Source organism: Aeromicrobium sp. P2_G6 (genome assembly GCF_056403535.1).
This window is the reverse complement of record NZ_JBFUFH010000006.1, coordinates 222,019-276,777: the sequence shown is the minus strand read 5'-3', so window position 1 is coordinate 276,777 and position 54,759 is coordinate 222,019. Positions and strand designations below refer to the sequence as shown.

General features: G+C 66.8%; 58 protein-coding genes, 3 tRNA genes and 1 pseudogene (2 of these 62 cut by a window edge). 39 read left to right on the top strand and 23 right to left on the bottom strand.

What is annotated here, in order from left to right:
- On the top strand, positions 1-879 hold the 3' portion of the coding sequence (locus AC1DVU_RS19240) for a hypothetical protein (RefSeq protein ID WP_476924059.1). It extends 90 nt beyond the left edge of the window; 879 of the gene's 969 nt are visible here — the last part of the coding sequence; the start codon falls outside the window, past its left edge; it ends in the stop codon at positions 877-879.
- Entirely contained in the window at positions 876-1,772 is an 897-nt protein-coding gene (locus tag AC1DVU_RS19235) for a carbohydrate kinase family protein (RefSeq protein WP_476924058.1), read from the top strand. Before AC1DVU_RS19240 ends, AC1DVU_RS19235 begins: the two co-directional genes overlap by 4 nt.
- A gap of 88 nt (positions 1,773-1,860) precedes the next feature.
- Here the strand turns inward: AC1DVU_RS19235 and gap are convergent, their stop codons facing one another.
- Together gap and tal are read right to left on the bottom strand one after the other, a co-directional pair.
- Positions 1,861-2,877: a type I glyceraldehyde-3-phosphate dehydrogenase gene (gene gap, locus AC1DVU_RS19230; protein WP_476924057.1), complete on the bottom strand. Its 1,017-nt coding sequence runs from the start codon at positions 2,875-2,877 to the stop codon at positions 1,861-1,863.
- A gap of 70 nt (positions 2,878-2,947) precedes the next feature.
- Positions 2,948-4,045: a transaldolase gene (gene tal / locus AC1DVU_RS19225; protein ID WP_476924056.1), complete on the bottom strand. Its 1,098-nt coding sequence runs from the start codon at positions 4,043-4,045 to the stop codon at positions 2,948-2,950.
- A 68-nt stretch (positions 4,046-4,113) separates the two neighbouring features.
- Here tal and AC1DVU_RS19220 point away from each other — a divergent pair, with 68 nt between their 5' ends.
- Positions 4,114-4,476: a DUF488 domain-containing protein gene (locus AC1DVU_RS19220; RefSeq protein ID WP_476924055.1), complete on the top strand. Its 363-nt coding sequence runs from the start codon at positions 4,114-4,116 to the stop codon at positions 4,474-4,476.
- A 68-nt stretch (positions 4,477-4,544) separates the two neighbouring features.
- On the opposite strand, the gene aceE is transcribed toward AC1DVU_RS19220, so the two are convergent.
- From aceE to AC1DVU_RS19185, 7 genes are all read right to left on the bottom strand, one after another.
- Positions 4,545-7,286: a pyruvate dehydrogenase (acetyl-transferring), homodimeric type gene (gene aceE, locus AC1DVU_RS19215; RefSeq protein WP_476924054.1), complete on the bottom strand. Its 2,742-nt coding sequence runs from the start codon at positions 7,284-7,286 to the stop codon at positions 4,545-4,547.
- Between the two features lie 228 nt (positions 7,287-7,514).
- Positions 7,515-9,347, bottom strand: a complete 1,833-nt coding sequence (locus AC1DVU_RS19210) for a glycoside hydrolase family 15 protein (protein ID WP_476924083.1) — start codon at positions 9,345-9,347, stop codon at positions 7,515-7,517.
- An 86-nt stretch (positions 9,348-9,433) separates the two neighbouring features.
- Positions 9,434-9,910 carry a hypothetical protein gene (locus AC1DVU_RS19205; protein ID WP_476924053.1) on the bottom strand — a complete coding sequence of 159 codons (477 nt, stop codon included), beginning with the start codon at positions 9,908-9,910 and terminating at the stop codon, positions 9,434-9,436.
- A gap of 882 nt (positions 9,911-10,792) precedes the next feature.
- Entirely contained in the window at positions 10,793-12,055 is a 1,263-nt protein-coding gene (locus AC1DVU_RS19200; protein WP_476924052.1) for a PucR family transcriptional regulator, read from the bottom strand.
- 97 nt (positions 12,056-12,152) lie between these two features.
- A complete protein-coding gene (locus tag AC1DVU_RS19195; protein ID WP_476924051.1) occupies positions 12,153-12,578 on the bottom strand; it encodes a hypothetical protein in 426 nt (141 codons plus the stop codon).
- A 44-nt stretch (positions 12,579-12,622) separates the two neighbouring features.
- Positions 12,623-13,525 (bottom strand): universal stress protein, encoded by a 903-nt coding sequence (locus AC1DVU_RS19190; RefSeq protein WP_476924050.1) that lies wholly within the window; start codon positions 13,523-13,525, stop codon positions 12,623-12,625.
- A complete protein-coding gene (locus tag AC1DVU_RS19185) occupies positions 13,522-13,812 on the bottom strand; it encodes a DUF3040 domain-containing protein (RefSeq protein WP_476924049.1) in 291 nt (96 codons plus the stop codon). Before AC1DVU_RS19185 ends, AC1DVU_RS19190 begins: the two co-directional genes overlap by 4 nt.
- 63 nt (positions 13,813-13,875) lie before the next feature.
- Between AC1DVU_RS19185 and AC1DVU_RS19180 the strand changes: the two are divergent.
- From AC1DVU_RS19180 to AC1DVU_RS19160, 5 genes and pseudogenes are all read left to right on the top strand, one after another.
- A pseudogene (locus tag AC1DVU_RS19180) lies at positions 13,876-14,211 on the top strand (MarR family transcriptional regulator); the annotation flags it as partial.
- A 12-nt stretch (positions 14,212-14,223) separates the two neighbouring features.
- Entirely contained in the window at positions 14,224-14,361 is a 138-nt protein-coding gene (locus AC1DVU_RS19175) for a hypothetical protein (protein WP_476924084.1), read from the top strand.
- Between the two features lie 153 nt (positions 14,362-14,514).
- Positions 14,515-14,943 (top strand): hypothetical protein, encoded by a 429-nt coding sequence (locus tag AC1DVU_RS19170; RefSeq protein ID WP_476924048.1) that lies wholly within the window; start codon positions 14,515-14,517, stop codon positions 14,941-14,943.
- A gap of 363 nt (positions 14,944-15,306) precedes the next feature.
- Positions 15,307-17,769, top strand: coding sequence for a molybdopterin oxidoreductase family protein (locus AC1DVU_RS19165; RefSeq protein ID WP_476924047.1), 2,463 nt, complete (start codon positions 15,307-15,309; stop codon positions 17,767-17,769).
- Between the two features lie 2 nt (positions 17,770-17,771).
- Positions 17,772-18,287, top strand: a complete 516-nt coding sequence (locus tag AC1DVU_RS19160) for a hypothetical protein (RefSeq protein WP_476924046.1) — start codon at positions 17,772-17,774, stop codon at positions 18,285-18,287.
- Positions 18,288-18,311: 24 nt separating this feature from the next.
- On the opposite strand, the gene AC1DVU_RS19155 is transcribed toward AC1DVU_RS19160, so the two are convergent.
- Positions 18,312-19,487 carry a DUF4185 domain-containing protein gene (locus tag AC1DVU_RS19155; protein ID WP_476924045.1) on the bottom strand — a complete coding sequence of 392 codons (1,176 nt, stop codon included), beginning with the start codon at positions 19,485-19,487 and terminating at the stop codon, positions 18,312-18,314.
- Positions 19,488-19,522: 35 nt separating this feature from the next.
- Between AC1DVU_RS19155 and AC1DVU_RS19150 the strand changes: the two genes are divergently transcribed.
- Positions 19,523-20,545 carry a hypothetical protein gene (locus tag AC1DVU_RS19150; RefSeq protein ID WP_476924044.1) on the top strand — a complete coding sequence of 341 codons (1,023 nt, stop codon included), beginning with the start codon at positions 19,523-19,525 and terminating at the stop codon, positions 20,543-20,545.
- On the opposite strand, the gene AC1DVU_RS19145 is transcribed toward AC1DVU_RS19150, so the two are convergent.
- The 4 genes from AC1DVU_RS19145 to AC1DVU_RS19130 form a co-directional block, all read right to left on the bottom strand.
- Positions 20,478-21,041: a hypothetical protein gene (locus AC1DVU_RS19145; protein WP_476924043.1), complete on the bottom strand. Its 564-nt coding sequence runs from the start codon at positions 21,039-21,041 to the stop codon at positions 20,478-20,480. The genes AC1DVU_RS19150 and AC1DVU_RS19145 overlap by 68 nt on opposite strands.
- A gap of 89 nt (positions 21,042-21,130) precedes the next feature.
- Positions 21,131-22,231: a CU044_5270 family protein gene (locus AC1DVU_RS19140; protein ID WP_476924042.1), complete on the bottom strand. Its 1,101-nt coding sequence runs from the start codon at positions 22,229-22,231 to the stop codon at positions 21,131-21,133.
- Positions 22,231-22,764 (bottom strand): RNA polymerase sigma factor, encoded by a 534-nt coding sequence (locus tag AC1DVU_RS19135; RefSeq protein ID WP_476924041.1) that lies wholly within the window; start codon positions 22,762-22,764, stop codon positions 22,231-22,233. Before AC1DVU_RS19135 ends, AC1DVU_RS19140 begins: the two co-directional genes overlap by 1 nt.
- A gap of 31 nt (positions 22,765-22,795) precedes the next feature.
- Positions 22,796-23,185 (bottom strand): peptidase inhibitor family I36 protein, encoded by a 390-nt coding sequence (locus AC1DVU_RS19130; RefSeq protein WP_476924040.1) that lies wholly within the window; start codon positions 23,183-23,185, stop codon positions 22,796-22,798.
- A gap of 230 nt (positions 23,186-23,415) precedes the next feature.
- On the opposite strand from AC1DVU_RS19130, the gene AC1DVU_RS19125 reads away from it, so the two are divergent.
- From AC1DVU_RS19125 to AC1DVU_RS19115, 3 genes are read left to right on the top strand one after another with little or no spacing between them, the layout of a single operon-like run.
- The gene (locus AC1DVU_RS19125; protein ID WP_476924039.1) at positions 23,416-24,288 is read left to right on the top strand and encodes an ABC transporter substrate-binding protein; all 873 of its coding nucleotides are present in this window, start codon (positions 23,416-23,418) and stop codon (positions 24,286-24,288) included.
- Positions 24,285-25,124, top strand: a complete 840-nt coding sequence (locus AC1DVU_RS19120; protein ID WP_476924038.1) for an amino acid ABC transporter permease — start codon at positions 24,285-24,287, stop codon at positions 25,122-25,124. The genes AC1DVU_RS19125 and AC1DVU_RS19120 overlap by 4 nt, the downstream gene beginning before the upstream one ends.
- A gap of 10 nt (positions 25,125-25,134) precedes the next feature.
- The gene (locus AC1DVU_RS19115; RefSeq protein WP_476924037.1) at positions 25,135-25,860 is read left to right on the top strand and encodes an amino acid ABC transporter ATP-binding protein; all 726 of its coding nucleotides are present in this window, start codon (positions 25,135-25,137) and stop codon (positions 25,858-25,860) included.
- Positions 25,861-25,919: 59 nt separating this feature from the next.
- On the opposite strand, the gene AC1DVU_RS19110 is transcribed toward AC1DVU_RS19115, so the two are convergent.
- Positions 25,920-26,204: a hypothetical protein gene (locus tag AC1DVU_RS19110; protein ID WP_476924036.1), complete on the bottom strand. Its 285-nt coding sequence runs from the start codon at positions 26,202-26,204 to the stop codon at positions 25,920-25,922.
- 9 nt (positions 26,205-26,213) lie between these two features.
- Positions 26,214-26,585, bottom strand: coding sequence for a hypothetical protein (locus AC1DVU_RS19105; RefSeq protein WP_476924035.1), 372 nt, complete (start codon positions 26,583-26,585; stop codon positions 26,214-26,216).
- 153 nt (positions 26,586-26,738) lie between these two features.
- Between AC1DVU_RS19105 and AC1DVU_RS19100 the strand changes: the two genes are divergently transcribed.
- Both AC1DVU_RS19100 and AC1DVU_RS19095 read left to right on the top strand, forming a co-directional pair.
- Positions 26,739-27,395 (top strand): response regulator, encoded by a 657-nt coding sequence (locus AC1DVU_RS19100; protein ID WP_476924034.1) that lies wholly within the window; start codon positions 26,739-26,741, stop codon positions 27,393-27,395.
- Positions 27,392-29,149, top strand: a complete 1,758-nt coding sequence (locus AC1DVU_RS19095; protein WP_476924033.1) for a sensor histidine kinase — start codon at positions 27,392-27,394, stop codon at positions 29,147-29,149. Before AC1DVU_RS19100 ends, AC1DVU_RS19095 begins: the two co-directional genes overlap by 4 nt.
- Positions 29,150-29,158: 9 nt before the next feature.
- On the opposite strand, the gene AC1DVU_RS19090 is transcribed toward AC1DVU_RS19095, so the two are convergent.
- Positions 29,159-29,704, bottom strand: coding sequence for a hypothetical protein (locus tag AC1DVU_RS19090; protein ID WP_476924032.1), 546 nt, complete (start codon positions 29,702-29,704; stop codon positions 29,159-29,161).
- A 150-nt stretch (positions 29,705-29,854) separates the two neighbouring features.
- Between AC1DVU_RS19090 and AC1DVU_RS19085 the strand changes: the two genes are divergently transcribed.
- Genes AC1DVU_RS19085 through AC1DVU_RS19075 form a run of 3 tightly spaced genes read left to right on the top strand, consistent with a single transcriptional unit; the run spans position 29,855 to position 32,923 of the window.
- Complete coding sequence (locus tag AC1DVU_RS19085) at positions 29,855-30,538, top strand: response regulator transcription factor (RefSeq protein ID WP_476924031.1); 684 nt, start codon at positions 29,855-29,857, stop codon at positions 30,536-30,538.
- The gene (locus tag AC1DVU_RS19080) at positions 30,535-31,872 is read left to right on the top strand and encodes a sensor histidine kinase (protein ID WP_476924030.1); all 1,338 of its coding nucleotides are present in this window, start codon (positions 30,535-30,537) and stop codon (positions 31,870-31,872) included. Before AC1DVU_RS19085 ends, AC1DVU_RS19080 begins: the two co-directional genes overlap by 4 nt.
- A 4-nt stretch (positions 31,873-31,876) precedes the next feature.
- Entirely contained in the window at positions 31,877-32,923 is a 1,047-nt protein-coding gene (locus AC1DVU_RS19075; RefSeq protein ID WP_476924029.1) for a quinone-dependent dihydroorotate dehydrogenase, read from the top strand.
- On the opposite strand, the gene AC1DVU_RS19070 is transcribed toward AC1DVU_RS19075, so the two are convergent.
- The gene (locus AC1DVU_RS19070) at positions 32,854-33,660 is read right to left on the bottom strand and encodes a TetR/AcrR family transcriptional regulator (RefSeq protein ID WP_476924028.1); all 807 of its coding nucleotides are present in this window, start codon (positions 33,658-33,660) and stop codon (positions 32,854-32,856) included. The two genes, AC1DVU_RS19075 and AC1DVU_RS19070, sit on opposite strands and share 70 nt — an antisense overlap.
- Positions 33,661-33,752: 92 nt before the next feature.
- Between AC1DVU_RS19070 and AC1DVU_RS19065 the strand changes: the two genes are divergently transcribed.
- The 5 genes from AC1DVU_RS19065 to AC1DVU_RS19045 all read left to right on the top strand — a co-directional run bounded on the left by AC1DVU_RS19065 (position 33,753) and on the right by AC1DVU_RS19045 (position 36,737).
- Complete coding sequence (locus tag AC1DVU_RS19065; RefSeq protein WP_476924027.1) at positions 33,753-35,159, top strand: DHA2 family efflux MFS transporter permease subunit; 1,407 nt, start codon at positions 33,753-33,755, stop codon at positions 35,157-35,159.
- A 57-nt stretch (positions 35,160-35,216) separates the two neighbouring features.
- A tRNA-Thr gene (locus AC1DVU_RS19060) sits at positions 35,217-35,289 on the top strand.
- A 53-nt stretch (positions 35,290-35,342) separates the two neighbouring features.
- Positions 35,343-35,416 (top strand) — tRNA-Met (locus AC1DVU_RS19055).
- A gap of 49 nt (positions 35,417-35,465) precedes the next feature.
- Positions 35,466-35,636 carry a 50S ribosomal protein L33 gene (gene rpmG / locus AC1DVU_RS19050; RefSeq protein WP_055964149.1) on the top strand — a complete coding sequence of 57 codons (171 nt, stop codon included), beginning with the start codon at positions 35,466-35,468 and terminating at the stop codon, positions 35,634-35,636.
- 57 nt (positions 35,637-35,693) lie between these two features.
- A complete protein-coding gene (locus AC1DVU_RS19045) occupies positions 35,694-36,737 on the top strand; it encodes a UDP-N-acetylmuramate dehydrogenase (protein ID WP_476924082.1) in 1,044 nt (347 codons plus the stop codon).
- On the opposite strand, the gene AC1DVU_RS19040 is transcribed toward AC1DVU_RS19045, so the two are convergent.
- The 5 genes from AC1DVU_RS19040 to AC1DVU_RS19020 are packed head-to-tail and all read right to left on the bottom strand — an operon-like array spanning position 36,738 to position 40,474.
- Positions 36,738-37,259: a DUF4190 domain-containing protein gene (locus tag AC1DVU_RS19040; RefSeq protein WP_476924026.1), complete on the bottom strand. Its 522-nt coding sequence runs from the start codon at positions 37,257-37,259 to the stop codon at positions 36,738-36,740.
- Positions 37,260-37,299: 40 nt separating this feature from the next.
- Positions 37,300-37,599 carry a DUF4190 domain-containing protein gene (locus AC1DVU_RS19035; RefSeq protein WP_476924025.1) on the bottom strand — a complete coding sequence of 100 codons (300 nt, stop codon included), beginning with the start codon at positions 37,597-37,599 and terminating at the stop codon, positions 37,300-37,302.
- A gap of 28 nt (positions 37,600-37,627) precedes the next feature.
- Positions 37,628-37,966 carry a DUF4190 domain-containing protein gene (locus tag AC1DVU_RS19030; RefSeq protein WP_476924024.1) on the bottom strand — a complete coding sequence of 113 codons (339 nt, stop codon included), beginning with the start codon at positions 37,964-37,966 and terminating at the stop codon, positions 37,628-37,630.
- A complete protein-coding gene (locus tag AC1DVU_RS19025; protein ID WP_476924023.1) occupies positions 37,963-39,027 on the bottom strand; it encodes an adenosine deaminase in 1,065 nt (354 codons plus the stop codon). The genes AC1DVU_RS19030 and AC1DVU_RS19025 overlap by 4 nt, the downstream gene beginning before the upstream one ends.
- A 43-nt stretch (positions 39,028-39,070) precedes the next feature.
- Positions 39,071-40,474, bottom strand: a complete 1,404-nt coding sequence (locus AC1DVU_RS19020; protein ID WP_476924022.1) for an NAD-dependent malic enzyme — start codon at positions 40,472-40,474, stop codon at positions 39,071-39,073.
- A 158-nt stretch (positions 40,475-40,632) separates the two neighbouring features.
- Between AC1DVU_RS19020 and AC1DVU_RS19015 the strand changes: the two genes are divergently transcribed.
- The 17 genes from AC1DVU_RS19015 to AC1DVU_RS18935 form a co-directional block, all read left to right on the top strand.
- Positions 40,633-40,705: transfer RNA gene (locus AC1DVU_RS19015), tRNA-Trp, on the top strand.
- Positions 40,706-40,740: 35 nt separating this feature from the next.
- On the top strand, positions 40,741-40,962 hold the full coding sequence (gene secE / locus AC1DVU_RS19010) for a preprotein translocase subunit SecE (protein ID WP_118394296.1): 222 nt from the start codon (positions 40,741-40,743) through the stop codon (positions 40,960-40,962).
- 16 nt (positions 40,963-40,978) lie between these two features.
- Positions 40,979-41,863, top strand: coding sequence for a transcription termination/antitermination protein NusG (gene nusG / locus AC1DVU_RS19005; RefSeq protein WP_476924021.1), 885 nt, complete (start codon positions 40,979-40,981; stop codon positions 41,861-41,863).
- Positions 41,864-41,914: 51 nt separating this feature from the next.
- Entirely contained in the window at positions 41,915-42,343 is a 429-nt protein-coding gene (gene rplK, locus AC1DVU_RS19000; protein WP_476924020.1) for a 50S ribosomal protein L11, read from the top strand.
- Between the two features lie 82 nt (positions 42,344-42,425).
- On the top strand, positions 42,426-43,142 hold the full coding sequence (rplA, locus tag AC1DVU_RS18995) for a 50S ribosomal protein L1 (RefSeq protein ID WP_476924019.1): 717 nt from the start codon (positions 42,426-42,428) through the stop codon (positions 43,140-43,142).
- 138 nt (positions 43,143-43,280) lie between these two features.
- A complete protein-coding gene (locus AC1DVU_RS18990) occupies positions 43,281-44,108 on the top strand; it encodes an SCO4651 family lipoprotein (protein WP_476924018.1) in 828 nt (275 codons plus the stop codon).
- Positions 44,109-44,345: 237 nt separating this feature from the next.
- Positions 44,346-45,011 carry a 50S ribosomal protein L10 gene (gene rplJ, locus AC1DVU_RS18985; RefSeq protein WP_476924017.1) on the top strand — a complete coding sequence of 222 codons (666 nt, stop codon included), beginning with the start codon at positions 44,346-44,348 and terminating at the stop codon, positions 45,009-45,011.
- 55 nt (positions 45,012-45,066) lie between these two features.
- Positions 45,067-45,459 carry a 50S ribosomal protein L7/L12 gene (gene rplL, locus AC1DVU_RS18980; protein ID WP_476924016.1) on the top strand — a complete coding sequence of 131 codons (393 nt, stop codon included), beginning with the start codon at positions 45,067-45,069 and terminating at the stop codon, positions 45,457-45,459.
- A 294-nt stretch (positions 45,460-45,753) separates the two neighbouring features.
- The gene (locus AC1DVU_RS18975) at positions 45,754-46,713 is read left to right on the top strand and encodes an ABC transporter ATP-binding protein (protein WP_476924015.1); all 960 of its coding nucleotides are present in this window, start codon (positions 45,754-45,756) and stop codon (positions 46,711-46,713) included.
- A 79-nt stretch (positions 46,714-46,792) separates the two neighbouring features.
- Positions 46,793-47,569, top strand: coding sequence for an MlaE family ABC transporter permease (locus tag AC1DVU_RS18970; protein WP_476924014.1), 777 nt, complete (start codon positions 46,793-46,795; stop codon positions 47,567-47,569).
- A gap of 2 nt (positions 47,570-47,571) precedes the next feature.
- Positions 47,572-48,417, top strand: coding sequence for an MlaE family ABC transporter permease (locus AC1DVU_RS18965; RefSeq protein ID WP_476924013.1), 846 nt, complete (start codon positions 47,572-47,574; stop codon positions 48,415-48,417).
- Positions 48,418-48,420: 3 nt separating this feature from the next.
- Entirely contained in the window at positions 48,421-49,854 is a 1,434-nt protein-coding gene (locus AC1DVU_RS18960) for an MCE family protein (RefSeq protein ID WP_476924012.1), read from the top strand.
- Positions 49,851-50,936 carry an MCE family protein gene (locus AC1DVU_RS18955; RefSeq protein WP_476924011.1) on the top strand — a complete coding sequence of 362 codons (1,086 nt, stop codon included), beginning with the start codon at positions 49,851-49,853 and terminating at the stop codon, positions 50,934-50,936. Before AC1DVU_RS18960 ends, AC1DVU_RS18955 begins: the two co-directional genes overlap by 4 nt.
- Positions 50,933-51,931, top strand: a complete 999-nt coding sequence (locus AC1DVU_RS18950; protein WP_476924010.1) for an MCE family protein — start codon at positions 50,933-50,935, stop codon at positions 51,929-51,931. The genes AC1DVU_RS18955 and AC1DVU_RS18950 overlap by 4 nt, the downstream gene beginning before the upstream one ends.
- Positions 51,931-53,115, top strand: a complete 1,185-nt coding sequence (locus AC1DVU_RS18945) for an MCE family protein (protein ID WP_476924009.1) — start codon at positions 51,931-51,933, stop codon at positions 53,113-53,115. Before AC1DVU_RS18950 ends, AC1DVU_RS18945 begins: the two co-directional genes overlap by 1 nt.
- Position 53,116: 1 nt before the next feature.
- Positions 53,117-54,481: an MCE family protein gene (locus tag AC1DVU_RS18940; RefSeq protein WP_476924008.1), complete on the top strand. Its 1,365-nt coding sequence runs from the start codon at positions 53,117-53,119 to the stop codon at positions 54,479-54,481.
- Positions 54,478-54,759, top strand: the 5' end (the start) of a protein-coding gene (locus tag AC1DVU_RS18935) for an MCE family protein (protein WP_476924007.1). Its footprint extends 972 nt past the window's final position; the window shows 282 of its 1,254 coding nt (coding positions 1-282); it begins with the start codon at positions 54,478-54,480; its stop codon lies beyond the right edge, outside the window. Before AC1DVU_RS18940 ends, AC1DVU_RS18935 begins: the two co-directional genes overlap by 4 nt.

Genomic DNA, 54,759 nt, shown 5'->3' with positions numbered 1-54,759 from the left:
GCACTGCACGACCCCGACCGGCGCCACTGGCGCGCGACCATCGGGCACGCCGTGTCGAGCGACTTGCGGAGCTGGACCGAAGTGGCAGATGCGGTCGTGCCCTCAGATGGCCCGTCGTTCGATGACCTCGCCACGTGGACCGGGTCGGTCGTCCAAGCCGCCGACGGCATGTGGCACATGTTCTACACCGGTGTTGACCGCGCCAGCGGCGGCCTTGTGCAGCGCATCGGTGCGGCAGTTTCGCCCGACCTGCACACCTGGCAGCGGGTTCCGGGCGTATCGATCGTCGAAGCCGATCCACGGTGGTACGAACGACTCACCGACGCCCAATGGCCCGACGAGGCGTGGCGGGACCCGTGGGTCTTCGCCGATTCTTCGGGCGATGGCTGGCACATGCTGGTGACCGCGCGCGCGAATGACGGTGAGCCTCGCGACCGGGGCGTCGTCGGTCACGCCCGCTCGCGCGACCTCTCGACCTGGACCGTCCAACCGCCGTTGAGCAAGCCCGGCGGGGGCTTTGGTCAGCTGGAGGTCCTTCAGGTGGCCGACGTCGATGGTCGATCGGTGCTTCTCTTCTCGTGCATGACTCCTCAGCTCGCGGACTCTCGTCTCGCCGCGGATGGAGAGGGCGGGATCTGGGCGGTCAACATCGACGACCACGCTGGCCCCTTCGACATCTCCAGCGCCTACCGGCTTCACGACGAGTCCTTGTACGTCGGGCGATTGATCCAGGAACGCGATGGCCGCTGGGTCCTGCTCGCCTTCCGCAACCTCGTCGGGGGTGGGGAGTTCGGCGGAGAGATCGTTGATCCCATTCCTGTCACCTGGGGCCGCGATGGCCGGCTCCAGCTCGTTCTCACCCCGGAAATCCGCACATGACCGCGCTTGTCGTCGGCGAGGCACTCGTCGACGTCGTGCAGAGTCCGGACGCGGAACCCGAGCGGCACGCGGGCGGATCGCCGTTCAACGTCGCCGTCGGCCTCGCCCGCCTCCAGGTGCCTACGCGGCTGGCCGCGCAGCTCGCAGACGATCCGTACGGCGACCTGCTTCGTAATCGCCTGTACGAGTCCGAGGTGGTGCTCGACGCGCTTGAACCCACCCCCGCGCGTACGTCCAGCGCCCGGGCAACGCTCGCTGACGACCTCAGCGCGACCTACGAGTTCGACCTGACCTGGGACCCCGCAGCCCTGCCGGATCCCGGCAGCTTCGAGGTCATCCACGTCGGATCGCTCGGCACATGCCTCGAGCCCGGCGCCGCCCTCGTCGCGAATCTCGTGGCGATTGCCGATGCCGTCGGCGTACCGGTGTCGTATGACCCCAACGTGCGCCTGACGGTCGAGCCGAACCATGCGGTGTGGCGGCGTACGTTCGAGGCAATCGCCCCGCACGCCGGCATCATCAAGATGAGCGACGAGGACGCTGGGGTGCTCTTCCCTGGTGAGGAGCCAGACGTCCTGGCCCAAAAACTTGCGGTCGGCGGCGCGCTTGTCGCGATCACCCTCGGCGGCGCCGGCGCAGTCATCGCCAGCTCGCGGGCCGTCACCCGGATCGATGCCCCGGCCATCACGGTTGTCGACACGATCGGCGCCGGGGACTCGTTCATGGCGGCGATGCTGTCCTGGAGCGCCGCACACTCTTGGCCGGCCGCCGACGAGCTCGACCTCGCGAAACTCACCGACCTCGGCATGTACGCCGTGGGAGCCGCGGCGATCACCTGCTCGCGCCCTGGCGCAGATCCACCCCGCACCGCGGAGCTACCGGGGTGGGCGTAGGCAAAGGCGTCTGACAGCGACCCAACTCTCGTGTCCGCGCCGCCGCGGACTGCCGCTCCATGCGCAGGTGCTGGGTACGTGTTGGTTCCTAGCCGCGTGACGAGACGGCGTCGCCGATCCGTGCGGAGAACTCGACGAGGCGGTTGGAGAATCCCCACTCGTTGTCGTACCAGCCGAGCACCTTGACCTGCTTGCCGACGACCTCGGTCAACGGCGCGTCGAAGATCGAGGAGTACGGACTGCCGACGATGTCCGCGGAGACGAGGGGCGCCTCGGAGTAGTGCAGGTAGTGCTCCAGCGGCTGGGTGGTGGCGGCTTCGCGGAACGCTGCGTTGAGCTCCTCGACGCTGGCGCTCCTGCGGAGGACCGCGGTGAAATCGGTGATCGAGCCGACCGGGACAGGGACGCGCAGTGAGGCTCCGGTCAGCAGCCCGTCGAGCTCGGGGATGATCTTGCCGATCGTGTTCGCCGCACCTGATGACGTGGGGATGATCGAGAGCGCCGCCGCGCGCGCTCGGCGCGGGTCCGAGTGCGGCGCATCGTGCAGCCTCTGGTCGCCGGTGTAGGCGTGGATCGTCGTCATGAAACCGGATTCGATGCCGAACGAGTCGTTGAGCACCTTCGCCAGCGGGGCGAGCGAGTTCGTGGTGCAGGATCCGTTGGAAAAGATGTCGTGGCCATCTGGGTCGAGCTTGTCGTCGTTGACCCCGAGCACGAACGTCGGTACGTCGCCCTTGGCTGGCGCCGAGATGATGACCTTCTTCGCGCCGCCCTTGAGGTGGGCTGAGGCCGCGCCGCCGTCGGTGTAGCGGCCGGTGGACTCGATGACGACGTCGGCACCCGCGTCGCCCCAGGGAATCTCAGCAGGGTCGGGTTGGGCGAACACGGTGATGTCCCTGTCGCCGAGCGTGATGGTGCCGTCCTCACTCCCGACGCCGTCGAGGTGGCCGGAGATGGAGTCCCACTCGAGCAGGGTCGCCAACGTCTGGGCGTCGGTGAGGTCGTTGACCGCGACCACCTCGACGTCCGCGATGGTGGCCAGGGCAGCTCGCAGATAGCTGCGCCCGATCCGCCCGAATCCGTTGATGCCGATGCGTACCGTCATGAGTTCATCTCTCTCTGTCGCTGGTGTGGCTAGTGCTGCTGCGCGGACCCGATCCTCGAGACGGAGGCGACTATGTCGTCTGTGTCTTCTTCGCGAGGGTCGTCATCACGTGGGTGAGCGAGTTTTGAAATTTGGCGACGCCCTGCTCTTCGAGGGCGCGGCCCACGTCGCTCATGTCGACGCCAACCGCGGCCAGAGCGCGCATGTGGCCGGTGGCGGTCGCCACCTCCCGGTCGACCGTACGGTCGAGGGTGCCGTGGTCCTCGAACGCTTCGAGTGTGCGTTCGGCAAGCGTATTGATGGTGTGGGGGCCTATGAGGTTGTCAACGTAGAGCGTGTCTGGAATATCAGGATTCTTGGTCGACGTGGATGCCCAAAGTGGCCGCTGGACGCGCGCTCCTAGTCGGACCAGTCTCGCCCACCGCTCACTGGCGTGGGCTTCTTGGAACAGTCGGTAGGCGAGCTTGGCTTGCGCGACCGCGGCTTGGCCCCGCAGGGCAAGGGCTTCGTCGGTGCCGAGTTTCTCCAGGCGATCGTCTACCTCCGTGTCCACCCGACTGACGAAGAATGACGCAACACTGCGCACGGTCGAGACGTCCCCACCGCGCTGGGCGAGCTGTTCCAGACCTGACAGATGTGCCTCGAGGACCTGGCTGTAGCGCTCGAGCGAGAAGATCAGCGTCACGTTGATGTTGCGCCCTTCCGCGGTCATGGCTTGGATGGCGGGCACGCCTTCAGGTGTGGCAGGGATCTTGACCAGTAGGTTGGGCTCGCTGATGCGCTCATGCAGTTCCCGTGCGGCCGCCACAGTGCCATCGGTGTCCCGTGCTAATCCGGGTGATACCTCAATGGACACGAATCCGTCGCCACCGTCGCTGCTGTCGAACGTTGGCCGAAGGACCTTGAGGGCGTCAATGACGTCTGTCACCGCGAGGTCCCAGTACATGTTTTCGAGCGACGTGCCCGACGCGATGAGTGCTCTGATCTGGTCGTCGTAGGCATCGGATGCTTCGATCGCTGTCGCCACGATAGTGGGGTTCGCAGTCACGCCGCGGATTCCGTCTGCGACGTATCGCGCCAGAGTGCCGTCACGGAGATATGGGCGGGTCAGGTTGTCCAGCCATGCGCTCTGGCCCTGCTCCACGAACAGACGAATGAGCCTTCTCATAGGTCCACTGCCGTCCGACAATGTCTTGGCGATGGGTACGGTTGGCGGCGCGAGAGGGCTGATTCTTGATGGTGAACGAGCCGCGTGTACGCGTGGGGCGAGTCTATGATCCGCCGAGTCCCCTGGATGGGACCAGAGTCCTGGTCGACCGGCTTTGGCCTCGTGGCTTGTCCAAGGAGAAGGCGGCGATCGACGACTGGTGCAAGCAGATCGCTCCATCGACTGAGCTGCGTGTCTGGTACTCCCATGATCCGGAGAAGTTCGAGGAGTTCGGCCGCCGCTATCGCGCGGAGCTCCAAGAACCTGAGCGAGCCGCCGCGCTCGGGGATCTGCAGCGGCTCGCCCAAGACGGGGTGGTGACGTTGCTGACCGCGACGAAGCGAGCCGACATCAGTGAGGCTGCGATCATCGCCGACGTCCTCAGCCGATAGGTGGCTTCGCTCGCTGCATCGCCCGATCCGGGATCCCGCGGCCACGTCGTGTCGGCTGCTGCGCGGGGTCATTCGGGAGCCGCCGGATCGAGACCATAACGCTCTATGGCTTGTCCAGGTAGCCCGGCATGGATCATGTGTTGGCGGGCGAGGACCTCAAGGACCTCCAGGACGATCGAGGCAGCATCGACTCTGAAGTATCGCCGCAGGGCCGTTCGTGTGTCGGACATGCCGAATCCGTCGGTACCGAGGGATGCCCAGTCAGCAGGTACGAAGGGCGCGATCTGGTCGGGAACTGCGCGCATCCAGTCCGACACCGCTACTACCGGTCCCGGTCGGCCACGGAGTCGGTCGGTGACGTAGGGGACTCGTGGCCGGTCGTCCGGATGCCGACGGTTCCAGTCCTCGGTCTCGAGCGCTTCCCTTCGTAGTTCAGTCCAGGACGTCACCGACCACACGTCAGCCTCGACGCTCCAGTGCTCCCGCAGCATCGATTGGGCCTCGAGTGCCCACGGAACAGCGATCCCGGAGGCCAAGATCTGCGCTCCCACGCCGGGCCGCAAGCCGCTGTCGGTGCTCGCGGGCGAGTACAGGTGCATCCCGGCAAGGATTCCCTCGACGTCGGCATCTTCCGGTTCAGCGGGTTGCTCGATGGGCTCGTTGTAGAGGGTGAGGTAGTAGAACACGTTGGGGTCCTTTCGCTTGACGGTCCTGCCGTACATCCTGCGCAGGCCGTCCTTGACGATGTGGCCGAGCTCAAAGGCGTACGCCGCGTCGTAGGCGACACAGGCAGGGTTCGTCGATGCCAGCAGCAGAGAGTGTCCGTCCTGGTGCTGGAGGCCCTCGCCGTTGAGCGTCGTTCGGCCGGCGGTGGCGCCCAGAAGGAATCCTCGCGTCATCTGATCGGCGGCTGCCCAAAAGAGATCTCCAGTCCGCTGGAACCCGAACATCGAGTAGAAGATGTAGATCGGGATCATCGGCTCGCCGTGAGTGGCGTACGAGGTCCCGGCCGCAGTCCAGGACGCTGCGCAACCGGCCTCGGTGATGCCCTCATGCAGCAAGACCCCGGCGATGTCTTCCCGGTAGCTGAGCATCTGGTCACGATCGACGGACAGGTAGTTCTGGCCATGCGGCGAGTAGATCTTCTTGGTCGGGAACAGAGCATCCAGGCCAAACGTCCGGGCTTCGTCCGGAATGATCGGGACCAGTCGATGCCCGATTGCCGGATCCTTCATCAAGGTCTTGAGCAGGCGGACGAAGGCCATCGTCGTCGCCATCGGCTGGTGAGAACCACGAGCCATGGCCGCGAAGGCGGACTCGGCCGGCTGGGGTGGGAACACGCAGCGGCCGCGCCTCTGGGGGAGCGGACCACCCAGCTGGCGGCGACGCTCCATCATGTACTCCAGCCCCTGTGATCCCTCGGGTGGTCTGTAGTAGGGCGGGAGCTGTGGGTCGAGCTGGTCATCGTCGACCGGGATGTGCAGATGGTCGCGAAGCGCCTTCAGCTCTTCGAGGGTGAACTTCTTCATCTGGTGTGTGGAGTTCCGGCTCTCGAAGTGGGGCCCGAGACCCCACCCCTTGATGGTTTGAGCCAACACGACGGTGGGCCGGCCTCGATGGCGAAGCGCGGCGTCGTACGCGGCATACACCTTGCGGCTGTCGTGCCCACCGCGCCTCAGATTCCAGATCTCGGCATCGGTCATGTTCTTGACCAGTTCTAGGGTGCGGGGATCGTGTCCGAAGAAGTGTTCGCGTACGAACGCGCCGGACTCGCCCTTGAAGGTCTGGAAGTCACCATCCGGGGTGTGGTTCATCAGGTCGACGAGCGCGCCTTGCTTGTCCGCGCTGAGGAGCCGATCCCACTCATGTCCCCACACGACTTTGATGACGTTCCAACCGGCACCCCGGAAGTAGGACTCGAGCTCCTGGATGATCTTGCCGTTGCCCCGGACTGGACCGTCGAGGCGCTGCAGGTTGCAGTTGACGACAAATGTGAGGTTGTCGAGCCCTTCGCGGGCCGCCACGCCGAGGGCGCCGAGCGCTTCCGGTTCGTCCATCTCTCCGTCGCCGATGAACGCCCACACATGCTGACCGCTCGTGTCCTTGATGCCGCGGTCGTGAAGGTAGCGGTTGAACCGCGCCTGATAGATCGCGTTGATCGGTCCCAGTCCCATCGAGACGGTCGTGAACTCCCAGAAGTCAGGCATGAGTCGTGGATGCGGGTATGAGGGAAGCCCCCCGCCATGAGCGTGGCACGAGAGTTCCTGTCGGAAACCGTCGAGCTGGGACTCGGTGAGACGTCCCTCGAGAAACGCACGGGCATAGATCCCTGGCGAAGCATGTCCCTGGAAGTAGACCTGGTCGCCGCCGCCTTCCGCGTCGTGCCCCTGGAAGAAGTGGTTGAACCCCACCTCGAAAAGGGTGGACGTCGATGCGTATGTCGACAGGTGTCCACCCAGGCCAAGACCTGGCCGTTGCGCACGGTGGACCATGATCGCCGCGTTCCATCGGATGTAGTCGCCGATCTGACGCTCGATGTCTTCGTCTTCCTCACCTTGGAACAGGGGTTCCGCGGCTTCGGGAATCGTGTTGACGTAGTCAGAGGTCGCGTTTGCCGGCAAAGTCAGGTGACGTTCCTGCGCCCGCTGCAAGACCCGGAGCATGATGTCGCTCGCTCGGGCAGTGCCTGCGTGATCGATGACGGCGTCCAGAGAGTCCGTCCATTCGCTGGTCTCGGACGGGTCGTCGTCTCGTGGCGGACTGGCCGGGTTGGCGTTCGCTTGCCGAGGAGGCTCGACACCGGCCGTCATGATGCTCGGCCCTCAATGGTGCCGATTGGTCGCGGGCCCCTCCCTATGGATTGGCTGGAGGGGCCCGCATCGGTCCGTCCGCGACTGCGTAAGCGCGGGCGGACGACTGGGAAAAGTGGGGTGAGGAGTTGAGCTGGCATCGTGTTTCCATCTGTCTCGGATGAGTTGATCCCGAATGCTGCGGTGGATCGCTTCGATATCCACTGTGCCGTGGCCGTTCATTGCCTTCTAGGTGCAACGACGGCGAACGTTGAGGGGCGCTCGTTGCCGACCCCGGGCAACAAGGGTCGGCGAGGTCGGGGCGTCCCGGAGGGCGAGCGAAGCTTGCACGAGGGCCGCGTGAGTCAGGCATTGGGGGAAGTTGCCGAGGTGATGATGTGTTCGTGGATCCATCTCTTCGCCGTACAGCCCGACTGGACTGGCCAGCGCGATGAGGTCGCAGAACAGTGCGTTGGCTTCGGCCGTACGACCGCTGCGGGCGAGGGCTTGGACGAGCCAGAACGAACAGGGCAGAAAGGCGCCTTCAGTGCCGGGAAGGCCGTCCTGCCCAGGTGGATACCGATAGAGCAATGGGGCCCCCGCGTCGAGGTCGTGAACGATGGCGTCGATGGTTCCCCGCACCCGCAGGGAGGCGGCTGGCTCGAGCCCCAGCTGCGGCAGGATCAGCAATGCGGCGTCGATGTCGGACGACCCGTAGCTACGGGTGTAGGTGCCTCTCACCGGGTCAAAGCCAAGTCTTTGGATCTCTTCGCGGAGTGCCGACCGTTCCGTCGTCCAGCGGAGCGTACGGGCGCTTGAGGTTCGATGGTGAGCGCCGATACGAAGTACGCGGTCCAAGGCAAGCCAGGCCATCATCTTGGAATGGACGTGATGGGCGGTGTCAGCGCGGACTTCCCAGATGCCGGCATCAGGTTCCCGCCACCTGGCCGCCACAGTGTCGGCGAATCCAGACATGGTCCGCCAAGTTTCGGAGTAAAGGTGGTGTCCCGATTGGGTGAGAAGCCACGCGGCGTCGAGGACCCAGCCGTAGCCGTCAAGCTGATGCTGGTCGGCTGCCCCGTTGCCCTGCCGAACCGGTGTGCTGGCCGCATAGCCTGACCAGCCGTTCAGCTCGCGCTCGGGTGGCGGGTGCTTGCCGTGCAGGGTGAGCAGCACGGGCAGACGCGGCCGATCCAGACGGGTGGCACTGAGCAGCCACGCCATGAAGGACCGGGCTTCCTCCTGCTTGCCGACGCCCAGGAAGGCGCCGATGCCGATGCTTGCGTCACGCGGCCAGGCATAGCGGTAGTCCCAGTTCCGGCTGCCGCCGAGGAGCTCTGGCAGTGACGTCGTGGGCGCGGCAACGGGTGCGCCCGACGGGGAGTAGGTGAGCAGGCGGAGAGTCAGCAGGCTGCGCACCACGGTCTCACGTTGGGGAAGGTCGTGGTCGATGTCTCGGCACCAGGCCTGCCAGCGCAGCTCATCTGCATGAAGCTCCTGCCATGCCGTTTCGGGGTCCAGATAGACGAGTGGTTCACGATCGGCGACAGACATCACCGAGGTGAAGGGCCGGCCTGGGGTGATGGTCACAGTGTGCAGCCGACCAGGCTGGACGGCCGTACCGGACGTCGTCGCCAGCGCGATGGCGGTGGTCGACCAGTCGCAGACCAAGATCGCACCACGCTGCTGGACGCGTGGTGCGCGATGGCCTTCTCCCAGGCGAGGATCGAACGTGATGACGGCCTTCACCGGGCTGTCTTCGGCCCTCAGCTGTCGAACCAGCATGGTGGACGGCAGTAGTTTTCCGCCCACCTCGGCGACCATGCCTTCGGACAGAGTCAGCCGCCCGGACTCGGTCTTCCAGGTCGTCTCAAGGGTGACGGTGTGCGGACGATAGCCGCGACCGATGACTGGGGCGGGGTGAGCGGGGCCCAGTCGGAAGCTGCCGGCCGCAGGTCCGCCGACCAGGCGACCGAACACCGGCTGCCCGTCGAAACGGGGGATACACAGCCAGTCGATCGATCCGTCGGAGTCGACCAACGCGCCGGTGCGGGTGTCGCCGATCAGTGCATAGTCCTCGATCGGGACGTCGCGGCCCTGGTCGCTCGCGCCGATTGCCGTTTGCGACGCCGGAGCCGACGAGGGACGAGAAGGCACTGGTTAACACCTCAGCTTGCGGTGAGCAGGAGTCCCAAGGCGACGCCATAGGCGACGTGGGCAGCGAGGGTGACGAGGGGTGTCTGGGCGCCGTAGTTGAGGCCGAGCAGCCCTGGTGGCTCGAGCACGGCGGTAGAGGTTGGGCCGGCACGGTTGGACGCCATCCGCGGATGGACCCCCACCAGCATCGGAACGAGGACTGTCAAGGCGACAGCGCCATGGAGCGCGCCGAGGACGCCACCGAGCCACCAGGTCGCCTGGCCCAGGGTCGCGAAGCAAGCTGCGTATCCGAGGGCGAAGAGTTGACCGACGAAGAGGTGGATGAGGAAGCCGACGACACGTGCTCGATCCGGGTCCGGAGTGAGGACGGTGCCCAGGATCAGGGGCAGATCCAAACGGCTGATCCCGCCCAGCTGGGCGCTGATCATCAGCGCCGTCAGGGCGGTGGTGGCCAGCAGCCCAAACAACCCCCAGCCTGCCCAGTCCACGTCAGACGTCCGAGCCGAGGGAGGGCTTGATCGCGCGTACGGGCACGACATGTGCGCTCAGGAGCGACCGGCTGACGTCATCCACGTTGGTGCCCGTTCGGCGCAGTGTGGAGGAGTGGATCTGACATCTCGGCTCCATCCGTTTGGGACGAACTGATCCGATGCTGCTGCGGATCACCTCGATACCCACTGTGCGCCTGTGACTCATTGCCCTTCTAGGCCCAACAACGACGAATCTCGCAGGTCGCTCGTTGCCGACCATCAGCAAGCTGGCGCACCTTGCCGGTTCTCGGCAACGTACCCAGTCGACCTTGTCCAGCCCAGATCACTGACGGCGGGCACTGGCAGGGCCCATGGTTGAAGTGAGCCGGGACGCATCGTCTGGGTCGTTCAAGGGAGTCGATCATGTGGTCAGTCAGCGTCGCTGTGCCCGCGTCGGGGCCGGTTGTTTCGGGCGATGGGCCTACCGAGCCCAACGTCTGTTCCTGGCCGCGGAACGCCGAACCGCAACAGGTCCCGACGGACCGCAGTGCGGAGCCAACGGATCGGTCGGTCCAAGTCTTTGACTGGTTTCCGCAGGACATCGTCGAAGAGTGGGGGCTGCAGTCATTTCCTGCGAGCGACCCTCCGGCAAATTGGTGACCCACAGCCTCGGGTAGAACGGCAGCGTGGAGGCACCGAGCAGGAACGCACCGATCGAGGAGATCTCGTTGAGCGTTTGCCGCGCATCCGCTCCGAGAGCCCGGCGTTCGACCCGCACCATCCCGAGACCGCCGCGTTGGATCTGGCTCACAACCCGGGGAGACGTCACCGATCGCCGTTGCACCGGACGTCACGGGAAAGGCAGGTTCGGAACCCGACTGGCAGTGACGATCCCGCCGGTCAGTGAGCTGCGGTTTGAGAGGGCAGTTCGTGTTCGGGCCAGGCGAGCAGCTTCGCGCCGAGGACGGCCGCTTGCAGGGTGAGGCGTTGGGCTGGGTCGGTCGGATCATGTGCGGTGAGGGCGTGGACTCGAGCCAGCCGATAAGTGACCGCCCGCACTGACAGATGGAGGCGCACCGCTGCCGTCGTGGCGACGCATCCGCTGTCGAAGTAGGCCTCCAACGTGTCAAGCAAGGGCCGGGCTCCTCCGCGCGAATCGCCGAGCGGACTGAGTACCGATTGGACCAGGTCGACGATCGCCGGCTGATCGCGGAACAACACCCGGTAGATCAGAACGTCCTTGGCCTCGACGATCGGGTTGTCCAACCGCAACCGCGCCGCGGTGGTGATTCCATCCCGAGCTTCTTCATAGGAACGAGCTATGCCGTAGGCACCAGGATGTGCGCGACCCACGGCAACCCGCCACGGCGACCCGCGCCGGAGGCGGCTCAACTCCGAATGGATGAACTTGCCCAGGCCGTTGATCCCACCGGTCACGGTGCTCTGAGCTTTGTCGGCGTCGTCGGCCGGCACCAGGACAACGATGAATCGGTCTTTTGTGGTGACGAGCACGTCACGGTCGCCAAAGCGCTCCAGGACATGTCTCTCCAATGAGTTGGTGGGAGGTCCAACGGGGGAGAGCCGGCCCTCAGCCTCGGCCAGAGCAACCTGGTGGGATCGTGTGAGATCCAATCCGAACGGCTGAGCACGTTCAGCGAGTTCTCCCAGGTGGGCGTCCCCGCGGAGCAGGTCGTCGATCAGCTCGCGACGGATGGTCTCCTCGTACCGAATCATCTCGCGGCCTCTGGCTGCATGCCCCTCGGCGAACGTGGCGACCGCATCCTCGACCACCTGTAGGACAGCCTCTGCCGCTGAACGCACCGCTGCGTTATCGCGGTCGCGGATCACTGCGGGAACTTCCTCCCACACCGCTCGAGCTGCGGACAGATAGAGGTTCACTCCGTGTCCGGCAGAAACACCCATTTCAGCTGCTTGCCGCCCGAGCGCATGCACGGCGTCGAGCTGGTCGCGGGTCGGACGAACACCGGATGTGGCCGCATCGGCCAGCATGAGCAGGTAGTCCCCAAGGAGATCCTCCGTCGAGTCGTCGCCTTCGCGGCGGAGCGCCGCTGCCACCCGGGTCAACCAGTCTTCCAGCTGCCGGCTATCAAGAGCCTTCGCGGAGCGGATCCACTCATCCCTCGAGTTGCTCGGCGCATCCATACCTGCATCCGTTCGCTGGCCGTCTGGATCACATCAATTAGAGCCCTCGGTGCGAGCATCCGGCAACCAACCTCCACAGTCGCAGATGTAGGGCTTGTCACTTCAGGTAGTGCGTCGACTCCGCGCCGTGATCATGGTGCGCCTTGGCCAGTCGCGCCAGTGCGAGTGCTGCGACCAAGAGACCGAAGTCCCGCAGGGCGACGTCGTAGTAGTCCTGCAAGGTCAGGAGGTTGACGATGATCCCGGCCAGCCACAGTGCGACGACGTAGCCGCCGATGCGCGGGAGGGAGGCGACCAGAAGACCGGCCGCGACCTCGACGACACCGACCGCATACATGGCTTGGTCAGCGTTTCCGGGGACGATGTCGTTGATCCATGGAGCCAAGTAGGTCGACCAGTCGACCAAATAGTTAGTGAACTTGTCCAGCCCGAAGACGATGGGCGCAACTGTGAATACGGTCCGCAGCAGGACGAAGGCTTGTTCGGCCGGGTCCGTGCGTAAACGGTTGGCGGTGAGTGACATGTGATGTACCTCTTTCTAGGAGAACTGGGTGCGGCTGGGGAGCCTCACCAGCGCAGGAACCTGCGGAGACGATGATCCGGCGAGGGTGGTGCCGCCGCCCGGGCTGCGCGCTTCGCCGACGGCACGGTGATGACCGGGCACTGGGCCTTCTTGAGGACCGCGTGGACGGGGGAGCGACGCCACCCGAGGAGGTTGGGCGAACCGGCTTGGCTGAGAACGAGAGCGGATGACCGTTGTGAGATGCCGGCCGCGGCCTCGGCGATCGGTTCGCGAATGACATCGGTGGTGAAGTTGGTCCCGGGATTAGCTCGCCGGCTCTGCTCGACCGCTTCGCTGACGAGCAAGATGTCGTGGTCCGATGGCCACTCGCGATGACGCAGAGGTGCGGCGTGGGTGAGGGTAACGCTGGTCCCGTGCCGTTTCGCTGTGGCGGCTGCGTAGGCCAGGCAGGCTGGTGATTCGGTTACCGAGTCGACCAGGACAGCCACGGGTCCGTGGGGGGCCAGGTCAGTGCAGCTTTCCGGAATAATGACCGATGGGCACCAGGCAACGGTTGACAGTCTGGCGCTGACGCTGGAGACGATGGCGTGTTGCAGCCACCCGACGGAGCGGCGTCCGACCACGATGCAGGGCGAGTTGTGGGATAGCTGGACAAGGGTGCCGGCGGGGTCTCCGGCGCAGAGCATGGTGGCGATCTGTGTGGCGGGGGTGGCTTCGCACCGGAGCATGTCGGCGAATTCGTCCAGCACCTGGTGGCCCGCGTGGCGCAGGTCGATGTGCGATCCCTCGGTCCAGTAGTCGCTCTGGACTGGGCTGTAGGCGTGGACGAGCAGCAGGGTGCAACCCAGTGACTCTGCCTCCTGCAGCGCATAGATGGCCGCTGTGTAGGACTCCTCGGAGCCATCTATTCCGACGACGACTTCGGCCCGGCTGTCGGTGGTGCTCATGTCAGCCTCGACCGGTCGTCGCAGCGTCCTGATTTCGGTCTCGGCCAGGACCTTAGCTCGCGTGCCACCGCGACGAAGCTGGCTGTGCCACACGCGGCGGCAGCCCCCGTGGACCCGGCCCCGAGGCACATCACGGTCGCGAACATCGCTGCGATTCCCCACCACGCAGTGCTCGAACATGGTTCGGCGGCCGACGCGATCGCCGGCTGGCGGGATGGGCTCTCGTCGCTGCGGTTGAGCTCGCGCTCGATGGCCTTGAACGTCTCCTGCTCGTACTCGCTGAGCATCTCTACCTCCAGCGGCCGGCCGCTAAGAAGAACCGGCAACAAAAATATCGTAACACGATATAAATGGGAAAGGAATGGGGGACGGTCGTGTGGTGTGCTTGTCATATGGGATCTGGTGAGCAGGACGTCTCCGCGGCATTGTCCAAGGCTGATTTTGAGGAGCTTGCGCGATTCAGGTTCGCGATTCGTCGTTATCTGCGATTCAGCGAGGAAGCGGTCCGCGCCCACGGAGTGACGTCACAGCAGTACCAATTGATGCTGGCGATCAAGGGGTTCCCAGGACGTGACTGGGCGACCGTGCGCGAGCTGGCCGAACGCTTGCAGCTCCGCCACCACAGCGTCGTCGAATTGGTGAACCGCGCTCAGGGCCAAGGCTTGGTGACTCGAGGATCTGACCCCTCGGATGGCCGCGTGGCGCGGGTGACTCTGACCGCTGCCGGCGACGAGCTCATCGGACGGCTCAGCGCTTTGCACCGCGACGAGCTGAGTCGCATGGGCACAGTCTTCGACTTTCCCGTATGGGGTCAGGGTGACGACGCGTCCATGTGAGTGGCCGAGCGAGCGCGGTCTCCGGCCCGGTCGATTAGGGCATTGGTAGTGGGGCGGCGACGTCACCACAGGAACTCGGCGCCCCCACCAGCAATAGACTTTATCGTAGTACGATAGAGTTATTGCACCTGTGTAGAACTGGAGACGGACCTCATGGAGACGCCCGACGCCTTTGCCGCTGCGGCTTGCCTTGTGTGGTTTGGCATGGTGCTAGCCATCTCCTTCCTCGAGACCCCTCTGAAGTTTCGCGCCCCGGGGGTGACGATCCCCATCGGCTTGGGCATTGGCCGACTGGTGTTCCGGGCGTTGAACTGTGTGGAGGCGCTCTTGGCCGTCGTAGCTGTTGTGGCCATGCTCAACGGCACCAACTCATTGCCCGCTTCTGGCGCCATGGTCACTGCTGTCGTGTGCCTGGTGATGCAAGTCCTACTGGTGCGACCTGCACTGGGCCGGCGAACTGAATCCTTTCTGGCTGGGCACGACGCCCCCAGGTCGCACGCACATTGGACGTACGTCGGCGTCGAAGCCCTGAAAGTCGTTGCGCTGGGAACGGCTGGCGGCGTGCTGTTGGTGGCTGCCTGAGTGCGAGTGATCCGACAAGACGATCGCAGTGCCAGCATCTGACCACTCATCTGTTCGCGCAGGCCTTGGGTTGTGTCCGGGCAGCACCGGGAGTCAACGGTTGAGTCGTGAAATCCGCGGGCAATACGCGGACAAACTAGCGAATCGGATGCGTAACTGCAGGTCAGAGGGCTAATGGCGGCATCCTGCAAATCAGACGGCTCAGCCCGCGTCGACGCGTCTGCGCCGACCTTGGATGCGGCGCGATGCGCATGAACGATCCTCGGTGCGGGTATCGATGAAACCAGCGCACCTCGCCCGTCGCGCTGACGTGCAGGGGTGGCAAGCGAGTGGAGCTGTCCGAAGCACGAAAGGTGTCGGGCAATGGGACACATCGACAGGATCGCGAAGCCATGGGGGACCCGGACGCCGTACGGACCAGGGGAGTCGTGGCCCACCCGGGTTGACTCTCACCTGGCCGAAGGCGTCGACATCGACTCGGTCGACAGCTGGGCGCAGTCGGCCTCGATCCTGCACTCCAACGGGGACGCCATGGACATCGCGGTCAAGGACGGCCGCATCGTCGGGGTGCGTGGTCGGGCCGAGGATCGGGTCAATCACGGACGGCTGGGTCCCAAGGACCTCTACGGCTGGCAGGCGAACAACTCCCCGGACCGGTTGACCAGGCCGCTGATCCGGCGGGACGGTGAGCTGGTCGAGACGGACTGGGACACGGCGATGGATGCCGTGGCAAGCCGGACGAAGGAACTGCTGGAGGAGCGGGGACCGTCATCGATCGCCTTCTACACGACCGGCCAGCTGTTCCTCGAGGAGTACTACACGCTGGGTCTCATCGCCCATGGCGGCATCGGCACCAACCATGTCGACGGCAACACCCGGTTGTGCACCGCGACCGCCGCGGAGGCCTTGAAGGAGTCGTTCGGATCGGACGGCCAACCCGGCTCATACACCGACATCGACCGCGCCGACGTGATCTGTCTCTACGGCCACAACATGGCCGAGACCCAAACCGTGTTGTGGACGCGGATCCTGGACCGGTTGGCGGGACCTGATCCGCCGAAGATCGTGTGCGTTGATCCTCGCCGGACCCCGGTGGCCAACCACGCCACGATCCACCTGGCGCCTCGGCCCGGCACGAACGTGATGCTGATGAACGCGCTGCTCAGTGAGCTCCTCGAGCACGACTGGATCGACCATGAGTACGTCGAGGCGCACGCGGTTGGCTTCGCCGAGCTGCAGAAGATGCTTTCGGACTACAGCGTGGAGCGGGCCGCCGAGGTGTGCGATGTCCCGGTTGCGGACCTGCGTGAGGCGGCTCGACTGATCGGCACCTCGCAACGACTGGTGTCCACCGTGCTGCAGGGCTTCTACCAGTCCCACCAGGCGACGGCGGCTGCCGTCCAGGTCAACAACATCCACATCCTCCGGGGGATGCTCGGCAAGCCCGGTTGCGGGCTGTTGCAGATGAACGGGCAGCCGACCGCGCAGAACACCCGCGAGTGCGGCGCCGACGGTGACCTTCCGGCGTTCCGCAACTGGTCGAATGATGCCCACGTCGAGGACCTCGCCAAGGTCTGGAACGTCAACCCGATGGACATCCCGCACTACTCCGCGCCCACGCATGCGATGCAGATCATGCGTTATGTCGAGGGAGGCTCGATCCGCTTCCTCTACGTGACCGCGACCAATCCGGCGGTGTCGATGCCGGAGCTGTCGCGGATGCGGAGCATCCTGTCGCAGGAGCGGTTGTTCCTCGTCGTGCAGGACATCTTCCTGACCGAGACGGCGCAGCTGGCCGATGTCGTGCTCCCCGCCGCGACGTGGGGAGAGAAGACCGGGACGTTCACCAACGTCGACCGCACCGTCCACCTCTCGGAGAAGGCGGTCGACCCTCCGGGTGAGGCCCGCTCGGACCTGGACATCCTCGTCGACTACGCCCGCCGGCTCGATCTCCGCGACAAGGACGGTGCCCCGCTCGTCAAGTGGAGCACGCCTGAGGAGGCGTTCGAGGGTTGGAAGGAGTGCAGCCGAGGCCGACCGTGCGACTACACCGGCATCACCTACGACAAGCTCCGCGGCGGCAGCGGCATCCAGTGGCCGTGCAACGACGAGCACCCCGACGGCACCGAAAGGATCTACGTCGACGGCGCGTTCTGGTCCAGCCCGGACTATTGCGAGAGCTACGGCCGCGACATGGTCACCGGTGCGCCGGTGGAGCCGACGGAGTACAAGGCGCTGAACCCTGCGGGCAAGGCGGTCATCAAGGCGGCTGAGTTCCTGCCCCTGCACGAGCCACCGTCGGACGACTATCCGTACCAGCTCATCACCGGCCGTACGCTCTACCACTTCCACACCCGCACCAAGACCGGCCGCGCGCCTGAGCTCCAGGCGGCGGCGCCCGACGTATGGGTCGAAGCGTCGAGTGGCGACGCACAACGGGAGGGCTGGGCCGAGGGCGACCTGATCCGGATCTCGAGTCCACGTGGCCAGGTGACCGCGCGTCTTCGCGTCAGCGGCATTCGCGATGGTGTGTTGTTCCTGCCCTTCCACTACGGCTACTGGGACACCGACGCCGGGCATGAGCCGGGGGAGTCGGGACGCGCGGCGAACGAGCTGACGCTGACGGATTGGGATCCTGCGTCGAAGCAGCCGATCTTCAAGACCGCCGCAGCTGCTGCGGTCTGCATTGCGAAGGGTGACGGCGTGCCGGCGCCGGCACCGACGACGACCGGATCGCGTCCCGTCGCGGGATCCGTCCCGGACACCCGAGGGGTCGAATCGGCCATCGCGGATGAGCTGCTCCAAGACGCGGGAGGACCACGATGAGCATGGGCCGGACACTTCGCAGCCTGCACGGCAACAAGGTCGGTGCGGCGATCGAGGAGCTGCATCGCGCCGAGAACGATCTTGCCGGTGCTCTCCTGAACCTGTCAGACCAGCAGAAGGTCGACCACGAGATCTTCTATGTCGCCCGGGACATCGCGCGCTGGTCCCAGGAGCACGTCCGGCGCCTCAGCGAGGTCGGACGCGACTACGGCCTGGACCTGGACCCCGAGCCCGAGGACGAAACCGCGTTGCTGGCACGGATGGAGCAGAAGGGTTCCGAGCTGGTGGGACGCTTTCACGAACCCGGTCTTCTGCTCCTGGCGGATCTGCGCCACGTCCACCGCACCGCAGCAGGAGTCTCCCTCGACTGGGAGGTGCTCGCCCAGACCGCCCAGGCCATGAAGGACACCACGCTGCTCTCCCTTGCTCAGGAGTGCCATCCCGAGACGCTCCGCCAGATGCGCTGGGCCAACGCGAAGGTCAAGGAGACCTCTGCCCAGATCATGGTCACTGGCTGAAGCGGCGAAGGGTGAACCGAGAGGCTACTTCGGTAGGTCGACGCGGAGGAACCGGGGTCGGTAGAGGAACGGGTTGCTGCCGACCTTTCCGAGGTCAGTGTTGTTCTGGCTGTACGAGACGACGACCGAGCCGTTCTTCGGGAGCAGGTCGGGGTGTGCCAGAGGCATGTAGCGCAAGGTGCCGGACGAGGCATCAGACGGGATCTCAGCGACGGAGGGGCCCGCTGTGAAAGGTCCCGTCGGGCTCGGCGCCGACCAGATGACCAGATGCGAGCCGAGGAACTCGTCCTGCTTGCTGACGGCGTACCAACGATCACCCTGCTTGAACACGCTCAGGGTCTGCGACACGCCGCCCTCGGCCGGGATGAGGATCGCGGCCTTGGCAGCGGAGCGCTGCCAGGTGGAGCCGTCCCAATAGCGCCACTTCGACGTCGTCAGGATGTCGTCGGGGCGTACGCGCGCGACCTGCAGCGAGTAGCCGAAGACCCCCTTCTTCTGCGGGTTGGCGGTGCCGTAGAGGTAGACCCACCCGTCCTTCACCGCCGATGCGGCACCCCAGGTCGGCCGCTTGGTGCCGCCCCGGTCGACGCCGATGTCCGTGACCTCGAGCAGCTGCGGAGTCTGTCCACGCGCCACGATGAACAGCGCGATCGCCGGCCCCAGGTTCTCGAATGCGAGCTCGCCGTCGGGTGCATTGCTGCCGCGGACACGTTGCGCTGCGATCCCGACGAGGTCGTAGCCCGTACGCTGGACCCTCGCGATCGACATGGGCCAGTAGCCGACGCCGTCCGCGCGGTCAGGGATCAGTGCGCCGTGATCCGCAGGCAGGACGACGTCGGCACAGCGCTCCTGGAAGACCAGCATCGAGTTGCGTACGAACCGCTGGCCGTCGAAGGCCGGCGCTCGCAGCGTGTCGCCGAAGACCCAGAGGCGGCGGCCGTCCTGCAGGCTCACGTCGGCACCGACGTCGGCGCCCTGGAACTCCGAACCGCCGCGGACCTTGGTCGCGAGCCGGTTGAGATCCCCGACCGAGGTGATCGGGTCGATCGGGAGGCATCGCGTCTCGGCCGCGAGCTCGGCAGGCGGGGTCGGCTTGTCGCGGGCATCGGGAGCGATCGCCACGGCCGCGAACATCGCGACGGCGGCAGGCAGCGTCACGAGCCCGACGCGCAGGCGCCAGGGCAGCCGGCCGGGGATCATGGCCTCACGGTTTCACATGGCTAGTGTCAGGTGGCATGGGACGGAGGCGGGTCGTTGCGGTGCTCGCCCTTGGCTTGCTGCAGCTCGGCGTCTTGATCTCGCTGGCGCTGGCCGGGCCGTCCGACCATCCGCGGCACGCCCCGATCGGCATCGTCGCACCGCCGGTCGTCGCCACGGCACTGGTGGACCGCGCGGACACCCTCCCTGACGACTCATTCGACGCGCACGCGCTGGCCACTGCGAAGGAGGGCCGGAGCAGCGTTCGCGCAGGTCACAGCATCGCGGTGGTCGTGGTCGACCTCCGTCGCGACCAGGACACGCTCTACCTCGCCGGAGCCAACGGTGACGAGCTCAACCGTGAGGTCCGCGAACGGGTCGAGGGCATGGAGCAGTCGTTCGGGCGTGATGTCGTGGTGCGCGACCTCGTGCCGGCGCGGGACGGCGATGCCGGGCGACGCGGTGTGTACGTGATCGCCGGGCTCTGCTCGGGCCTGGGGTTCGTCGTCGCCCTGGTCGTGACCTGGCTTCGGGGTCCAACCGCGCCGACGTGGGCACTCGGAGCCCGCCGGATCGCGGTCGTCGCGGCGATCGCAGGTGCCCTCGGAGGACTGATCGCAGTCGCAGTCTCGGTCCGCTATGACGGTGGCTTCTTCACCTGGTGGGCGATCGCTGCGCTCACGGTGTTGGTCGGATCGGTGACGACCCTCGCACTGGAGAGCGTCTTCGGCGTGCTCGGGCTCGGCGTGGCGACGACCGTGTTCGTGCTTGCCGCCGCACCACTCGTACGCCTGACCCATCCGTTGCTGCTGCCGGAGCCATGGGCGACCATCACGCCCTGGCTGCCGCACGGTGCGGCGCTGGAGGCGGGAACCGGTCAGGCGTACTTCGATGGGCCAGGCGGCCGGCCGCCGCTGATCGCCATGGTGTGGATCGTGCTCTCGGTGCTGACCATGGTGGTGGCGCGCCGCGAACGAGAACGAGCCTCAGGGCCTACCCGAACAACCGCATCCCAGCCGGCAGCTCGGCGAGGACGAACTCGTCAGGGAGGATCCGGATGAACTCGCCGTCGACGTCGCCGGAGCCGGGCCGGTAGCGACTCGCGCGCTCACCCTCCGCATCGAGCCAGGCCTGCCATACGGCGAGGACGTAGTTGGCGGCGATGGGAGCAGTGACCAGTGCCAGCTGGCTGGTCGGCACGGCAGGGACACCCGGCACCGGTCGCATGTTCGGTTGACGGTGCTGGACACTCGGGTCGTTGCAGACCTGGTTCCGATGGCTGTGCCACACCGCCTCCTGCAGCGTGCGGGCCGGCTGGCTGAGGTTGCGGATCGACGCCGGGTGCTCGCCGAGGCTGCGCGCGTACGCGGCGGCCTCGGGCGTCGGTGCGTAGAGGTAGCGGCCGGCGATCGCCTCCTGCAGCCGGGCGTACTCCTCGTCGACGTCGTCGAACACGACGGCGGCGGTGTGGGTCAGGTTGCCGCGACCCATCGGACCGGTGATCCACACCGCACCACAGCGGTTGGCTGACACGGCAAGCGTTGCGATCGTGATCACGGCGGGCTCCTTGGTCAGGACGTCTGACTGCCCATCACAGTTGGAGCCCGGTATTCACACAGGTGGGACAAGTTTTCTGCCGAGCGGCATCAGGGCGTGGCGGGCCCGGCCTGGTCCACGCGCTCAGATGCGAGGAACGCCGTGAAGCGAGTGATGGCCGGCGCCTTCACGTCGAGGTCGGGGACGGTCTTGATCAGGATCTCCTCGAACCCGAGAACCTGGCCGGTCTGCGGACTCGCGATCACGACCTGTCGGAACTCGTTCCGGTCCGATGGAATCAGCGAGATCCCGATGCCGGGACGGCCAGCGCGGTCCTCGACCTCGCCGAGGAGCCTCGTCACGCCTTGAGCCGCGATCAGGTCCCAGAGCGCGGCGGTGACCCGAGTGGGCACGACATACGTGCTGTTGTATTCCTCGATCCGCGCAAACAGGCACAGCGCGCGGCGGCTGCCGGCCGGGTCGCGATCGCAATCCGTCGCCTTGAGGAGAGCAGGCCGCAGCTGGGCTGGATCTTCGGGCAAGGAGGTGAGCAACGTCGGATCGACCGAGTCGGCCGGTTGCGACTCATCAGCTCGGGCCTTCAGGCCTTCAACCGCGTGCTTGGCGACGCCACGCCCGTCGGCGGTCAGCGGCTTGCCCGTGCGTTCGATCAGGCGGAATGATCCGTCGGGCGACAGCCAGGTCTCGTTGAGTGTCGGGATGAGGGCGATGTTGTTCGCCCCCTTGTCGTCGTCGATGGACCCGAACCAGCTGTCAGTGACCACGTGCTGGACGTCGCCCTGGCCAGACGCCTCAGTGAAGGCCTGCGCCGCTGTCGACAGCTGACGCAATGCGGAGGTCGGATCCTTGCCCGGGGCGTAGGCGATGTTCTGCGCGTTCGCGAACTCGTAGTCGAGCACGGGCGGCGTGTCCGCTGCTGCCGGGGAGGAGTGCCAGGGCTGCAGGACGCCCAGCACCAGCGCGGCGGTGGCCGCGACCGAGGCAGCTGCCAGGATCCCGAAGCGCCGCGTACGCCTGGCGCGCACCTCGTCGGCAGGTGGCGTGTGCAGCCGAGCCAGCAATTCGTCAGCGCTGTCGAGGCGTACGCCGAGGTCGTCGGGGTCCAGCCGCGGATCCAGGCCCGCCGCCAAAGCCGTCCGGCGGAGGAGCTCGACGTCGTCGCGATCCAGATCGCTGCTGTTCGGAGCCATCAGCGTCCACCTCCTTCGGCGCCCGCGAGCTCGCCCTCGGCGCTGTCCAACGTCGCGATCCGCTGGCGCAGTCGACTGACGCGCGTCGTGTAGGCGGTGATGCTGATGCCGAGCAGTGCGGCGGCTTGCTGCTTGTCCAGGTCGCGCACGAAGGCGATGTTGAGCAGGTGGTGCTCGGCGGGCGTCAGCTGGCGCCAGATGCGGCGTCCGGCATCCGACTGCGCGACCAGGTCGGCGATGTCAGGCGCATCGGAGGCGTCCAGCTGCGTCGAGTACTCGTCGATGAAGCGGTTGTCGTGATGCTTTCGGCGCACGCGCTGCATCTCCTGACGTATGTGATTCTTGGCGATCCCGAAGATCCACGCCGGCCATTCCGACGGCTCCGTGGGAACGTCATGTCGCTTGTTCCACACCACTTCGAACGTGCTGTTGACGACGTCTTTCGCCTGCTCGGGGGAGAGCCGGAGCGCGGCATAGGAGAAGATCTGCGCGCCGAGTCGCGCGTAGAGCTCTCTGAACTCGTCCTCTCCCACGTTTTGAGATTACGTGGTGAGGCGCTCGATATCAGCAGTACGTGGCGGTCGACAGATACACCGCCTCGGCATACTCGACCCAGCCCGACAGGTTGGAGTTCCTGTCGCCGGGGTTGAAGCACGCATACACGCCGCTGCCATCCGACTGCTCGTGGATGAACGTACGGTCTGATCGACGGTTGTAGGCCGAGTTGATCCTGGCGAAGTTGATCGTCTTGTAGCCACTGCCGGCGAACTTCTGCATGGTTCCGCTGTAGCTGGTGCCGGTCCACACGCACATGTACCCGCTGGGGCATTGGCTGAGGGACATCGTCGAGGCCTGATCACCGCTTGCCGGCGCGAGCGAGCCGGCAAACGCGATCAGTGCGATGAGTGATGCTCTGATGAGCCTTCGGGGCTCCACCGATCTGATGCTGTTCATGCCGGTTCATCGCGGGCGGGCTCAGGAAATCACCCACGCAGGAAAAGATCCTGACGCGTGTGAATTTCTGCCTCCTTGTGCGATGAGGTACTTGGGAGCTCAAGCGTGTTCGGCCGGCTCGGGGGCCGACCGAACACGTGGTGTCGGGGCGCGACGATGCGACCAGTGCCACATCGTCGAGGCGTGAGATCTGGTCGGTCGGCGTTCGCCGCGCCCCTACGCTTCTCCTCATGAAGTTCACCCCCAAGGGCGGTCTCACCGCTCTCGCCGCCCTCGCGCTCGCCCTGACCGCCGCATGTGCCCCCGCCGACTCAGAAGGCAGCGACACCAAGGCTGTGTCCGCCCTCGCCGACTGCAAGCCGGCCGACCTCCCCCTGGTCAAGGCCGGCACGTTCACGATCGCGACCGACGACCCGGCGTACGACCCGTGGTTCAGCAACAACGACCCGTCCAACGGCAAGGGCTTTGAGTCCGCCGTGGCCTACGCCGTGGCCGACAAGCTCGGCTTCGCCAAGAGCGACGTCACGTGGGTCAAGGCCGGCTTCAACCAGGCGATCCAGCCCGGCAAGAAGGCCTTCGACGTCGACATCAACCAGTTCTCGATCTCGAGCTCCCGCGCCAAGGCCGTCGACTTCTCGACTCCCTACTACTCCGCAGCCCAGGCGATCATCACCCTCAAGGGCTCGAAGTACGCCGGCGCGACGAGCCTCGCCGACCTCAAGGACGCCAAGCTCGGCGCCCAGATCGCCACGACCTCGCTCGACGCGATCATCGAGCAGGTCAAGCCGGCCGCCAAGCCATTCGTCTACGACGACACGTCGAAGGCCGCGCAGGCGCTGCAGAACAAGCAGGTCGATGCGATCGTCGCGGACCTGCCGACGGCCTACTACCTCACCGCGGCGGAGATCGACGGCGGCACGATCGTCGGCCAGTTCCAGCCCGCGAAGGGCAAGCAGGAGCAGTTCGGCCTGTTGCTGTCCAAGGGCAGCAAGCTGACCCCGTGCGCCAGTGCAGCGGTCGACGCCCTGGCCAAGGACGGGACGCTCGAGAAGCTCAAGAACGAGTGGCTCAACCAGGCGACCGACGTCCCCGAGCTGAAGTGACCCAGAGCGAGCGCCAGCTCGAACGCGACCGCTACCGCCGTCGCCGCACCCTGACCCGGGGCGCGGTGGCGGCGGTGTCGACGATCGTCGTGATCGGGCTGTTGGCGTATGTCGTCGGCAGCTCGCCGGGCTGGGACCGGGTCCACCGCACGTACTTCTGGTGGCCCGACGCGAAGGCCGCGTTCCCCGAGGTCGCCCGGTCGTTCTGGCTCAACATCCGGCTGTTCATGGTCGTCGAGGTGCTCGTGCTGGTGGTGGGCGTCATCGTGGCGATCATCCGGGTCATCCCGGCGCCGGCGCTCGCGCCGATCAAGCTGCTGGCGGTGCTCTATGCCGACGTCTTCCGCGGCACCCCGACGCTGTTGATCGTGCTGCTGGTCGGCTTCGGCCTCCCGGCGCTCAACCTCACCGGCATGCCGACGAGCCTGTTCTGGCTCGGCGTCATCGCGCTGACGCTGAGTTATGGCGCGTACGTCGCAGAGGTCATCCGCGCCGGCATCCTGTCGATCCACCCGACCCAGTGGGCCAGCGGCCGCGCGCTCGGCATGACGTACGGCCAGACGATGCGTCACGTCGTCCTGCCGCAGGCGCTGCGCCGTGTCGCTCCGCCGCTGCTCAACGACTTCGTCTCGCTGCAGAAGGACACCGCGCTGCTGTCGACGATCGGGCTCGTCGAGTCGCTGCGAGCCGCGCAGGTCATCTCGGGGAAGGACTTCGTCTTCACGCCGTACGTCGTGGCCGCCCTGTTCTTCATCGCCGCCACGATCCCCCTGGCGCGGTTCACCGACTACCTCACCGTGCGCTCCTTGCGCCGCGAGAACGGACTGATCACATGAGGAGCGGAACGTGCTGAGAGCTGACGCGGTCCGCAAGTCGTTCCACGGCACCGAGGTGCTCAAGGGCATCGACCTCGAGGTCACCGAAGGCGAGGTCGTGTGCCTCATCGGCGCCTCCGGTTCAGGCAAGTCGACGCTGTTGCGCTGCCTCAACCTGCTGGAGCAGGTCGACGACGGCGACATCTGGCTCGGCGACCTGGAGATCACGGACCCGCGCGTGGACGTCGACGCGATCCGGCGTCGGATCGGGATCGTGTTCCAGGCGTACAACCTCTTCCCGCACAAGACCGTCCTGGACAACATCGTGCTCGCGCCGGTCAAGGCCGGTGGCCGCAGCCGCGATGACGCCACGGTGACTGCGCGCGAGCTCTTGACCCGGATCGGCCTCGAGGACCGGGCGGGCGCCTATCCAGACGCGCTCTCCGGCGGCCAGCAGCAGCGGATTGCCCTTGTGCGGGCGATCGCGATGAAGCCTGAGGTGCTCCTGCTCGACGAGATCACCTCGGCGCTCGACCCGATGCTGGTCGGCGAGGTGCTGGACGTCATTCGCGACCTGCGCACCGAAGGGATGACGATCGTGATGGCGACACACGAGATGGCCTTCGCCCGCGAGGTGGCGGACCGGATCGTGTTCATGGCGGACGGTCGCATCGAGGAGTCCGGCCCACCGGAGCAATTGTTCACGGCACCCAGGAGTCCGAGGACCGCCGAGTTCCTGGCGCGGCACCGGTCCTGAGCCCGCACCCACGACGCGAGCCCGGTCCCGTGGGGGACCGGGCTCGCGTGCTTCCGCGGTCAGGCAGCGACGCGCGTCCGGCGCTTGCTGCCGACCCGGCGCCCCAGCGCGACCAGCCCGAAGCCGACACCGAAGATGGCCAGAGCGACCAGCCCGTAGCTCAGGGGGAACTCCTTGGGGTCGAACGCATCCCGGCCTCCATTCATCGCGTCGAGCAACAGGTAGACCCCTTGGTAGACGAACGCCCAGAGGTACGCGATGGCGTATGCCGTGTTGGCGGCGAGGTGCGAGCGGAGGAAGAACCCGAGCGGGAACGCCAGCAGGATCGTGACGACGGCGATCATGGCGGCACCTCAATCCATCACGGTGGTCGAGCGCCGGGCCGGTGAGAACATCAGCACGAGCGACGTGAGGGTCACGATGACGAACACCGTCACGAGAACCTTGATGAATGCCGGGACGTCGACGAAGAACGCCGGCATCGCCGACAGCATCGAGACGATGCGGGCTCCGGCAGCGACCCGGATGGCCGCGCCGCTCGCCTTGCGCCATGCGATCACCACGGCGATGACCGTGATCAGGCCGCAGATCGAGCCGAGGATGAGGATGCCCTGGGGAGGACCCTCTTCGCCGTCGGGCGTGCTGGTCAGGAAGCTCGGCAGGTCGAGGACGCCGAGCAGGCCGGCGAGTGCGAGGCCGACCTTGTTCTTGGTGGTGAGGATCATGATGAGCTCCTTGTCGTGGAAGGTGATTCCACGGTGACCCGGCCCACGCACCCCCGACAGGTGTGCCGGTTCCTCATTGTCCGGAGTTTTTCCCGGCCTGCCTAGGTGCAGGTTCCCGGGTCTTTTGCCCGGTTTTCTCGGCATCATGAAGGAATGACCCCCGACCACATCCGCGTGGTTCTCGCCGACGACCACCCCGTCGTACGCGGTGGGCTGCGCGCACTGCTCGAGTCGATCGACGGCTACGAGGTCGTCGGTGAGGCGGTCGACGGCGAGGGCGCCGTCCGTGAGACGCAGCTGCAGCGGCCGGACGTGGTCCTGATGGACATCCGTATGCCCGGGATCGACGGGCTCGAGGCCACCCGCCGTCTCCGCGACGCGGTCCCCGAGGCGATGGTCCTGGTCCTCACGATGTTCGACGACGATGACACGGTCTTCGCGGCCATGCAGGCCGGTGCCCGCGGCTACCTCCTCAAGGGTGCGCAACAGGAGGAGATCGACCGGGCGATCCGCGCCGTTGTCGCCGGCGAGGCGATCTTCGGGCCGGGCGTCGCCGCGCGCGTCCTCGGCCACTTCACCCAGCCGAGGACGACCCCCGAGGTGCCCTTCCCCGAGCTGACCGAGCGGGAGCGTGAGGTGCTCGACCTCGTGGCGGCCGGCAAGCGCAACCACGCCATCGCCGAGGAGTTGGAGCTCGCGCCCAAGACCGTCGCCAACCACATCTCGTCGATCTTCGCGAAGCTCGCAGTGTCCGACCGGTCGGCCGCCATCGTGCGAGCCCGCGACCAGGGACTTGGCAGGCCGAGATGACCGAGTGGTTCCTCGGCGCGAGCATCGCGGCATTCGCCATCGTGACCGGTGTCAGCGGGGCGGTGCTGCTGTACGTCCGCCGAGCGTCGGTGTGCGGGGCGCTGCTCGTGGTCGTTGCGCTCGCCGTCCTGGGCGCCCTCACGCTGCACGTCCGCGACGAGGCACCGGGTGTCGAGTGGGCTCTGAGCATCGGGTCGACGATGCTGGCCTTCCCGCTGGCGGTCGCGGCCTACCCCCGCTGGAGCTGGCGCAGGCCCGTCGACTTCCTCGCCGTGACGACGTTCGCTGCCGCCGGCGTCATCGCGGTCGCGGCACCACGCGAGGCGCAGACAGCCGAAGCGATGGGCGTCGTCATCGGGCTGGTCATCATCGTCCACGTGTGGTGGCGCCTGGAGACGGCGGACGACGCATCACGAGTGCCACTCCAGTGGTTCGCGGTGACCGCTGGGACGGTCGGGCTCGTCGGCGGCTTGCTGATGTTCTCCGCCGAGGGGACCAGCGGCACCACGCCGTCGTCGATCGTCACCCTGATGTGCGCGGCGATAGCGCCCGCGATGGTGATCGGCGTGATCCGTCCGGACGTCGTGGACGTCCGTGGGCTCATCGTCTGGGGAGTCGTCGCCCTGGTGGCGGTCATCGCGTACGTCTCGGTCTTCGCCGGGTTCGTGTCGGTGCTCGACTGGTCCGGCGCACCCGATCCGTCGGCGGGCGCGCTCGGCGTGATCGGCGCGGTGCTGGCCTTCGGATTCCATCCGGTCGTGGTGATGCTGCGCGGTGTCGTCGACCAGATGCTGTTCGGCGACCGACCGGATCCGCTGCAGGCGGCGACACGCGTCGTCGACCGCATCGGAGACGACCCGGTCCTGGCGTTGCGGGCGATCCGTGAGGCGCTTGTCCTGCCGTACGCCTCGCTGCGCGCGGAGGGACAGACGCTTGCGACATCGGGCACCGAGGTGACCCACACGCGTACGCTCCCGCTCCGGCTCGGTGAAGACGCAGTCGGCGAGATGGTCGTCGGACTGAGGGCGGGCGAGCTGATGCTGTCCGCGGACGACGAGCACGTGCTGCGGATCGTTGCGCCGTTGCTGGCGCAGACACTGCGCGCGACGGCGCTGGCCCGCGACCTCCAGGAGTCCCGCGGGGCCGCGATCGCCGCGATCGAGGACGAGCGCCGCAGGTTGCGGCGGGATCTTCACGACGGGCTGGGGCCGACGTTGACGGGTGTTGCATTCTCCGCCGACGCGGCCCGCAACCACCTCTCGACGGACGCCGATGCCGCCGACGCCCTGCTGGCTCGCCTCCGCGACGACACCGCAGGTGCCATTGCCGAGGTTCGCCGCCTGGTCGAGGGCCTCCGCCCGGCGACACTCGACGAGCTCGGCCTCGTGGGTGCCGTACGGCAGCACGCTGCGACCCTCCATGCCGCAGAGGGCAAGCCGCTTGAGGTCACGATCGACACGCCGGACACGCTCCCCGACCTCTCGGCGGCGGCGGAGGTCGCGGCCTACCGGATCGTCGTGGAGTCCCTCACGAACGTGGCCCGCCATGCCGCGGCGACCAAGGTCGAGGTCAGCATCTCCGCCGACGACGGGGTGCTGCATCTGACGGTCCACGACGACGGACCGTCGACGAAGCAGTGGAAGCCCGGCGTTGGGCTCTCGTCCATGCGGGAGCGGGCCGAGCAGGTCGGCGGCAGCGTCGTCGCGTCGGCGCGCCAGGACGGCGGCCGGGTCGAGGCCGTCATCCCGCTCTGAGCTGCCGGGTCAGTCCTTCCAGAAGTCCTGCAGCTTCTTGGCGGCCTCCTGGACCTTGTCGCCGTATCCGCCGTCCAGCGCCTTCTGCCGGATGTCGTCGCGGTATGCCTTGCGGTCGTCGCCCGGCTCCATGGCGCGCAGCTTCGTCAGATCGGCCTGGAGCTCGTCGGGCAGGAGCGCGAAGATCGCAGCCCGGTGAGCGGCGCGGCGGTCGAACCGCTTCTCGATCTTGTCGCCGTACTTCCCGGCCGTGGCATCCGCCACGACCTTCTTGACCGCGTCGGCTCGTGCCTTCCCCTTGAGCTGCCGGGCCGCCTTCATGTCGGCGTGGAACGCCTTCCGATCCGCCTTGGCCTCGGCCCTGGCCTCAGGACTCGGCTGGTCCTGGCTGAGCTCGGCCTCCAGGGTCATCGCGGTCTGCCCGATCGTCGCGTTCGCCGGTGTCGACGACGACGTGAGCAAGAGCGCCGAGACGAGTGCGGCGGCGATGGCGAGCACGAGCCCGGTGATCCAGAGCCTGCGGCCGACGGCGGCCTTCAAGGTGGAAGCGTTCATCAGTCACTCCTTCACGTCATGGTCGGGCCATTCCCGACGATCCTCACCCTTCCGCACGAAGGCAAGGGACGCGTCAAGCGAATGTTCGAGGAGCGTAAGGATCGTCGGCGGACCTACCTGCCGGAGGCGCGTGTCCTGTTTCATGGAGGCGTGACCACCGCGGGCAAGGGTTTGGTCCTCGTCGTCGAGGACGACCAATCGATAGCGGACGTGCTGCGCCTCTACCTCTCGCGGGCCGGCTACGGGGTGCACGTCGAGCACGACGGCGCACGCGGACTCAGCCAGGTGACGACGCTCCGGCCGGCGCTCGTCCTGCTGGATGTCGGACTGCCCGAGCTGGACGGCATCGAGGTGTGCCGGAGGATGCGCGCGAATGACGACTGGACGCCGGTGATCTTCGTGACGGCCCGTGACGACGAGGTCGATCGTGTGCTCGGCCTCGAGCTCGGTGCAGACGACTACGTCACCAAGCCGTTCTCGCCCCGCGAGCTGGTCTCGCGGATCGCCGCGGTCCTGCGCCGCAGCTCCGGGGGCGCCGAGTCGGCCTCACTCAACCTCGGTCCCGTGCACCTCGAGCCCGCCACCCGCGAGGTGACGGTCGACGGGCGCAGCGTCGATCTCACCGCGACGGAGTTCGACCTGCTGGCTGCGCTGATGCGCCGGCCCGGCATCGTGCTGAGCCGCGAGCAGCTGCTGTCGACGGTATGGGGCGCCGCGGCGTACGGGCAGAGCCGGACGGTCGACGTCCACATCGCCCAGCTGCGCGCCAAGCTCGGTGACGAATCGCCGATCCGTACGCACCGCGGCGTCGGCTACTCGGCGGCACGGCCATGACTACGACCTTGTCCCGCCGCATCCTCCTCGTGACACTGGCCGGCGGTGTCGTCGTCGCGCTGGTCGCCCTCGTGCTGACCGTCCCCGTGGTGCAGGGCGTCGCTCGCGACCAGGCCCGTGAGGAGCTGGTCCGCTCGGTCGACAGCCTCGCTGCGAAGCCCGCAGCGGCGGCGAAGCTCCTCGCGCAGGAGCAGAAGGTGCTGGGCCGCGACGACCGCCGCTATGCCATCGTCCGCCGGGGCGGGGATGTCACAGGCGCTGCCGGCGACCTCCTGACCGACGCGCAGGTCGCCGAGCTCTTGGAGACCGGGACGCTGTCGGCGACGTCGACCGTCGAGGGCGAGACGATCCTGATCGAGGGGCGCCGGACGAGGCGAGGCTTCTCGGCCGTCGCCGTCCAACCGGTTGCGGGCGTGGACGAGGCGACGGCTGCCCTGCGTCGCCGGCTGCTGCTCGCCCTGCTGCTCGGGCTCGCAGCGGCGGGCACCCTGGGTCTCGTCCTCTCCCGTACGTTGACCCGTTCGATCGCCGCGGCGGCCGGCGCGGCCCGCCGGCTCGCCGCGGGGGAGCGGGGCGTGCCCATCGGATCGTCGACCGTGCGGGAGTTCGACGACATGGGCCGCGCCGTCGCGTCGCTGGACGAGGCGCTGGCCACCAGCGAGGGACGTCAGCGCGAGTTCCTGCTGTCGGTCTCCCACGAGATCCGCACACCGCTGACCGCGCTGCGGGGCTATGCCGAGGCGATGGCGGATGGGGCGATCGAGCCGTCGGACGTACGGGCGACCGGCGAGACCCTCGTGGCGGAGACCGCGCGCCTCGACCGGTTCGTGAGCGACCTGCTCGCACTCGCGCGGCTCGAAGCCGATGACTTCACGATCGAGCCGCGGGAGGTGTCGCTCGCGAGCCTGCTGAGCGACCTTGGGCTCGCGTGGCAGGCGACGTGCCAGCGCGAAGGTGTCTCCTTGCGAGCCGACACCCAACCCGGCACGGTGCACGCCGATCCCATGCGCCTGCGCCAGCTGCTCGACGGGCTCGTCGAGAACGCGATCAGGGCGACTCCGACGGGTGGTGTCGTCGCGGTGCGGGCGGCGAGGTCCGCAACGGAGGTCGTCATCGAGGTCGAGGACTCCGGCCCCGGTCTCGAGCCCGCCGATCTGGACGTCGCATTCGAGCGTGGGGTCCTGCAGGCGCGATATCGCGAGGTGCGGTCAGTCGGGACCGGCCTGGGCCTGTCGATCGCCCACGGCCTGGCCTCGCGCATGGGCATGCGCCTCGAGGTGCGCAACGGCGCCGACCGGGGCGCGGTGTTCGCCGTCGTCGTGCCGATACGCTGACTGCGTGGTCTATCGCGCCTTCTTCGACGCCGTCTTCCGCTCGATGGATCCCGAGAAGGCGCACGAGCGTGGTTTCGCCGCGATCCGCGCCGGCCGGTTCGGGACTCGGCTGGTGTTCCACCAGACGTACGCTCCACGGACCGTGCTGGGCATCGAGTTCCCCAACGCGTTCGGCCTCGCGGCCGGCTTCGACAAGAACGCCAAGGCCGTGCCAGGGTTGCTGGCTCTGGGCTTCGGCCACGTCGAGATCGGCACCGTCACGGCCCGCCCCCAGCCCGGCAACCCGCGCCCGCGGCTGTTCCGCCTCGTCGACGACCGCGCGATCATCAACCGGATGGGGTTCAACAACGACGGCGCCGCGGAGGTCGCGTCGCGACTCCACCGGCTGCGCGGCACCAAGGCCGGCCGGGCGGCGGTCATCGGGGTCAACATCGGCAAGACCAAGGTCGTCGAGCCCGAGCACGCCGTCGCTGACTACGTCGAGAGCGCCCGGCTGCTGGCCCCGTACGCGAGCTATCTCGTCGTCAACGTCTCCTCGCCCAACACCCCTGGCCTGCGCGACCTGCAGGCGGTCGACGAGCTGCGACCGCTGCTCACCGCCGTCAAGGAGGTCGCCGACCGTGTGCCCGCCGGGCCCGTGCCGTTGCTCGTCAAGATCGCTCCCGATCTCGCCGACGCCGACGTCGATGCCGTTGCGGATCTCGCGCTCGAGCTGGGGCTGGCCGGCATCAGCGCGACCAACACGACGATCGCCCGGCCCGAGTCGCTCAGGACCTCGCGTGAGGTCATCGACGCCGCGGGAGCGGGCGGCCTGTCCGGCCCGATCCTCGCCGAGCGCGCCACCGAGGTGCTCGTGCGCCTGCGCGCCAGGGTGGGCGACAAGCTGGCGATCATCGCGGTCGGAGGAGTCACGACTCCCGACGACGTACGCACTCGACTGGCCGCCGGAGCCGACCTCGTCCAGGGCTACACGGGGTTCATCTACGAGGGCCCGGGCTGGCCCTCACGCCTCGCCGCGGCGAGCACCTCGGCGTCGTCGTCCCGCCGGTAGTTCGCGGATGAGGCGACCAGCCCGGACAGCATGATGTCGATCCCGAACTCGAAACGATCGCCGATGTCACCGGTCGTCATGACGTGGGCGAAGGCGCGCATGAGCGGGAACCTGTCGTGCGGGAGGTTCTGGAAGTACGCAGTCAGTTGCTCGTCGAGGGCTTCGTGGTCCGCCGGCTCGCCCGCGATCGTCGTGTTCTCGCGTTCGGCCCAGATCGACTCCTCGAACGCCACGGCCCCCACGTAGAGCGACACGAGATCGCAGAACCAGGCCGCTGCCTGCGGGGTGATGCCGCCGGCGAGGCACACGGCGATCATGCCCTCGGCGCCGACGAGGCCGCCCTCGCCAGTGGGAATCGTGCCCATGGCCGCGCGTGCAGAGCCGGGATGGACGCGGTACGCGGCAAGGATGTCGCGTAGCAGCTGTTTGATCTGTTCCTGCCACCGATCGGGGTCAGGCTCTGGCACCGAGACCTCGGAGACCACGCGCTCGAGGACGAGCTGATCCAGCTCCTCGCGATTCGCGACGTAGGTGTAGAGCGTCGCGGGCCCGGTTCCCAGCTCGCGAGCCAGAGAGCGCATCGAGACCGCGTCGTAGCCGTGCGTCGCCATCAGGGACATCGCGGCGTCGACGATGCGATCCGTCGTGAGCCGCTCCTTGCGCGGCGTCTGCGCACCCGGCGCAGCGCGCAGTCCCAGAGGCGGCCGCGGGCGGGCAGGTTCTCGTCGGTCGACCATACGGCTCAGCGTACTTGACGCGAACGTCGTTCGCGATATAGAACAGTGTTCGTACTTTACGAACACTGTTCGCGATCTGAAGGGAAATCATCATGGAGACCATCACCGAGAGGGGATATCGCTACCGCTGGTACGTCATGGCGGTCGTGATCATCGCCGACGTCATGGACCTGCTCGACGCGACCGTCGCCAACCTCGCCGCGCCGTCGATCCGCGCCGAGCTGGGCGGAGGTGAGAGCACGCTGCAGTGGATACTCGCGTCGTACACACTGACGTTCGCGGTCGGCCTCGTCATCTCTGCGCGCCTCGGCGACATCGTCGGCCGCAAGCAGATGTTCATCATCGGGATGGTCGGGTTCACGCTGTCGTCGTTGCTCTGCGGCATCGCGCCGACGCCCAGCCTGCTCATCGCCGCCCGCGTCCTTCAGGGTCTGCTCGGCGCCGTGATGATCCCGCAGGGACTCGCCATGGTGAAGCAGTCGTTCCACCCGGACGATCTGCAGAAGGCGTTCATCCCGTTCGGCCCGATCATGGCGCTGTCGGCCGTCGCCGGTCCGATCCTCGCGGGAGTCCTGATCGACGGGGACCTGTTCGGGACGGGCTGGCGGATGATCTTCCTCATCAACGTCCCGATCGGACTGGTCGGCGCGTACCTCTCGTGGCGCTACCTCCCCGACGTCGAGCGGGACCCCGCGGCGCGCCTCGACCTTCCCGGGTCGCTGATCCTCGCGCTGGCCTCGGGCCTCCTGGTCTACCCGCTCGTGCAGGGCCGCGAGCTCGCCTGGCCATTGTGGATCTTCGGGATGATCGCCGCCTCGATCGTGCTGTTCGTCGTCTTCGCCCGGCACGAGCGTCGCAGCTCCTTCCCGGTCATCGAGCCCTCGCTGTTCAAGCACCCTGGGTTCGTCGCGGGGCTGGTCTTCCTCGGCCTGTTCTTCGTCGCCATGACGGGATTTAGCCTGGCCAGCAACCTCTTCATCCAGATCGGCCTCGGCTACTCCCCGTTCGACACCGGGCTGGCGCAGACCCCGATGGCGTTCGGCATGGCGCTGGGCGCGGTCGTCTCGGGCGCTCTGCTCGGTCCGCGGCTCGGACGCCACGTGCTGCACCTTGGTCTCGCCGTCGCAGCGCTCGGCCTGGCGTGGCTGGCCGTAGTCGTGGGCCGCGGCACCGGGATCGATGGCTGGGACCTCGCCCCCGCGCTGTTCCTGTCGGGCTTTGGCATCGGGCTGATCTTCGCCCCGTTGTTCGACATCATCCTGGCCGACCTGGGCGACCGCGAGGTCGGCTCAGGCTCGGGACTCCTCAACGCGGTGCAGCAGTTCACGGGCGCTCTCGGTGTCGCGGTGCTGGGAACGCTGCTGTTCGGCTGGGTGCCCGACGCCGGCTGGTTCGTTGCCACGCAGCACCTCATCTGGGTCTGCGTGGGGTGCTATGGCGCGGCATTCGTGGCGGTGTTCGCCCTGCCGATGCGGGCCCGTGAAGAGGCGGTTGTCTGAGCGGGCCCCCCGATTTCGTTCCAGAGCCGTTCACCCTGTATCTTTGGCTGTCGGCTTGCCCCTTTAGCTCAGTCGGCAGAGCGTTTCCATGGTAAGGAAAAGGTCTACGGTTCGATTCCGTAAAGGGGCTCTGGACTCGGATCACATTTGAGTCCTGGACATGAGGCAACTCATGCCCATCACGGCTGGGTAGCTCAGGTGGTCAGAGCACACGACTCATAATCGTGGGGTCGCGGGTTCGAGTCCCGCCCCAGCTACCGAAACACGTACGACCTTCAGCATCACCGATCAAGAAGAGGCACCCTCGTGGCCAGCAAGAGCTCAGACGTTCGTCCCAAGATCACCTTGGCCTGCACCGAGTGCAAGGAACGCAACTACATCACCAAGAAGAACCGTCGCAACGACCCCGATCGTCTCGACCTCAAGAAGTTCTGCCCGCGCTGCAAGACCCACCAGGTCCACCGCGAGACCCGCTGACCCTGTCCCACAGATCGACGGCTCCCCCTGCTCCGGCAGGCGGGAGCCTTCGTCGTGTTGGACGCTGCTAGCGTCGCGGCCATGGATCTCGCCGAGCTGACGACCCTGCGCCTCGGTGGCCCCGCCCGAGCCGTGATCGACGCGACCTCCGAGGAGCAGCTGCTCGACGCCGTGCGGGTCGCGGACGAGGCGGGCGACCCGATCCTGATCGTCGCCGGCGGCAGCAACCTGGTGGTGGCCGACGAGGGCGTCCAGGGCACCGTCATCCGCGTGCTGACCCGCGGCATCGAGGTCGATTCCGATGCCTGCAGTGGCGCGATGGTCACGGTCGCCGCGGGGGAGCCCTGGGACGGCATCGTCGCCCGGGCCGTCGACGAGGGCTGGGTCGGCATCGAGTCCCTGTCAGGGATACCCGGCTCGGCCGGAGCCACCCCGATCCAGAACGTCGGCGCGTATGGCCAGGAGGTCGCGCAGACGATCGCGACCGTGCGGGCGTACGACCGGTTCGAGCGCAGGGTCCGCACGATCCATGCCGTCGACTGCGGCTTCGGCTACCGCACGAGCCGCTTCAAGGCCGAGCCGCAGCGCTGGCTCGTCCTGTCGGTGGCCTACCAGTTCCGGCTCGGTGACCTCGGTGCTCCGATCGCGTACGCCGAGCTGGCTCGCACGCTCGGCGTCGAGATCGGCCAGCGCGCTCCCGCCGCCGAGGTCCGCGAGGCGGTGCTGGCACTGCGACGCGGCAAGGGCATGGTGCTCGACGCCGATGACCACGACACGTGGAGCGCAGGCTCGTTCTTCACCAACCCGCTGCTGACGGCGGACCAGGCAGATGGGCTGCCCGCGGAGGCGCCCCGGTTCCCGCAGCCCGACGGCACGGTCAAGGCCAGCGCTGCGTGGTTGATCGACCACGCAGGCTTCTCCAAGGGGCAGACGCGCGGCAACGTGGGCCTCTCGACCAAGCACGTCCTGGCGCTGACCAATCGCGGGGGCGCGACGACCACCGAGCTCCTCGCGCTCGCCCGCGAGGTGCGCGACGGCGTGCGCGAGGCGTACGGCATCACGCTGGTCAACGAGCCAGTGCTCGTCGGCTGCGAGCTCTGACTAGAAGATGCCTCCGAGGAACGTGTCGGAGTAGTAGGGGTCGTTGTACGGATCGTCGTCGAACCCGCCATTGATCCCGACGATGATCAGGACGACGATCCCGATGAGCACGAGCACCAGCAGGCACGTGCCGATGATGCCCATGATCTTGCCGGCGTTGGCCTCACCACGGCCCGAGTACGCCGCAGGGTTGGCGTCGATCTCCTTGACCGCCTTGGCGCCGAGGATCCAGGCGACGGGCGCCAGCAGGATCGGCACCACGCAGGCGAACAGGCCGGCGAGGCTCACGATGCCGAACACCATGGCCGGCGTCGCCTGGCTGTGCTTGGGCGGCGGTGGGGCGTATTGCGGGTAGGGGTAGCCGTATCCCGGCGGGTACTGCGGCGGAGGGGGATAGGCGCCACCCCAGTTGGGCGGCTGCTGGCCGTACCCGGGAGGTTGCTGGCCGTAGCCGGGAGGCGGAGGAGGTTGATGGCCCGGAGGTGGCGTCTGACCGGACGGGTTCCCCTGCTCGTCGCTCATGCGAACACCCTTGCACATACGCCCTTCATTGAGGGCAGGTCTAGCCGGACGTGGCCGCGAACGAGGCGCTGAGCGCGAACATGCCCACCACCGCCACGATCGCAAGGGCGATCAGGCAGGTCCCGACGATCCCCAGGATCTTGCCGGCGTTGGCCTCGCCGCGGCCGCTGTATGCCGCTGGGTTGGCGTCGATCTCCTTGACCGCCTTGCTGCCGATGCTCCACGCGACCGGCGCGAGAATCCCGCAGACCGCAATGCCGAGGATCCCCAGGACCATCGCTGTGATGGCCTGTGGGTGCTTCGGCGGGACGTAGTACGGCGGTGGGTACCCGGGACTCATGGCAGCACCTTTGCACAGGCGAGCAGGCTCATGTGCCGTATCCGGCGTCGTAGTGAGTGCCGATGACCATGAAGGTGACGAGCACGAGCAGCATGAGGAGGCCGACTCCGAGCATCGCCGTGCCGATGATGCCCAGGACCAGCCCCGTCCGGGCGGCGCCGGCGCGACGGTAACGGGTCGGCTCGCGCTCTGCCTCACGGTCGGCGACCGCCCCGAAGTACCACGCCAGCGGCGAGACGAGCACCGGCAGCAGCAGGATGGAGCCCGCGACGCCGATGATGCCGAGGACCAGCGCCGCCGTGGCTCGCGGGGGTGTGGGCAGGTGTGCCGGCTGCGGAGCGTACGCGTAGGGGTAGGGGTGCGTCATCGCCCAGCTCCCTTCGCCGACGGGCTGGAGATCCAGTCATCGATGTTCTTGAGCGTCGCGCTCACGGTGTCTGAAGGAGCGTACGACCTGCGGATCGACATGCGGGCGAGTTCGGCCAGCTCGGTGTCGGTGAAGTCCTGCGCCGCGCGCAGGACGGCGTACTGACCGGCGAGGCTCGAGCCGAACAGCAAGGGGTCGTCGGCACCGAGCGCCACGTCGATGCCGGCGCCGGTCAAGGTTCGGACCGGCACCTCCTCGAGCGTCGCGTAGACGCCGAGCGACACGTTGGAGGTCGGGCAGACCTCGAGCGCCACCCCGTCGGTGGCGAGACGGTCGAGGATCGCCGTGCTCTCCGCCGCGCGCACGCCGTGGCCGAGGCGGTCGGGGTGGAGATGGTCCAGGCACTGCGTGATGTGTGCCGGGCCGCGCAGCTCGCCACCGTGGGGCATCAACGCGAGCCCGGCGCGCTCCGCGATCGCGAACGCCGGCCCGAACTCCGACGTGTCCCCGCGCCGCTCGTCGTTGGAGAGGCCGAACCCGATGACACCGCGGCCGGCGTACTGGGCCGCCAACCGGGCGAGCGTACGCGCGTCCATCGGGTGCCGGGTGCGGTTGGCCGCGACGACCAGACCCAGCCCGATGCCCGCGCGGTCCGAGGCATCCCGCACGGCGTCGATGACCAGGTCCGTGAACGCCGTGATGCCGCCGAAGCGCGCGCCATAGCCGGAGGGGTCGACCTGGATCTCGGTCCACGCCGCGCCGTCGGCGGCGTCGTCCTGCGCGGCCTCGAGGACCAGCCGGCGCACGTCCTCCTCGGTGCGGAGCACGGAGCGTGCCACGTCGTACAGGCGCTGGAACCGGAACCAGCCTTTCTCGTCCGTCGTGCTGAGCTGCGGCGGCCACTCCTCGGTCAGCGAGGCGGGCAGACGTATGCCGTCCCGTTCGGCGAGCTGGAGCAGGGTGCCGTGCCGCATCGACCCGGTGAAGTGCAGGTGGAGGTGTGCCTTGGGGAGCGACGAGAGCGACCGGCGATCGGGGTGGTCGAACTCAGGCGCGCTCACGCGACCCAGTCAACACGTAGCGGTCCGGCACGGCGTACGCCGGTCAGTGGTGCTTGCCGTCCGCCGCCTCCGCCGCCTTGCGCACGGCCGCTGCCACTCGCTTGTGGACGTCAGGGTGGAACACGCTCGGCACGATGTAGTTGGCGTTGAGCTCGTCAGCCGTGACACTCCCGGCGATCGCCTCCGCGGCGGCGATCAGGATGTCCATCCCGATGCCGTGGCTCTGGGCGTCGAGCAGCCCGCGGAAGATCCCGGGGAAGGCGAGGACGTTGTTGATCTGGTTGGGATAGTCCGAGCGACCCGTCGCCACGACGCGTGCGTGCTGGCGGGCGGTCGCAGGGTCGATCTCAGGGTCGGGGTTGGCCAGCGCGAACACGATCGAGTCGTCCGCCATCGACTCGACGTCCTCCGCGCTGAGCAGGTTGGGCGCGCTCACGCCGATGAAGACGTCGGCACCGGGCAGTGCCTCGCGCAGCGTCCCGGTGAGCTTGTCGGCGTTGGTGTTGTCGGCGATCCACTGCAGGGACTCGTCGAGTCCCTCCCGACCGTCATGCACGACTCCCTGGACGTCACACACGACGACATGCTTGGCGCCGGCATGGATCAGCACCTTGAGGACCGCGGTGCCCGCGGCTCCGGCCCCGGCGAGCACGATGCGCGCGGAGCCGATGTCCTTGCCGACGACCTGGAGCGCGTTGCGCAGGGCGGCGAGGACGACGACGGCGGTGCCGTGCTGGTCGTCGTGGAAGACCGGTATGTCGAGGCGTTCGCGCAGCCGAGCCTCGATCTCGAAGCAGCGCGGCGCCGAGATGTCCTCGAGGTTGATGCCGGCGAAACCGGGGGAGATCGCAGCAACGGTCTCGACGATCTGGTCGACGTCCTGCGTGTCGAGGCAGATGGGCCAGGCGTCGATGTCGGCGAATCCCTTGAACAGGGCGGCCTTGCCCTCCATGACCGGCATGGCCGCGTGGGGGCCGATGTTGCCGAGTCCAAGCACGGCCGATCCGTCGCTGACGACCGCGACACTGTTGCGCTTGACCGTCAGGCGACGGGCGTCCTCCTTGTCCGCAGCGATCGCCATGCAGATCCGCGCGACGCCGGGCGTGTAGATCATCGAGAGGTCGTCGCGGTTGCGCAGCGGGTGCTTGGTCGCGGTCTCGATCACGCCGCCGAGGTGCATGAGGAACGTACGGTCGGAGACCTTCTCGACCTTGACGTCGCTGATGGCCTCGAGCGCCGAGACGATCTTGGCGGCATGGTCCGTGTCGGACGCCGCACACGTCAGGTCGAAGCGCAGCGCCTCGGCGCCGGACGCCGTGACGTCGAGCGCGGTGACGATCCCGCCCGTACGTTCGACCGTCGTCGTGAGCTCACTGACCGCCGATCCGCCGGACGGCACTTCGAGTCGGATCGTGATCGAGTAGGAGATGCTGGGTGCAGTGGGCATGGACCCCATGTTAAAACATGAGGAAATGCTCAGGTTCTCCGGTCACCTGCCTCGGTTCGACGAGGGCCGGGCCCACCACGTACACTTGACGCACCGGTGAATATTCACTCTAGATCGTCATGCCCGGACACGGGTGTGACGTGGAGCGGAGTTGACTGAGGGCACTAGCTCAACTGGCAGAGCATCGGTCTCCAAAACCGAAGGTTGGGGGTTCAAGTCCCTCGTGCCCTGCGAGACATGACAACGAACAACGACGAAGGAGTACCGTGAGCGACCGTCACGAGCTGGCCGGAACATCCGGCAAACGCACGTCGCCGATCACGTTCTACCGCCAGGTGATCGCCGAGCTCCGCAAGGTGGTCTGGCCGACTCGCCCCCAGGTGGTCAACTACTTCTGGGTCGTCCTCGTCTTCGTGCTCGTCATGATGGCCATCGTTGCTGGACTCGACTACGGGTTCGGCAAGGCCGCTTTCTGGATCTTCGCGTAGCAACCAAAGGAATTCTGTGACTCAAGGCATCGACCCGCAGACCAGCTCCGAGACCGACGAGGTCGAAGAGCTCGAGCCGTCGACCCCTGCCGATGACGCCGACGTCGACGTCGACGCGCCTGATGCACCCGAGGCCGAGGCCGAGGACGACGCAGCGATCGCCGACGAACCCGTCGAGGAGACGATCGCACCCGACGCCCCCGTCGAGGCTGTCGTCGAGGACGAGCCGTCCGAGGACGTCGCCGCTGAGGACGCCGTCGAGGACGAGCCGTCCGAGGACGAGCCGGTTGCCGATGCGCTCCAGGAGTTCCGGGATCGCCTCCACAACCAGATCGGCGACTGGTACGTCGTCCACACCTACTCCGGCATGGAGAAGCGGGTGAAGTCCAACCTCGAGAACCGCGTGACCTCGCTCAACGCGGAGGACTACATCTTCGAGGTCGTCGTCCCGACCGAAGAGGTCGCCGAGATCAAGAACGGCCAGCGCAAGCTCGTCAAGCGCACCGTGCTCCCGGGCTATGTCCTGGTCCGCATGGACCTCACCGACGAGTCGTGGGGCGTCGTCCGCCACACCCCGTCGGTCACCGGCTTCGTGGGCAACTCCCACCAGCCCGTACCCCTCAGTCTTGCCGAGGTCGAGAGCATGCTCGCCCCGGCAGTGGAGGCAGAGGTCGCAACTGCGGCCGACACCCCCGAACAGCAGCAGGCGAAGGCCTCCAAGGTCGAGTTCACCGACTTCTCCGTCGGCGACTCCGTCATGGTCGTCGATGGCCCGTTCGCGACGCTGCACGCGACCATCACGGAGATCAACATCGACGCACAGAGGGTCAAGGCCCTCGTGGAGATCTTCGGTCGCGAAACCCCGGTCGAGCTCAGCTTCACCCAGATCCAGAAGGTCTGAGCCAACCGGTTCTCATCAGCACCAACCATTCAGTAGTCAAGGACCCGAGAAATGCCTCCCAAGAAGAAAGTCGCAGCCATCGTCAAGGTGCAGCTGCAGGCCGGTATGGCCAACCCGGCGCCGCCCGTCGGCACCGCGCTCGGCCCCCACGGCGTCAACATCATGGAGTTCTGCAAGGCCTACAACTCGGCCACAGAAGCCATGCGTGGCAACGTCGTTCCGGTCGAGATCACGATCTACGAGGACCGTACGTTCAGCTTCATCACCAAGACGCCGCCCGCGGCTGAGCTGATCAAGAAGGCCGCTGGTCTGCAGAAGGGTTCGGCCGTCCCGCACAAGGACAAGGTCGGCAAGATCTCCAAGGACCAGATCCGCGAGATCGCCACGACCAAGATGCCGGATCTCAACGCGACCGACATCGACGCCGCCATGAAGATCGTCGAGGGCACTGCGCGCTCGATGGGCGTCACGACGGACTGACAACACTCACCAAGCAGTAGGTGGCAGGGCCCGCTGGGCCCGTTCAGACCACAACTGGTTCATACACGAAGGAAGACCAGAGATGGCACAGCACAGCAAGGCGTACCGACAGGTCGCCGAAAAGATCGACAGGGACAAGCTCTACACACCGCTCCAGGCCACGACGCTGGCCAAGGAGTCGGGGAGCAAGAAGTACGACTCGACCGTTGACGTCTCCGTACGTCTTGGCGTCGATCCTCGCAAGGCCGACCAGATGGTGCGCGGCACCGTCAACCTCCCCCACGGCACGGGCAAGACCTCACGGGTCCTGGTCTTCGCCACCGGCGCCAACGCCGATGCCGCACGTGAGGCAGGAGCTGACTACGTCGGCGCCGACGAGCTGGTCGACAAGGTCAACGAGGGCTGGCTCGAGTTCGACGCCGTCGTCGCTACGCCGGACATGATGGGCAAGGTCGGTCGCCTCGGCCGCGTCCTCGGTCCCCGCAACCTGATGCCCAACCCCAAGACGGGCACCGTCACGACCGACGTGGCCAAGGCCGTGTCGGACATCCAGGGCGGCAAGATCGAGTTCCGCGTCGATCGCCACGCCAACCTGCACTTCGTGATCGGCAAGGCGTCGTTCAGCGCCGAGCAGCTCGCCGAGAACTACGGCGCCGCGTTCGACGAGGTCCTGCGCCTCAAGCCCGCGAGCTCCAAGGGCCGCTACGTCAAGAAGGTCACGGTCTCCACGACCAACGGTCCTGGCGTTCCGGTCGATCCGAGCCGCACCAAGAGCTACTCCGTCGACGACTTGGGTTGAGTGCCCGCGAGGCACGAGCGGGTGTATCGAAACCGCCTGAGCCTCCGAAGACGACACCACGAAAGCCCCCGGCATCGCCGGGGGCTTTCGTGCGTCCCCGGGTTTCCGACATGCTGTCGAGACTCCTATGCTCGAGCCATGACGTTCTCCCGAAGGCTCTCCTCGATCGCCGCCGTCGTGCTGCTCGCCGGCCTGACCCTGTCGGCCTGTGGTGACGAGGACAAGGGCGAGTCCGCCCCGAAGTCGGTGTCATCGGCCAGAACTACGGACAAGGATCTGGATGCCGAGTCGTTCTTCACGACGCTGATCGAGGCGCAGGAGAAGGCGGGCTCTGCTCACGCCGAGATGACCGTGGGCGTCGGTGGTCAGAGCATCAAGGCCGACGGCGACGCAGAGTTCGGCAAGAACTTCGCCGACACGTCGATGTCGATGGACATGGACATGGGTTCGGCCGGCCCCGCGACGATGAAGATGGTCCTCGTCGACGGAGTCTTCTACATGAACCTCGGCCAGATGACGAAGGGCAAGTACGCCAAGATCGATCTCACCGACGAGGACAATCCGGTCGGCAAGCAGTTCGGCCAGCTGGCAGAGCAGATGGATCCGTCCAAGCAGCTCGAGCAGTTCAAGAACGCCGTGACGTCGTTCAAGAAGAAGGGCGAGCCGACGAAGCTCGACGGAGTCGACGCACAGCCGTACGAGATCGTGCTCGACACGAGCAAGCTGGATGCCTTGTCGGACCTGCCAGGCGGAGCCGGCGCCAACATCCCCAAGACGATCACGTACGTGATGTACCTGGGCACGGACGACCTGCTCCGGCGCATGGAGTTCGACATCGCCGGGACGAAGATGACGATGGACTACTCCAAGTGGGGCGAGCCGGTCGCCGTCGAGGCGCCTCCGGCCAGCGAGGTCACCGACCAGGACCTCAGCAAACTGATGGGCAGTGCGACGACGAGCAGCTGATCCGGCGGCGACGATTTGGTCGCCGTCCGGCCGTGCCCTATTCTGGACATACCGAAGACCGCTGGTCGGTGACTCGCAAGAGTCGCACGAAGCGCCCGGAAGGGCGGCCCGCGCAGGTTGCGAATGTTGGTCCTTTCAACGTCCCGTGCCTTGCGCCGGGACGTTTTTTCGTGTCGGGCCCGTGTACGCACATGGGGTCGCAGTCGTCGGATGGACCCATGTGCTGGAAGGAGACCCATGGCAAACGCGGACAAGACAGCAGCTGTTGCCGAGCTCGCGGACAATTTCCGTGAGTCGAACGCTGCTGTGCTGACCGACTACCGCGGTCTCACCGTGAAGCAGCTGCAGGAACTGCGGCGCACTCTCGGTGCGAACGTGAGCTATGCCGTCGCCAAGAACACGCTGACCAAGATCGCCGCCAAGGACGCGGGAGTGGAGCTCGACACCGATCTCCTCACCGGTCCGACCGCCATCGCCTTCATCAAGGGCGATGCCGTGGAGGCGGCCAAGGGTCTGCGTGACTTCGCGAAGGCCAACACGCCACTCGTCATCAAGGGAGGCTTCCTCGACGGGAAGATCCTCACTGCTGACGAGATCAACAAGCTGGCCGACCTCGAGTCGCGCGAGGTCCTCCTCGCCAAGCTCGCAGGTGGCATGAAGGCCAGCCTGACGAACGCCGCGTCGCTGTTCAACGCCCCGCTGTCGCAGGCCGCCCGAGTTCTGGGTGCCCTGCAGGCGAAGGCCGAGAGCGACCCGTCGGTTCTGGCAGCCGGCCCCGCGCCTGCTGCCCCTGTCGAGGAGGCCCCCGCGGCCGAGTCGGCGGAAGCAGAAACCCCGGCCGAGGCACCCGCCGACGCCGCCCCTGTCGAAGCGTCTGCCGACGCCGAGACGACCGAGGGCTGAAAGCCCGATTCACATCGGGACCCCCTCGGGGTCTCAATAACGGAAGGACGCCCCCATGGCGAAGCTCAGCACCGGCGATCTGCTGGATGCATTCAAGGAAATGACCCTCATCGAGCTCTCCGAGTTCGTGAAGGAGTTCGAGGACACGTTCGACGTCACCGCGGCCGCTCCGGTTGCCGCGGCTGCCGCTCCTGCTGCCGGTGGCGCTGCCGCCGGTGGTGAGGCTGCTGCTGAACAGGACGAGTTCGACGTCATCCTCGAAGGTGCCGGCGAGAAGAAGATCCAGGTCATCAAGGAAGTCCGTACGATCACGGGCCTCGGTCTCAAGGAGGCCAAGGACCTCGTCGAGGGCGCCCCGAAGCCTGTTCTCGAGAAGGCCAACAAGGAAGCTGCCGACAAGGCCAAGGAGGCCCTCGAGGCCGCCGGCGCCAGCGTCACTGTCAAGTGACTCGTCGCTGAATCCATTCAAGAGCGCCCCTCCTTCGGGAGGGGCGCTTTTGTCTGTCACCAGGTGACGGTTTGTCTGTTCGCAGTGACGTGGCTCACGATTGTCACCCCGAGTTACATGGGGTAAGTTTCACCGGGTCCTCAGGTTGTTACTGGTGAGTCACGAAGGGCCGCGAGAGCGTAACCTCGGTTGCCATATCTCGTTACTCTCTGTGTCCACAGTCACACAGACCTAGGATGAGGTAGCTCGGCCGGCAATCGCCGGCAGACCACGGCAAGCAAGGAGGGGCCGACCGTGGGCGTAGAAGTCGTCGTCGAGGGGCTGACCAAGAAGTTCGGCAGCTCACTCATCTGGAAGGACGTCTCGCTGACCCTTCCGGCCGGAGAGATCTCCGTCATGCTCGGCCCGTCCGGCACCGGCAAGTCGGTGTTCCTCAAGACGCTGATCGGTCTGCTCAAGCCCAACGAGGGCCACGTCTACATCGAGGGCACCGACATCGCGAACTGCTCCGAGAAGGAGCTCTACGAGATCCGCAAGCTGTTCGGTGTGCTGTTCCAGGACGGCGCGATGTTCGGCTCGATGGACCTGTTCGACAACGTGGCATTCCCCTTGCGTGAGCACACCCGCAAGTCCGAGTCCGAGATCCGCACCATCGTGATGGACAAGATGGAGCTGACCGGTCTGGTCGGCGCCGAGAACAAGCTGCCCGGTGAGATCTCCGGCGGTATGCGCAAGCGTGCCGGCCTGGCCCGCGCCCTGGTGCTCGACCCCGAGATCCTGTTGATCGACGAGCCCGACTCGGGTCTTGACCCGGTCCGCACGTCGTACATCAACCAGCTGTTCATCGACCTCAACGCGCAGATCGATGCGACGTTCCTGATCGTGACGCACGACGTCAACACCGCCCGCACGGTGCCGGACAACATCGGCCTGCTCTACCACAAGCACCTGGCGATGTTCGGTCCGCGCGAGATGCTGCTGACGTCGTCGGAGCCTGTCGTGGCCCAGTTCCTCAATGCCCAGACTGTGGGGCCCATCGGTATGTCCGAGGAGAAGGACGCCGACGAGCTCGCCGCGGAGCAGGGCATCGAGATGCCGCCGCTGCCGCCTGTCCCGCTCCAGCTCGAGCCGTCCGACGGCCGTCCCCGCCGCGCCCAGCGTGAGCCGGGTGCCTGGTGCCGCGACAACGGAGTTTCTGCCCCTGCCGGTTCTTTCGGAGAGAAGATGCCGCTGGCTGCCGGCGGTGTTGCGTGAGCGAGCGCCAGCCGGCGAATCATGAGGCAGGAGTCGCGCCACTGCCTTCGAATCGTGTGTTCCTGACGGAGGTAGCGGTATGACTGCCGCCGTCGTCGCCGGACCCGCGAGGGTTGCCGGCAACCTGTTCGCCTTCATGCTGGACGTCTTGGTGGCGCTGTTCCGCCGACCGTTCCAGCTCAAGGAGTTCCTGCTCCAGTCGTGGTTCATCGTCAAGGTGACGATCGTCCCGACCGCGTTCGTCTCGATCCCGTTCGGCGCTGTCATCGCGCTGCAGGTCGGCGGCCTGATCAAGCAGTTCGGCGCCCAGTCGTTCACGGGTTCGGCCGCAGTGCTGGCCGTCGTCCGTGAGGCCGGCCCGATCGCGTGCGCCCTCCTGATCGCCGGTGCGGCCGGGTCGGCTATCGCCGCCGACTTCGGTGCCCGCCGCATCCGCGAAGAGCTCGACGCCATGATGGTGCTCGGCATCGACCCGATCCAGCGCCTCGTCGTCCCGCGCGTCCTGGCCTGCATGCTGGTCGCGGTGTTCCTCAACGGCCTCGTCACGGTCGTCGGCGTGGCCGGAGGCTACGTCTTCAACGTCATCCTCCAGGACGGCACGCCGGGCTCCTACGTGGCCTCGTTCACGGCGCTGGCCCAGCTGGAGGACATGATCCAAGGCATGGTCAAGGCCCTGATCTTCGGGTTCCTGGCTGCCATCGTCGCGTCCTACAAGGGCATGAACGCCAAGGGCGGCCCGAAGGGCGTCGGCGATGCGGTCAACGAGGCCGTGGTCATCACGTTCACCTTGCTGTTCATCGTCAACTTCTTCGTCTCGGCGATCTACATCCAGCTCGTGCCGCCGAAGGGGATGTGACGATGTCTGACAAGACAGCTCTGTCCACCGTCATCGCCCTTCCGGCGAAGTTCAACGGGTTCCTCGACGGCCTCGGTCGTCAGATGCTCTTCTACATCCGCGTCGTCGGCTCGATCCCGCGCACGATCAAGCACTACGGCAAGGAGATCGTGCGACTGCTCGCCGAGGTCGCGCTGGGCTCCGGCTCACTCGCTGTCATCGGCGGCACGGTCGGCGTCATCACTGCGATGTGCTTCTTCACCGGCACCGAGGTCGGCATCCAGGGCTACGCCGCGCTCGACCAGCTCGGCACGTCCGCACTGACCGGATTCGTCTCCGCCTACTTCAACACCCGCGAGATCGCGCCGATCGTCGCCGGCATCGCTCTGGCCGCGACCGTCGGCTGCGGGTTCACCGCCCAGCTGGGTGCCATGCGGATCAGCGAGGAGGTCGACGCGCTCGAGGTCATGGCGATCCCGTCGCTGCCGTTCCTCGTGACGACCCGAGTCCTCGCCGGCCTCATCGCCGTCGTCCCGCTCTACATCGTCGGACTGCTGTCGTCCTACTTCGCCACGAGGCTGACGATCACCAAGATCAACGGGCAGAGTGCGGGCACCTATGACCACTACTTCCAAACCTTCCTGCCACCAGGCGATGTGCTGTGGTCGTTCGCCAAGGTGCTGATCTTCGCCATCGTCGTGATCCTCATCCACTGCTACTACGGCTACTACGCCAGCGGCGGACCCGCAGGTGTCGGTGTGGCCGTGGGCCTGGCCGTCCGTACGTCGATCGTCGCGATCAACGTCGTGGACCTGCTCGCCTCCATGGCGATCTGGGGCACGAACGTCACCGTCAGATTGGCGGGCTGAACCATGGCTCGTACCCCCCTGCTCGAGCGCTCCGGCTCCCTCAAGATGCTCGGCGCTGCCTTCATCGCGCTGATCCTGTTCATCGTCTGGGTGTCCTACGCGTTCTTCACCAAGGCATTCGTCGACTACGACGCCGTGACGCTCAAGACCGACACGACCGGCGTCAACCTGCCGCAGAACGCCGACATCAAGCTGCGCGGCATGATCGTGGGCGAGGTCCGCAAGGTCGAGCCCGACGGAGACGGCGTCAAGCTGCTGCTCGCGATGAACCCCAAGCTCATCAAGGACGTCCCCAAGGGCGTGACGGCGCAGCTGATCCCCAAGACGCTGTTCGGTGAGAAGTACGTGGCGCTGATCCCGCCGGCCAGCTCCGATGGCGAGTCGTTGCAGGCCGGCGACACGATCACGAAGGCCAACGTGCCGATCGAGGTCGAGACCGTGCTCAACGATCTCTACCCGCTGCTCGATGCGGTCGACCCGGCCAACCTGTCCTACACGCTCAGCGCGGTCTCGACCGCGCTCGAGGGCCGCGGCAAGCAGCTCGGCGAGACCTTGGTCCAGGCCAACAGCTACCTGCAGAAGACCAACCCCGACATCCCGCAGCTCATCGATGACCTCACCAAGCTCGGCACCGTGTCCGACGGCTATGCGGCCGCGATGCCCGAGATCGGCCGGCTGCTGCGCAACACCGTCGTCACCGGCAACACGATCGTCGCCAAGAAGTCACAGCTCACGGCCTTCTTCGACGAGGGCACGGAGCTGTCGAACACGTTGACGACCTTCACCAAGGACAACGGGGACAACATCAAGACGCTCAACAAGCTGAGCCGGCCGATCCTCGAGACGGTCGGCAAGTACTCCACGACGTTCCCGTGCTTCCTGTCTGCGATGCACACGCTCATTCCGCGACTCGACAGCGCCTACCGCGACGGCCGGCTCCACATCAACATCGAGGTCATCGCGCAGCCCGATGCCTACGACGCCAACGAGAACCTCAGCGTGACGCAGAAGACCTTCGACGACGCGTCGTCCGGCGCACCCGCCAAGAGCGGCAAGGACATCAGGGCCGACAACGCGGCAGCCCCGAGCTGCCTCGACCTCAACCAGATCAACAAGGGTGCGGCCGAGGAGAAGAAGTACTCCTCGCAGGAAAACCCGTTCAAGATCCCGGCCGACGTCTACAAGTTGATCGGCATCAAGAAGCCACACGCCAAGTTCGGCAGCGACGCCGACTACGCCAACCGTGCGGCCGTCTCGAGCGTCTCGTTGCAGGACCTGGTCCAGCCCAGCGTCACCGGCATCGACTCGGCCAGCGAGCGCGCCGAGCTCAACGTCCTGCTCGGCGGCACGCTCGGCATGCAGCCGTCGAGTGTTCCCGACATCGGCTCGCTGTTGATCAGCCCCGTCCTCCGTGGGACGGAGGTGACGCTGCGATGAAGCAGATCGATCGCGAATCCATGGGAGCGCTCGTCAAGCTCGGGTTCTTCTTCGCCTTCACCGGCATCTCGACGCTGATCCTGGCGCTGACGCTGACCAACGGCTCGTTCGGCGACCGCAAGGAGTACAAGGCGGTCTTCACCGACGTGACCGGCATGGCCAAGGGTGACGACATCCGCATCGCCGGTGTCGCCGTCGGCTCTGTCAGGAAGGTCCAGATCGTCAAGCGCGACAAGGCGCTCGTGACGTTCGGGGTCGACTCCGACGTACCGCTGACCGACAACACCCACGCCACGATCAAGTTCCGCAACCTCGTCGGGCAGCGCTACATCGCCCTGACACAGGGTGCGGATGGCGCCAAGACGACCCTCAAGGCCGGCAGCACGATTCCCGAGAGCCGCACGCAGGAGGCACTCGACCTCAACGTCCTGCTCAACGGGTTCAAGCCGGTCTTCCAGGCGCTCTCGCCGTCGGACACCAACAAGTTCGCCTACGAGATCGTCCAGACACTGCAGGGCGAGAGCGGCAACGTCGAGAACCTGCTGGCCCGCACGTCATCGCTGACCAACACGTTGGCCGGTCGCGACCAGCTCATCGGCGACGTCGTCACCAACCTGAGCGAGGTGCTCGACACGGTCGGCAGCCGCGACAAGGAGCTGACCGACACGATCGACACGCTCCAGCAGTTCGTGACCGGGCTCAAGAACGACCGTGACGCGATCCTCAACTCGGTCGACTCGATCTCCGACCTGACCGACGAGACGTCCGATTTGCTCGTACAGGGCCGACCGGCGCTCAGCGAGGACATCAAGCAGCTCAACTCGCTGACCAAGAACCTCAGCAGTAAGAAGAACCTCTCCACGCTGGAGAACTCGATCAAGATCCTGCCGATCAAGCTGCAGAAGATCGGCAACGCGGCCTCCAACGGCGGCGAGTTCAACTTCTACCTGTGCGACGTGCGGGGCAGCATCACGATCCCCGCCATCGCCGGCATCCTGCCGGAGACCAAGCTCGACCTGGGCGGCCCCCAGGGCCTCGCGGTCGGTGGCCCACGTTGCAACCAGCCGGGGTACGCCAAATGAAGCCCTTCCGCGAACGCAATCCCGTCATCATCGGCGTCATCGGCATCGCCGTGATCGCGCTGATGATGCTCGGCGCCTTCCGCGCCGACCGGCTGCCGATCATCGGCAGCGGCGACACCTACAAGGCGGACTTCGCCGAGATCGGCGCGCTCAAGGCCGGCAACGAGGTCCGGGTCGCGGGTGTCTCCGTCGGCAAGGTCGAGGGCATCGAGCTCAGCGGCAACAAGGTGCGCGTGACCTTCAAGATCGACAAGGGCACCAAGTTCGGCACCGAGACCGGCGCCGACATCCGAGTCCGTACGTTGCTGGGCGCCGAGTACCTCGCGCTGACCCCCAAGGGGCCGGGGCAGCTGCCCAAGGGCAGCGTCATCCCGCTCGATCGAACCATCGCGCCCTACGACGTCGTGCAGGCGTTCTCCGACCTCAGCAAGACCACCGACCAGATCGACATCCCGGAGCTGTCCAAGGCGCTCAACGCCCTCGCCGACGTCTCGGCCAGCACGCCTGAGGAGTTCCGTGGCGCCATCAAGGGCGTCTCCGACCTCTCGCGCAACCTGGCGGCCCGTGACGACCAGATCAACACGCTGCTGATCAACCTCAAGAAGGTCTCGGGTGTCCTCAACTCGCGCAACACCGAGCTCGTCACGCTGTTCAAGGACTCCGATGTGCTGTTCCAGGCGATCAGTGAGCGCCGCGACTCGATCCACCGACTGCTCATCTCGACGCAGACGATCTCGACCCAGCTGCGCGGACTCGTCAAGGACACCCGTTCGGACCTCAAGCCGGCGCTCGACCAGCTCGACGTGGTGACCACGATGTTGCGCAAGAACGAGGTGAGCCTCGACGAGGCCCTGCGGATGTACCCCGGATTCCTCCGGGTGTTCTCCAACCCGCTCGGCACCGGCCCATGGTTCGACACCTATCTCGGCGGCACGGCCTCGGGCGCCGGCCTCCGCGACCAGATCGAGAACGCACTTGCGGGAGGGGGCAACTGATGAGTCCATCCGGATTGGCGCAGCGGTTCGCCGGCATCTCCAAGGTGCTGACGGCGTTCGTCGTGCTCGCCCTGCTCGCCGCCCTCGCGCTGGTCGTCAACAACGGCGACGGCAAGCGCTACATCACGATCGACTTCGAGCAGACCAACTCGGTCTACAAGGGATCGGACGTCAAGATCCTCGGCGTTCCCGTCGGCCGGGTCGAGAGCCTCACGCCGCGTGGCGATGTCGTACGCGCCAAGGTCTCCTACAAGGGCGATGTCCGCCTGCCCAACGACGTCAAGGCCGTCGTGGTCTCGCCGTCGATCGTCGGCGACCGGTTCATCCAGCTCGCGCCCGCCTACGACGGCGGTGCGGCCCTCAAGGACCACGCGTTCCTGCCTGTCGAGCGCACCGCGGTGCCGGTCGAGCTCGACCAGGTCTACAAGTCCCTCGACGACCTCTCGGTCGCCCTCGGGCCCGAAGGTGCCAACAAGGAGGGCTCGCTCAGCAACCTCATCGACGGCACGGCCGAGCAGCTCGACGGCCAGGGCCAGCAGCTCAACGAGACGATCCACAACTTCGGCAAGCTCAGCACGACGCTGTCCAACAACAAGGACGAGCTGTTCGGCAGCCTGCGGGAGGTCGAGCAGTTCGTGAAGCTGCTCAAGTCCAACGACTCGGCCGTACGCTCGTTCAACGACAGCACGGCCCGGGTGTCGACCGTCCTCGCCGGCGAGCGCGAGGACCTCGAAGAGACGCTCCGACAGCTCAGCCTGGCGCTGGTCGACGTCAACTCGCTGGTCAAGGAGAACCGCGGCAAGCTGCGCAGCAACATCGACAACATCGCCTCGCTCGCGGCACTGCTGGCCAAGCACAAGGACGAGCTCGCTGAGCAGACGATCAACGCGCCGACGGCACTGACCAACGTCGCCCTCGCCTACAACGGCACGTCCGGAAGCCTCGACACCCGCAACGACCTCCCCGAGGTGCTGTTCGGCGCGGCCACGGACCCCACGACATTCCTGTGCAACCTGCTCGGGGACAAGATCGAGAACGGCACGTGCGGGACGCTGAGTGGTCTGCTCGGCGGCAAGACCGCCGCGCCCACCACGCCTGAGCTGCCCGCCCTGCCGCGGTCAGCCGCGGCGTCGTCACCCGAGCGAGTCAACAGTTCCGTCGCCGACATGCTGGCGGTGAAGTGACATGAACATGAGACTTCTTCGCGTAGGCGTGATCGGCAGCGTCATGGCCGTGCTGCTCAGTGGCTGCGGCTTCTCGCCCTACAAGCTCCCGTTGCCCGGCGGCGCCGATCTCGGCAGTCACCCCTACACGGTCAAGGTGCAGTTCCGCGACGTGCTCGACCTGGTGCCGCAGAGCGCCGTGCGGGTCAACGACATCGCGGTCGGCAAGGTCACCGACGTCAAGCTCAACGGCTGGACCGCCGTCGTGACGGTCAAGGTCAACGGGGACTCCAAGCTTCCGGACAACGCCGTGGCGACGATCCGGCAGACCAGCCTGCTCGGCGAGAAGTTCGTCTCGCTGGCGCCGCCGGCGACCGGTGCTCACGGCACCCTCAAGGATGGCGACACGATTCCGCTCGACCGTTCGAGCCGCAACCCTGAGATCGAGGAAGTGCTCGGCGCTGCCTCACTCCTCTTCAACGGTGGCGGGCTCGAGAAGACCAACACGATCGTCAAGGAGCTCAACAACGCGCTCGGCGGCAACGAGCCCGAGGTCAAGGAGCTCATCGACTCCACGACGTCGTTCATCTCGCAGCTCGACGACAACAAGGCCGCGCTGCTGACGTCGCTCGAGAAGGTCAACCGGCTCGCAGTCGCGACCAACGGCCAGAAGGCAGCCATCACCGGTGCGCTCGACGACCTGCCCGACGCGCTGCGGGTCGTCAACAGCCAGCGCGACGACCTGGTCAAGCTGCTCGAGTCGCTGTCCAGGCTCAGCGATGTCGCGACCGGCGTCATCCACGACTCCAAGGCCGACACCGTCGCCAACCTGCGGGCCCTGGTGCCGACGCTGACCAACCTGACCAAGGCTGGCGACGACCTGGCGTACGCGTTGAAGGCCCTGCTGACCTACCCGTTCTCGGACGGCTTCGTGGGCAACACCTACGCCAAGGCCTCGGGCAAGTGCGACAACGGTCCGCCGATGGTCAAGGAAGGCGTGTGCTTCGGCGACTTCTCCAACCTCTCGCTCGGTCTCGACATTGGTGCCAACCAGCTGCAGACGATCCTCGACGGCTATGCCTCGCTGGCCGGTGCTGGCGACACCAGCGCGCTGCCGACCGGAACCGGCACGACGTCCGCCGACCCGACTCAGCAGCTGGTCGACCTGGTCGCCGGCCTTGTGCCCGCCTCCGGCGGCTCGGGTCTGCCTGACCTGACACCGGATGAGAGCGGGGGAGCGACAGCGACCCAGCCCTCACCGAGCGCGACCCCGACCCCGAGCCAGGGCGGCATCTGCTCGCTGCTCGGCACGTGCCGCACGGCAGTCGCCAGCACGCCGGCCGGCGATCTCGGACGACTTCTCGTGGAACCGGCGGTGGCACCATGATCTCCAGACTCACCAAGATCCAGCTGGTGATCTTCGCGATCGTCACGGTGCTCGGTGGCGCGTTCGTGGGCGGCCGCTATGCGCAGATCGACCGGCTCGTCGTCGACCGCAGCTTCCCGGTGTCGGCGCAGTTCAAGGACTCCGGCGGCATCTTCGCCGGGGCCCAGGTGACCTACCGCGGCATCCCGGTCGGCAAGGTCGGCAAGCTCACCTTCAAGGACGACGGTGTCCAGGCGACCCTCGACATCGAGAACGGCGCCCCGAAGATCCCGGCCGAC

What these genes read in the sequence shown, in the direction of transcription:
- AC1DVU_RS19235 (WP_476924058.1), top strand. Translation starts at nt 876, where the DNA reads ATGACCGCGCTTGTCGTCGGCGAGGCACTCGTCGACGTCGTGCAGAGT.
- gap (WP_476924057.1), bottom strand. Translation starts at nt 2,877, where the DNA reads ATGACGGTACGCATCGGCATCAACGGATTCGGGCGGATCGGGCGCAGC.
- tal (WP_476924056.1), bottom strand. Translation starts at nt 4,045, where the DNA reads ATGAGAAGGCTCATTCGTCTGTTCGTGGAGCAGGGCCAGAGCGCATGG.
- AC1DVU_RS19220 (WP_476924055.1), top strand. Translation starts at nt 4,114, where the DNA reads ATGGTGAACGAGCCGCGTGTACGCGTGGGGCGAGTCTATGATCCGCCG.
- aceE (WP_476924054.1), bottom strand. Translation starts at nt 7,286, where the DNA reads ATGACGGCCGGTGTCGAGCCTCCTCGGCAAGCGAACGCCAACCCGGCC.
- AC1DVU_RS19200 (WP_476924052.1), bottom strand. Translation starts at nt 12,055, where the DNA reads ATGGATGCGCCGAGCAACTCGAGGGATGAGTGGATCCGCTCCGCGAAG.
- AC1DVU_RS19195 (WP_476924051.1), bottom strand. Translation starts at nt 12,578, where the DNA reads ATGTCACTCACCGCCAACCGTTTACGCACGGACCCGGCCGAACAAGCC.
- AC1DVU_RS19190 (WP_476924050.1), bottom strand. Translation starts at nt 13,525, where the DNA reads ATGAGCACCACCGACAGCCGGGCCGAAGTCGTCGTCGGAATAGATGGC.
- AC1DVU_RS19185 (WP_476924049.1), bottom strand. Translation starts at nt 13,812, where the DNA reads ATGCTCAGCGAGTACGAGCAGGAGACGTTCAAGGCCATCGAGCGCGAG.
- AC1DVU_RS19170 (WP_476924048.1), top strand. Translation starts at nt 14,515, where the DNA reads ATGGAGACGCCCGACGCCTTTGCCGCTGCGGCTTGCCTTGTGTGGTTT.
- AC1DVU_RS19165 (WP_476924047.1), top strand. Translation starts at nt 15,307, where the DNA reads ATGGGACACATCGACAGGATCGCGAAGCCATGGGGGACCCGGACGCCG.
- AC1DVU_RS19160 (WP_476924046.1), top strand. Translation starts at nt 17,772, where the DNA reads ATGGGCCGGACACTTCGCAGCCTGCACGGCAACAAGGTCGGTGCGGCG.
- AC1DVU_RS19155 (WP_476924045.1), bottom strand. Translation starts at nt 19,487, where the DNA reads ATGATCCCCGGCCGGCTGCCCTGGCGCCTGCGCGTCGGGCTCGTGACG.
- AC1DVU_RS19150 (WP_476924044.1), top strand. Translation starts at nt 19,523, where the DNA reads ATGGGACGGAGGCGGGTCGTTGCGGTGCTCGCCCTTGGCTTGCTGCAG.
- AC1DVU_RS19140 (WP_476924042.1), bottom strand. Translation starts at nt 22,231, where the DNA reads ATGGCTCCGAACAGCAGCGATCTGGATCGCGACGACGTCGAGCTCCTC.
- AC1DVU_RS19130 (WP_476924040.1), bottom strand. Translation starts at nt 23,185, where the DNA reads ATGAACAGCATCAGATCGGTGGAGCCCCGAAGGCTCATCAGAGCATCA.
- AC1DVU_RS19125 (WP_476924039.1), top strand. Translation starts at nt 23,416, where the DNA reads ATGAAGTTCACCCCCAAGGGCGGTCTCACCGCTCTCGCCGCCCTCGCG.
- AC1DVU_RS19110 (WP_476924036.1), bottom strand. Translation starts at nt 26,204, where the DNA reads ATGATCGCCGTCGTCACGATCCTGCTGGCGTTCCCGCTCGGGTTCTTC.
- AC1DVU_RS19105 (WP_476924035.1), bottom strand. Translation starts at nt 26,585, where the DNA reads ATGATCCTCACCACCAAGAACAAGGTCGGCCTCGCACTCGCCGGCCTG.
- AC1DVU_RS19100 (WP_476924034.1), top strand. Translation starts at nt 26,739, where the DNA reads ATGACCCCCGACCACATCCGCGTGGTTCTCGCCGACGACCACCCCGTC.
- AC1DVU_RS19095 (WP_476924033.1), top strand. Translation starts at nt 27,392, where the DNA reads ATGACCGAGTGGTTCCTCGGCGCGAGCATCGCGGCATTCGCCATCGTG.
- AC1DVU_RS19090 (WP_476924032.1), bottom strand. Translation starts at nt 29,704, where the DNA reads ATGAACGCTTCCACCTTGAAGGCCGCCGTCGGCCGCAGGCTCTGGATC.
- AC1DVU_RS19080 (WP_476924030.1), top strand. Translation starts at nt 30,535, where the DNA reads ATGACTACGACCTTGTCCCGCCGCATCCTCCTCGTGACACTGGCCGGC.
- AC1DVU_RS19070 (WP_476924028.1), bottom strand. Translation starts at nt 33,660, where the DNA reads ATGGTCGACCGACGAGAACCTGCCCGCCCGCGGCCGCCTCTGGGACTG.
- AC1DVU_RS19065 (WP_476924027.1), top strand. Translation starts at nt 33,753, where the DNA reads ATGGAGACCATCACCGAGAGGGGATATCGCTACCGCTGGTACGTCATG.
- AC1DVU_RS19040 (WP_476924026.1), bottom strand. Translation starts at nt 37,259, where the DNA reads ATGAGCGACGAGCAGGGGAACCCGTCCGGTCAGACGCCACCTCCGGGC.
- AC1DVU_RS19035 (WP_476924025.1), bottom strand. Translation starts at nt 37,599, where the DNA reads ATGAGTCCCGGGTACCCACCGCCGTACTACGTCCCGCCGAAGCACCCA.
- AC1DVU_RS19030 (WP_476924024.1), bottom strand. Translation starts at nt 37,966, where the DNA reads ATGACGCACCCCTACCCCTACGCGTACGCTCCGCAGCCGGCACACCTG.
- AC1DVU_RS19020 (WP_476924022.1), bottom strand. Translation starts at nt 40,474, where the DNA reads ATGCCCACTGCACCCAGCATCTCCTACTCGATCACGATCCGACTCGAA.
- rplK (WP_476924020.1), top strand. Translation starts at nt 41,915, where the DNA reads ATGCCTCCCAAGAAGAAAGTCGCAGCCATCGTCAAGGTGCAGCTGCAG.
- rplA (WP_476924019.1), top strand. Translation starts at nt 42,426, where the DNA reads ATGGCACAGCACAGCAAGGCGTACCGACAGGTCGCCGAAAAGATCGAC.
- AC1DVU_RS18990 (WP_476924018.1), top strand. Translation starts at nt 43,281, where the DNA reads ATGACGTTCTCCCGAAGGCTCTCCTCGATCGCCGCCGTCGTGCTGCTC.
- rplJ (WP_476924017.1), top strand. Translation starts at nt 44,346, where the DNA reads ATGGCAAACGCGGACAAGACAGCAGCTGTTGCCGAGCTCGCGGACAAT.
- rplL (WP_476924016.1), top strand. Translation starts at nt 45,067, where the DNA reads ATGGCGAAGCTCAGCACCGGCGATCTGCTGGATGCATTCAAGGAAATG.
- AC1DVU_RS18970 (WP_476924014.1), top strand. Translation starts at nt 46,793, where the DNA reads ATGACTGCCGCCGTCGTCGCCGGACCCGCGAGGGTTGCCGGCAACCTG.
- AC1DVU_RS18965 (WP_476924013.1), top strand. Translation starts at nt 47,572, where the DNA reads ATGTCTGACAAGACAGCTCTGTCCACCGTCATCGCCCTTCCGGCGAAG.
- AC1DVU_RS18960 (WP_476924012.1), top strand. Translation starts at nt 48,421, where the DNA reads ATGGCTCGTACCCCCCTGCTCGAGCGCTCCGGCTCCCTCAAGATGCTC.
- AC1DVU_RS18955 (WP_476924011.1), top strand. Translation starts at nt 49,851, where the DNA reads ATGAAGCAGATCGATCGCGAATCCATGGGAGCGCTCGTCAAGCTCGGG.
- AC1DVU_RS18950 (WP_476924010.1), top strand. Translation starts at nt 50,933, where the DNA reads ATGAAGCCCTTCCGCGAACGCAATCCCGTCATCATCGGCGTCATCGGC.
- AC1DVU_RS18945 (WP_476924009.1), top strand. Translation starts at nt 51,931, where the DNA reads ATGAGTCCATCCGGATTGGCGCAGCGGTTCGCCGGCATCTCCAAGGTG.
- AC1DVU_RS18940 (WP_476924008.1), top strand. Translation starts at nt 53,117, where the DNA reads ATGAACATGAGACTTCTTCGCGTAGGCGTGATCGGCAGCGTCATGGCC.